52 protein-coding genes, 2 pseudogenes and 1 riboswitch are annotated in these 51464 nt (G+C 50.8%); of the genes and pseudogenes, 34 read left to right on the top strand and 20 right to left on the bottom strand.

The window, feature by feature from the left end:
- Positions 1-120: 120 nt before the first annotated feature.
- The 3 genes and pseudogenes from K0778_RS17095 to ubiK form a co-directional block, all read right to left on the bottom strand.
- Positions 121-1677: pseudogene (locus K0778_RS17095) on the bottom strand (fimbria/pilus outer membrane usher protein); the annotation flags it as partial.
- Between the two features lie 59 nt (positions 1678-1736).
- Positions 1737-2288, bottom strand: a complete 552-nt coding sequence (locus K0778_RS17090) for a fimbrial-like protein (protein ID WP_001272145.1) — start codon at positions 2286-2288, stop codon at positions 1737-1739.
- Positions 2289-2571: 283 nt separating this feature from the next.
- Entirely contained in the window at positions 2572-2862 is a 291-nt protein-coding gene (gene ubiK / locus K0778_RS17085) for a ubiquinone biosynthesis accessory factor UbiK (RefSeq protein WP_001295626.1), read from the bottom strand.
- Between the two features lie 121 nt (positions 2863-2983).
- Positions 2984-3132, top strand: a riboswitch (FMN riboswitch).
- Positions 3133-3235: 103 nt separating this feature from the next.
- Between ubiK and ribB the strand changes: the two genes are divergently transcribed.
- Both ribB and yqiD read left to right on the top strand, forming a co-directional pair.
- On the top strand, positions 3236-3889 hold the full coding sequence (gene ribB / locus K0778_RS17080; protein WP_001076997.1) for a 3,4-dihydroxy-2-butanone-4-phosphate synthase: 654 nt from the start codon (positions 3236-3238) through the stop codon (positions 3887-3889).
- Positions 3890-4150: 261 nt separating this feature from the next.
- Entirely contained in the window at positions 4151-4321 is a 171-nt protein-coding gene (yqiD, locus tag K0778_RS17075) for a protein YqiD (RefSeq protein WP_000469266.1), read from the top strand.
- A gap of 57 nt (positions 4322-4378) precedes the next feature.
- Here yqiD and zupT read toward each other — a convergent pair whose 3' ends face one another.
- The gene (gene zupT / locus K0778_RS17070; RefSeq protein WP_001295627.1) at positions 4379-5152 is read right to left on the bottom strand and encodes a zinc transporter ZupT; all 774 of its coding nucleotides are present in this window, start codon (positions 5150-5152) and stop codon (positions 4379-4381) included.
- A 142-nt stretch (positions 5153-5294) separates the two neighbouring features.
- Between zupT and ygiD the strand changes: the two genes are divergently transcribed.
- Positions 5295-6083, top strand: a complete 789-nt coding sequence (gene ygiD / locus K0778_RS17065) for a 4,5-DOPA dioxygenase extradiol (protein ID WP_001320780.1) — start codon at positions 5295-5297, stop codon at positions 6081-6083.
- A gap of 37 nt (positions 6084-6120) precedes the next feature.
- On the opposite strand, the gene K0778_RS17060 is transcribed toward ygiD, so the two are convergent.
- The 3 genes from K0778_RS17060 to tolC all read right to left on the bottom strand — a co-directional run bounded on the left by K0778_RS17060 (position 6121) and on the right by tolC (position 9587).
- Positions 6121-7281, bottom strand: coding sequence for a glutathionylspermidine synthase family protein (locus K0778_RS17060; protein ID WP_000442860.1), 1161 nt, complete (start codon positions 7279-7281; stop codon positions 6121-6123).
- A gap of 5 nt (positions 7282-7286) precedes the next feature.
- Positions 7287-7958, bottom strand: a complete 672-nt coding sequence (locus K0778_RS17055; RefSeq protein ID WP_000831543.1) for a DUF1190 family protein — start codon at positions 7956-7958, stop codon at positions 7287-7289.
- Positions 7959-8105: 147 nt separating this feature from the next.
- Positions 8106-9587, bottom strand: a complete 1482-nt coding sequence (gene tolC / locus K0778_RS17050) for an outer membrane channel protein TolC (RefSeq protein WP_000735278.1) — start codon at positions 9585-9587, stop codon at positions 8106-8108.
- Between the two features lie 204 nt (positions 9588-9791).
- On the opposite strand from tolC, the gene nudF reads away from it, so the two are divergent.
- Genes nudF through parE form a run of 5 tightly spaced genes read left to right on the top strand, consistent with a single transcriptional unit; the run spans position 9792 to position 14198 of the window.
- On the top strand, positions 9792-10421 hold the full coding sequence (gene nudF, locus K0778_RS17045; RefSeq protein ID WP_000917117.1) for an ADP-ribose diphosphatase: 630 nt from the start codon (positions 9792-9794) through the stop codon (positions 10419-10421).
- Complete coding sequence (locus tag K0778_RS17040; protein ID WP_000833393.1) at positions 10422-10844, top strand: DUF1249 family protein; 423 nt, start codon at positions 10422-10424, stop codon at positions 10842-10844.
- A 24-nt stretch (positions 10845-10868) separates the two neighbouring features.
- Positions 10869-11696, top strand: a complete 828-nt coding sequence (gene cpdA, locus K0778_RS17035; RefSeq protein ID WP_000444747.1) for a 3',5'-cyclic-AMP phosphodiesterase — start codon at positions 10869-10871, stop codon at positions 11694-11696.
- Positions 11696-12277 (top strand): esterase YqiA, encoded by a 582-nt coding sequence (yqiA, locus tag K0778_RS17030; RefSeq protein WP_000105733.1) that lies wholly within the window; start codon positions 11696-11698, stop codon positions 12275-12277. The genes cpdA and yqiA overlap by 1 nt, the downstream gene beginning before the upstream one ends.
- 28 nt (positions 12278-12305) lie before the next feature.
- A complete protein-coding gene (parE, locus tag K0778_RS17025; RefSeq protein ID WP_001586263.1) occupies positions 12306-14198 on the top strand; it encodes a DNA topoisomerase IV subunit B in 1893 nt (630 codons plus the stop codon).
- 47 nt (positions 14199-14245) lie between these two features.
- On the opposite strand, the gene K0778_RS17020 is transcribed toward parE, so the two are convergent.
- The gene (locus K0778_RS17020) at positions 14246-14560 is read right to left on the bottom strand and encodes a putative quinol monooxygenase (protein ID WP_063084545.1); all 315 of its coding nucleotides are present in this window, start codon (positions 14558-14560) and stop codon (positions 14246-14248) included.
- Between the two features lie 30 nt (positions 14561-14590).
- Complete coding sequence (gene mdaB, locus K0778_RS17015; protein ID WP_000065430.1) at positions 14591-15172, bottom strand: NADPH:quinone oxidoreductase MdaB; 582 nt, start codon at positions 15170-15172, stop codon at positions 14591-14593.
- Between the two features lie 318 nt (positions 15173-15490).
- On the opposite strand from mdaB, the gene K0778_RS17010 reads away from it, so the two are divergent.
- On the top strand, positions 15491-15823 hold the full coding sequence (locus K0778_RS17010) for a DUF2645 family protein (RefSeq protein ID WP_000917684.1): 333 nt from the start codon (positions 15491-15493) through the stop codon (positions 15821-15823).
- 45 nt (positions 15824-15868) lie between these two features.
- Here K0778_RS17010 and qseC read toward each other — a convergent pair whose 3' ends face one another.
- Together qseC and qseB are read right to left on the bottom strand one after the other, a co-directional pair.
- Positions 15869-17218: a quorum sensing histidine kinase QseC gene (gene qseC, locus K0778_RS17005; RefSeq protein WP_063084546.1), complete on the bottom strand. Its 1350-nt coding sequence runs from the start codon at positions 17216-17218 to the stop codon at positions 15869-15871.
- Positions 17215-17874, bottom strand: coding sequence for a quorum sensing response regulator transcription factor QseB (qseB, locus tag K0778_RS17000; RefSeq protein WP_001221493.1), 660 nt, complete (start codon positions 17872-17874; stop codon positions 17215-17217). Before qseB ends, qseC begins: the two co-directional genes overlap by 4 nt.
- A gap of 151 nt (positions 17875-18025) precedes the next feature.
- On the opposite strand from qseB, the gene ygiW reads away from it, so the two are divergent.
- From ygiW to K0778_RS16955, 9 genes are all read left to right on the top strand, one after another.
- Positions 18026-18418 carry an OB fold stress tolerance protein YgiW gene (gene ygiW, locus K0778_RS16995; RefSeq protein ID WP_000712658.1) on the top strand — a complete coding sequence of 131 codons (393 nt, stop codon included), beginning with the start codon at positions 18026-18028 and terminating at the stop codon, positions 18416-18418.
- Between the two features lie 52 nt (positions 18419-18470).
- Positions 18471-18953 (top strand): GyrI-like domain-containing protein, encoded by a 483-nt coding sequence (locus tag K0778_RS16990; RefSeq protein ID WP_000183505.1) that lies wholly within the window; start codon positions 18471-18473, stop codon positions 18951-18953.
- Between the two features lie 204 nt (positions 18954-19157).
- Entirely contained in the window at positions 19158-19454 is a 297-nt protein-coding gene (gene mqsR, locus K0778_RS16985) for a type II toxin-antitoxin system toxin MqsR (protein WP_063084548.1), read from the top strand.
- A gap of 1 nt (position 19455) precedes the next feature.
- Positions 19456-19851: a type II toxin-antitoxin system antitoxin MqsA gene (gene mqsA, locus K0778_RS16980; protein ID WP_000650107.1), complete on the top strand. Its 396-nt coding sequence runs from the start codon at positions 19456-19458 to the stop codon at positions 19849-19851.
- A gap of 132 nt (positions 19852-19983) precedes the next feature.
- Complete coding sequence (locus K0778_RS16975; RefSeq protein ID WP_001295629.1) at positions 19984-21591, top strand: ABC transporter substrate-binding protein; 1608 nt, start codon at positions 19984-19986, stop codon at positions 21589-21591.
- Positions 21592-21728: 137 nt separating this feature from the next.
- Complete coding sequence (parC, locus tag K0778_RS16970; protein WP_001281841.1) at positions 21729-23987, top strand: DNA topoisomerase IV subunit A; 2259 nt, start codon at positions 21729-21731, stop codon at positions 23985-23987.
- A gap of 233 nt (positions 23988-24220) precedes the next feature.
- A complete protein-coding gene (gene plsC, locus K0778_RS16965; protein ID WP_000965712.1) occupies positions 24221-24958 on the top strand; it encodes a 1-acylglycerol-3-phosphate O-acyltransferase in 738 nt (245 codons plus the stop codon).
- 74 nt (positions 24959-25032) lie between these two features.
- Entirely contained in the window at positions 25033-26445 is a 1413-nt protein-coding gene (ftsP, locus tag K0778_RS16960) for a cell division protein FtsP (RefSeq protein WP_000059388.1), read from the top strand.
- A gap of 110 nt (positions 26446-26555) precedes the next feature.
- The gene (locus tag K0778_RS16955) at positions 26556-28775 is read left to right on the top strand and encodes a YgiQ family radical SAM protein (RefSeq protein WP_000095187.1); all 2220 of its coding nucleotides are present in this window, start codon (positions 26556-26558) and stop codon (positions 28773-28775) included.
- Positions 28776-28817: 42 nt separating this feature from the next.
- Here K0778_RS16955 and yqhH read toward each other — a convergent pair whose 3' ends face one another.
- The 4 genes from yqhH to yqhD form a co-directional block, all read right to left on the bottom strand.
- The gene (gene yqhH / locus K0778_RS16950) at positions 28818-29075 is read right to left on the bottom strand and encodes a lipoprotein YqhH (RefSeq protein WP_000848528.1); all 258 of its coding nucleotides are present in this window, start codon (positions 29073-29075) and stop codon (positions 28818-28820) included.
- A 50-nt stretch (positions 29076-29125) separates the two neighbouring features.
- On the bottom strand, positions 29126-30052 hold the full coding sequence (locus K0778_RS16945) for a YbjP/YqhG family protein (RefSeq protein ID WP_000691619.1): 927 nt from the start codon (positions 30050-30052) through the stop codon (positions 29126-29128).
- Positions 30053-30251: 199 nt separating this feature from the next.
- Positions 30252-31079, bottom strand: a complete 828-nt coding sequence (gene dkgA, locus K0778_RS16940; protein ID WP_001618855.1) for a 2,5-didehydrogluconate reductase DkgA — start codon at positions 31077-31079, stop codon at positions 30252-30254.
- A gap of 104 nt (positions 31080-31183) precedes the next feature.
- Positions 31184-32347: an alcohol dehydrogenase gene (yqhD, locus tag K0778_RS16935; protein WP_001058802.1), complete on the bottom strand. Its 1164-nt coding sequence runs from the start codon at positions 32345-32347 to the stop codon at positions 31184-31186.
- A 193-nt stretch (positions 32348-32540) separates the two neighbouring features.
- On the opposite strand from yqhD, the gene yqhC reads away from it, so the two are divergent.
- On the top strand, positions 32541-33440 hold the full coding sequence (gene yqhC / locus K0778_RS16930; protein ID WP_063084549.1) for a DNA-binding transcriptional regulator YqhC: 900 nt from the start codon (positions 32541-32543) through the stop codon (positions 33438-33440).
- Positions 33441-33479: 39 nt separating this feature from the next.
- On the opposite strand, the gene yghB is transcribed toward yqhC, so the two are convergent.
- Both yghB and metC read right to left on the bottom strand, forming a co-directional pair.
- Positions 33480-34139, bottom strand: coding sequence for a DedA family general envelope maintenance protein YghB (yghB, locus tag K0778_RS16925; RefSeq protein ID WP_000268419.1), 660 nt, complete (start codon positions 34137-34139; stop codon positions 33480-33482).
- 139 nt (positions 34140-34278) lie between these two features.
- Positions 34279-35466 (bottom strand): cystathionine beta-lyase, encoded by a 1188-nt coding sequence (metC, locus tag K0778_RS16920; protein WP_000763931.1) that lies wholly within the window; start codon positions 35464-35466, stop codon positions 34279-34281.
- 251 nt (positions 35467-35717) lie between these two features.
- Between metC and exbB the strand changes: the two genes are divergently transcribed.
- Both exbB and exbD read left to right on the top strand, forming a co-directional pair.
- The gene (exbB, locus tag K0778_RS16915; RefSeq protein WP_000527844.1) at positions 35718-36452 is read left to right on the top strand and encodes a tol-pal system-associated acyl-CoA thioesterase; all 735 of its coding nucleotides are present in this window, start codon (positions 35718-35720) and stop codon (positions 36450-36452) included.
- A gap of 6 nt (positions 36453-36458) precedes the next feature.
- On the top strand, positions 36459-36884 hold the full coding sequence (gene exbD, locus K0778_RS16910; protein WP_001240712.1) for a TonB system transport protein ExbD: 426 nt from the start codon (positions 36459-36461) through the stop codon (positions 36882-36884).
- Positions 36885-37155: 271 nt separating this feature from the next.
- Here the strand turns inward: exbD and yghA are convergent, their stop codons facing one another.
- Positions 37156-38040, bottom strand: coding sequence for an NADP(+)-dependent aldehyde reductase (gene yghA, locus K0778_RS16905; RefSeq protein WP_000018760.1), 885 nt, complete (start codon positions 38038-38040; stop codon positions 37156-37158).
- Between the two features lie 190 nt (positions 38041-38230).
- On the opposite strand from yghA, the gene K0778_RS16900 reads away from it, so the two are divergent.
- Positions 38231-38725: a TIGR00645 family protein gene (locus K0778_RS16900; RefSeq protein WP_000439331.1), complete on the top strand. Its 495-nt coding sequence runs from the start codon at positions 38231-38233 to the stop codon at positions 38723-38725.
- Positions 38726-38764: 39 nt separating this feature from the next.
- Here the strand turns inward: K0778_RS16900 and gpr are convergent, their stop codons facing one another.
- Positions 38765-39805, bottom strand: coding sequence for an L-glyceraldehyde 3-phosphate reductase (gpr, locus tag K0778_RS16895; RefSeq protein WP_063084550.1), 1041 nt, complete (start codon positions 39803-39805; stop codon positions 38765-38767).
- 156 nt (positions 39806-39961) lie between these two features.
- Here gpr and yghX point away from each other — a divergent pair.
- The 10 genes and pseudogenes from yghX (at position 39962) to hybG (ending at position 47986) form a co-directional block, all read left to right on the top strand.
- Positions 39962-40846, top strand: a pseudogene (yghX, locus tag K0778_RS16890) (YghX family hydrolase).
- Positions 40847-40964: 118 nt separating this feature from the next.
- Positions 40965-41252 (top strand): DUF2623 family protein YghW, encoded by a 288-nt coding sequence (gene yghW, locus K0778_RS16885; protein ID WP_001059136.1) that lies wholly within the window; start codon positions 40965-40967, stop codon positions 41250-41252.
- A gap of 188 nt (positions 41253-41440) precedes the next feature.
- Complete coding sequence (gene hybO / locus K0778_RS16880; RefSeq protein WP_000145410.1) at positions 41441-42559, top strand: hydrogenase 2 small subunit; 1119 nt, start codon at positions 41441-41443, stop codon at positions 42557-42559.
- Between the two features lie 2 nt (positions 42560-42561).
- Positions 42562-43548, top strand: a complete 987-nt coding sequence (gene hybA, locus K0778_RS16875; RefSeq protein WP_001081870.1) for a hydrogenase 2 operon protein HybA — start codon at positions 42562-42564, stop codon at positions 43546-43548.
- On the top strand, positions 43538-44716 hold the full coding sequence (gene hybB, locus K0778_RS16870; RefSeq protein WP_000017703.1) for a Ni/Fe-hydrogenase cytochrome b subunit: 1179 nt from the start codon (positions 43538-43540) through the stop codon (positions 44714-44716). Before hybA ends, hybB begins: the two co-directional genes overlap by 11 nt.
- Positions 44713-46416 carry a hydrogenase 2 large subunit gene (gene hybC / locus K0778_RS16865; RefSeq protein WP_000083065.1) on the top strand — a complete coding sequence of 568 codons (1704 nt, stop codon included), beginning with the start codon at positions 44713-44715 and terminating at the stop codon, positions 46414-46416. Before hybB ends, hybC begins: the two co-directional genes overlap by 4 nt.
- Positions 46416-46910 carry a HyaD/HybD family hydrogenase maturation endopeptidase gene (locus K0778_RS16860; RefSeq protein WP_001221939.1) on the top strand — a complete coding sequence of 165 codons (495 nt, stop codon included), beginning with the start codon at positions 46416-46418 and terminating at the stop codon, positions 46908-46910. The genes hybC and K0778_RS16860 overlap by 1 nt, the downstream gene beginning before the upstream one ends.
- Entirely contained in the window at positions 46903-47391 is a 489-nt protein-coding gene (gene hybE / locus K0778_RS16855; RefSeq protein WP_000134014.1) for a hydrogenase-2 assembly chaperone, read from the top strand. Before K0778_RS16860 ends, hybE begins: the two co-directional genes overlap by 8 nt.
- On the top strand, positions 47384-47725 hold the full coding sequence (gene hypA / locus K0778_RS16850) for a hydrogenase maturation nickel metallochaperone HypA (RefSeq protein ID WP_000544953.1): 342 nt from the start codon (positions 47384-47386) through the stop codon (positions 47723-47725). Before hybE ends, hypA begins: the two co-directional genes overlap by 8 nt.
- A gap of 12 nt (positions 47726-47737) precedes the next feature.
- Positions 47738-47986 (top strand): hydrogenase maturation factor HybG, encoded by a 249-nt coding sequence (gene hybG / locus K0778_RS16845; RefSeq protein ID WP_000334896.1) that lies wholly within the window; start codon positions 47738-47740, stop codon positions 47984-47986.
- Between the two features lie 122 nt (positions 47987-48108).
- Here hybG and yghU read toward each other — a convergent pair whose 3' ends face one another.
- Complete coding sequence (gene yghU, locus K0778_RS16840; protein ID WP_001295515.1) at positions 48109-48975, bottom strand: glutathione-dependent disulfide-bond oxidoreductase; 867 nt, start codon at positions 48973-48975, stop codon at positions 48109-48111.
- Between the two features lie 204 nt (positions 48976-49179).
- On the opposite strand from yghU, the gene gss reads away from it, so the two are divergent.
- Positions 49180-51039, top strand: a complete 1860-nt coding sequence (gss, locus tag K0778_RS16835; RefSeq protein WP_001297309.1) for a bifunctional glutathionylspermidine amidase/synthase — start codon at positions 49180-49182, stop codon at positions 51037-51039.
- Positions 51040-51400: 361 nt separating this feature from the next.
- Positions 51401-51464 (top strand): IS1 family transposase (locus K0778_RS16830; RefSeq protein ID WP_001676991.1); only part of this gene is annotated, 64 nt, incomplete at its 3' end.

Genomic DNA, 51464 nt, shown 5'->3' with positions numbered 1-51464 from the left:
GTTTCTCCGGTCCTAAGACATCAATCATCTGCTCTCCAATGACTAGTCTAAAAACTAGTATTAAGACTATCACTTATTTAAGTGATATTGGTTGTCTGGAGATTCAGGGGGCCAGTCTACCCAGTAAGTATTACGAGCCAAACTTACGTATGTATTTAACCTTAATGATTCAAGATACTGGTTAAACGTGACAATATAACTCTCTTTTTCATTCTGATAATTCGTGTAATGGTTAGTGTCATTGATATATTCATTCATTGTCACAAAGTTTTTATCAGAGAAACGGTAACCAGCGAAAGTGAGCTGGCTACCGGTAGATTCAAAACGTTTTGAATAGTTAGCGCGGTAGCTATAACCCGTTTCTTTATCCTGATTATGCAACTGAGCATCAGATCGTGTGACATCAAAAGATAATGAACCTAATGAGTTAAGGTTAAAACCAACGCCGGCAGCCAGAGATTGATAATCACGGTTTGTTAAAACTGAACCACCATACAGGGATACATTGTTCAGCCAACCCCATGAGAATTCACCAGTCCAGAAGAAGGGTTGTTGTAAGGAATCACCACCAACGCTGGTCGGTTTACCCATAGCAGTGGTGTAGCGAATCTGCCCTTTACGCGTCAGATAAGGAATACTATTAGATGCAACTTGCCATTGCGTAACGCGTCCGTCCTCTTCTTCAACCTTGACGTCAAGTTGCCCCTGTAATGTATTGAATAAATTGGTAATAGCAAATGGGCCTGGAGGAACATTTTCTTGATAAATAATACGGTTGTTCTGTGAGACAGTGACCTTTGCATTCGTTTGTGCGACACCCGTGATTTGCGGTGCGTAACCACGTAGGTCTGGCGGTAACATATTCTCATCGCTTTTCAACGAAATGCCAGAAAAATGGAAAGAGTCGAAAATAGAGGATTCAGTATCGTATTGACCTATAGTTAGTTTTGCATTCATTGCTGGGATTGGGCGAAACAAATAAATACGCGGAAAATCCAGGTTGGTCGCCTGGCTTTTGCCATTGTTAAATGACTGATCGTACTGGTAATCAGTACGCAGGCGCCAGGCCCCAAGATTAACCCCAGCCTGCCCATAGGAACTTATATTTTGCGAATTATCGCCCTGATGTGGTGCATAATGAGAGGCATATAAATTGTAGTCAAGAAATGCCCCAGCAATACCATGATTCCAAAGTTCAGGAGGCGTCCAGTTTGCATCTTTGTATTTTAACCATGCCTGAGGTGCAGATATGGATAATTGCATTTTCCCTTTATCGAGATAAGTTGTAATTTGTTTTTCTTTTTCGATAGGGTAACAACCATCGATCAGGTTTTGCTGAGTTTTTTCAATAAATTCATCAGTAAATCCTAATAATGTTAATTGCTCTGGTGTCACGCAAACTGCAGTTTGGTTATCAATTAATACCCATTGGAGGTCAAGGTGGATTGGCGTCCTCTTATTATTAATCAGAGTGCTTAGTGAATATTTGCCGACGGGTAATTGGCCATCAGTTTCAAATTGGGAAAGGTTAACGTTTTCACGATCTTCGGCTTCGATTAAATCTTTGTTGAATTCAACGGCATAAGCTGACGCACAACCAATGATGATAACGGATAATGAACAATAAATATTTTTAATCAATTCGCTTATTGTGGTTAATTTTAATTTTTTATACATCTGATCCACTTATCATTAATCCGTTAATGATGTGGCCGGGCGAACCCGGCCAAATGCGATTACTCGTAAGCAATCTTGTAGTCAGCCTGAGCGTAAACGTTGCCCGGGGTGGCATCTTTGCTTGGGGATTCCATACGAGCTTTGAAATTCAGTTCCTGATAGCTGTTGGTATTGTTGAACGTAATTACTACCGGAGTACCTAAAGTTACTTCGCCGCTCTGGCTGTCCAGAATACGTACGCCAACGCCAGTGGCGCCGCCGATTTCAGTTTCTTTGGTATTTTTCAGAAGATCAGACTGACCCGTCATGGTATTTGCTGTAGTGAAAGTAACCTTCGCTTTTGAATAAGTAGTTCCACCCTGACTCAGCATGCAGTCCTGCAGGTGAATAGTGAAAGGTTCAGCCAAAGATTTCTGATCGCTTTTCAGTACGGTATCTGCTACTTCACCCAGATTTACAGTTAAATCTTCGTCACCTGGTTTAATAGAACATGGAGCAGAGATAACTTCACCTTTAAATTTAACAATACCGTGACCTTCATCAGCAAACACGTTATTGGAAAGAATCATTGCTACGCCAGCAACAAGAAGTGACTTTTTAAAAGCGGACATAATATTCCTTTATATAAAGATAAGTAGAAAAGAGAATGATTAGTAACTGTTATTTAAGGACTACTAATCATTGAAATATGATATTTTATTTTGTGTTTTTTATAAAATTAGTTTATCTAAATATCGATTAAGTAAAACTTAAAAAATACATTGCAATTATACTTTCAATTGTACTCATTCATTTTTGTGATGGTTTTCTGAATGGGATTACGCGATAAGGTAATAGAAAGCACTATAAATTAGAGGATTAATTCATAATTTACAGTGCATTAAAGACGAATGTTTACAGCGTTGGGGGGAGAGTCTCTGGATCTGGCTGCTTTTTGATCTCAGTACTGCGATTTTCCAGTTCGCTGATTCTTTGTTCAAGCAGCGCCAGTTTTTCACGAGTCCGTAACAGGACTTGCGTTTGGACGTCGAACTCTTCACGGCTTACAAGGTCGAGGCGCGTCAGCTGCGCTTGTAGGGTTTGGCGGATTTTTTTCTCCACATCTTCCCCGAACTCCCTGATTCCTTTAGGCATTGATTCGTGAACCTGGCGAGCGATTTGCTCAATTTTTTTCGGGTCAATCATTGTAGTTTCCCTGTACTGATAGGTGTTGAGTGCCATTGTAGTGCGATAAGGGTAAGTCATAAACCAGAATTATGTGAAGCTATGCGTTGCTGCCGCTAATCATTAGCGTTATAGTGAATCCGCTTATTCTCAGGGCGGGGCGAAATTCCCCACCGGCGGTAAATCAACTCAGTTGAAAGCCCGCGAGCGCTTTGGGTGCGAACTCAAAGGACAGCAGATCCGGTGTAATTCCGGGGCCGACGGTTAGAGTCCGGATGGGAGAGAGTAACGATTCTGTCGGGCATGGACCCGCTCACGTTATTTTGGCTATATGCCGCCACTCCTAAGACTGCCCTGATTCTGGTAACCATAATTTTAGTGAGGTTTTTTTACCATGAATCAGACGCTACTTTCCTCTTTTGGTACGCCTTTCGAACGTGTTGAAAATGCACTGGCTGCGCTGCGTGAAGGACGCGGTGTAATGGTGCTTGATGATGAAGACCGTGAAAACGAAGGTGATATGATCTTCCCGGCAGAAACCATGACTGTTGAGCAGATGGCGCTGACCATTCGCCACGGTAGCGGTATTGTTTGCCTGTGCATTACTGAAGATCGCCGTAAACAACTCGATCTGCCAATGATGGTAGAAAATAACACCAGCGCCTATGGCACCGGTTTTACCGTGACCATTGAAGCAGCTGAAGGTGTGACTACCGGTGTTTCTGCCGCTGACCGTATTACGACCGTTCGCGCAGCGATTGCCGATGGCGCAAAACCGTCAGATCTGAATCGTCCTGGCCACGTTTTCCCACTTCGCGCTCAGGCAGGTGGTGTACTGACGCGTGGCGGTCATACTGAAGCAACTATTGATCTGATGACGCTGGCAGGCTTTAAACCGGCTGGTGTACTGTGTGAGCTGACTAATGACGATGGCACGATGGCGCGTGCACCAGAGTGTATTGAGTTTGCCAATAAACACAATATGGCGCTCGTGACTATTGAAGACCTGGTGGCATACCGTCAGGCACATGAGCGTAAAGCCAGCTGAAAACCGCTGCTTAATTTACTGCCTTAATCAAGAAACCGAAGTTGTAGCAGGCTTCGGTTTTTATTTTTCCCTGCTATGCAAGATGTTAATTCCGCTTCTCTTTCTATGAGAAAATTTCATTAATATCAGGCATTCTTTTTCATTATGATCAAAATCATATAATTGTTCCGTTATTATGCGACCATATGAATATATCCGAAAAAGGATATGTGAAATTTATACGCTAAATGTTTAGTATTGTTAAATATTAAGGGTAAAAGGATGTTTATCGCCTGGTACTGGATTGTATTGATTGCTCTGGTTGTGGTGGGTTATTTCCTGCATTTGAAACGTTATTGTCGGGCGTTTCGCCAGGACAGAGACGCACTGCTTGAAGCGCGGAACAAATACTTAAACAGTACGAGAGAAGAGACAGCCGAAAAGGTAGAATAAGGCTTTCGTGAAGCTGGCAGAAGTTGTCCATGCGCTGGACAACTTCTGATGTTGTTTTTAACCAATTCCCGCCGTTTGTAGCAGCACTAAACTGAATCCCATCACTGACATTCCACATAGTACGCCATAGCTGGGGTTATTATTAGGGTCAATCTCTTTGGCGAGCGGCATTAATTCATCAACCGAGAGCGCCACCATAATTCCTGCAACCGCCGCCATGATTGCCGCCATGACCACCGGGGAAATCATGCTACCGAGGATTAACCACGCCAGCACACCACCAAGAATTTCTGCTAGTCCAGAAATCCCCGCCCACAGAATCGCGGTGCGTTTAGACCCCGTTGCCGCATAAACCGGGCCTGCCACTGCCAGACCTTCAGGGATATTGTGCAACGCGACGGCCAGTGCGATGCCAAATCCCAGCTCCAGGTTGCTGCTCGCCGTGACAAAGGTGGCAATCCCTTCCGGGAAGTTATGCAGACTGATGCCGAGAGTGAGCAGAATGGCTGTGCGCTTGATCGATTTTGGCAACGGCTGCACCGATTTTTGCATTAAATCCTGCGGATGAGCATGTGGCAACATGCGGTCCAGGCCAAAATAGCCAAGCAGACCGAAGATAAACATTCCATAACCCAACACAGGCGACATTCCTTCAGCTGCTAGTGCGGCAGGAAGCATTTCCATTAATGAGATGAGCAACATGATCCCCGCCGCAAAACCTAGCGAAAACGCCAGTAAGCGGTTCGAGGGTTTTTGCCCGAGAACGCCGAGAAACGCGCCAATAAACGTGGCTGCCCCCGCCAGTATGGTCAGAATGAGAGGTACTGACATCGACAACTCCTTATAAATCTTCACCTTCAGGCAGATCGTCAAAATAACTGATGATCATCATCATTGTTATCCGGGTTCTTACTCCGCCGAACAAGCGTATTGTGAGGATATCAAAATGACACCTTTAGTTAAGGATATCATCATGTCTTCAACACGTATGCCAGCATTGTTTTTAGGTCACGGTAGTCCGATGAACGTGCTGGAAGATAATTTGTATACCCGCAGCTGGCAGAAGTTGGGGATGACATTGCCACGCCCGCAAGCGATTGTGGTGGTTTCGGCTCACTGGTTTACCCGTGGAACAGGAGTGACCGCGATGGAGACGCCGCCCACGATTCATGACTTTGGTGGCTTCCCGCAGGCGCTGTACGATACGCATTATCCTGCTCCGGGTTCGCCTGCGCTGGCACAGCGTCTGGTTGAGCTGTTAGCGCCGATCCCGGTGACGCTGGATAAAGAAGCCTGGGGCTTTGACCACGGCTCGTGGGGCGTGCTGATTAAGATGTATCCTGACGCTGATATCCCGATGGTGCAGTTGAGTATCGACAGTAGCAAACCTGCCGCCTGGCATTTCGAAATGGGGCGCAAACTGGCAGCGCTGCGAGATGAAGGAATAATGTTGGTCGCCAGCGGTAACGTGGTGCATAACCTGCGCACAGTGAAGTGGCACGGTGATAGTTCACCGTATCCGTGGGCGACGTCGTTTAATGAGTATGTGAAAGCGAATCTGACGTGGCAAGGGCCAGTGGAACAACATCCTCTGGTGAATTACCTCGACCATGAAGGTGGCACGTTATCGAACCCAACGCCAGAGCATTATTTGCCGTTGTTGTATGTGTTAGGTGCGTGGGATGGGCAGGAGCCAATTACCATTCCGGTTGAGGGTATAGAAATGGGCAGCCTGAGTATGCTGTCGGTGCAGATAGGCTAACAATTACCGGATGGCGAGTGCCATCCGGTATCGTGGCTTATTCAACAAAAATATGTGGATAAAACCGAGACATATCCTGGGTGATCAATGCACGGTCTTCACGAATGCCAATTCCGGCGGGTTGATCGTTCACCAGCCAGCTACCAATCAGCATATAGCTGTCGCCGAATTTCGGTAACGGGTGGAATTGCTGAACAATCATCCCTTCTTCGCCATACGGACCTTCCGCTGCTTCAATGGTTTTGCCGTTCTCAATGATCGACACGTTTGCGCCTTCACGGGAGAAGATCGGTTTAACCACATATTTTTCCATTTGCGGATGATCATCTTCCGCAAAATAAGCGGGCAGCAGGTTCGGGTGATTCGGGAACATCTCCCACAGTAGCGGTAGAAGTGCCTTGTTGGAGATAATGCTCTTCCACGCCGGTTCCAGCCAGCGTACGCCTGCATCCTCCAGCTTGGTTGAGAACATCTCACGCAACATAAATTCCCACGGATACAGTTTGAACAGGTTGGAAATTACCTGATCCTGTAAATCCGTGAACTGACCTTTTTCACCTAACCCGATATCATCGATGTAGAGGAACTCAGTAGCAATTTCAGCTTCCGTTGCGCAGTCCTGCAAATACTGAATGGTTCCGCGATCTTCCACCGTGTCGCGACAGCAGGTGAGATGCAGCAACTGGAAGCCATACTGTTCACGCAGCTCAACGAAGCGATCGATCAGTTTTTCTTGCAGACTGTTAAACTGGTCGCTGCCCTCCGGCAAGTTACCGGCGTTAAGCTGATCTTCCAGCCAGATCCACTGAAAGAACGCCGCCTCGTATAGTGACGTTGGCGTATCGGCGTTATTTTCCAGAAGTTTAGGTTCACCAGTGCCATCCCACGCCAGATCAAGACGCGAATAAAGCGATGGCTGGTGCGTCAGCCATGACTGGCGCACAAAACTCCAGGTGTGTTTTGGAATGCGGAATTTGGTCATCAGCTCATCGCTGGCGATCACTTTTTCCACCACTTTCAGGCACATCTGGTGCAGTTCGGCGGTGACTTCTTCCAGCTTTTCAACCTGGGCGAGGGTCAACTTGTAGTAAGCATCTTCACACCAGTACGGCTCGCCGTACATGGTGTGAAAATTGAAACCGTATTCGTGGGCTTTCTCACGCCAGTCCGGGCGCTCGGTAATACTGACTCTTTCCATCGGTATCAGCCACCCATTGAACGAGAAGAGGTACCGGTTGCACTACGCTGCATAGTGCTTTGTTTGGCAACAGATTCACCAAAACCGCCACGGGTAACGGTAGTGGTGGTCGCCGGTTTTGGTGCCATTGCCGTCTTCGGTACGGTCATGGTGCGGCCTGGCTGGGCTGCGCCATAGTTTTTACCCGTCGCGTCGGTATATTTACCGTAAGCCGGACTGGCTGGGTTTTTCGAGGAGAACAGCGGCTGCTGTGCAAATCCCGCGCCGCCGCCCATCAGACGCCCCATCATGTAACCGGCCATCAGCGGCATCCAGAAACTCCCGCTGGATTGCTGGGCCTGCGCCTGGTTTTCTGGTGCCATGCCAGCCTGGGCTGGTGCCTGCTGGCACTGACCTTCACCAAATTCAGCAACACAGTCTTCACGGGTGGCGTATTTCGGCGCAGTACGTTCGGCTTCTTTCAGCGCATTGTTGTACGCGGTGGTACATTCGGCGCTTTTGCCTGGGTTTGCAGCTGAACAGTCGTCAGCATTTTGATAGAGAGACACTGTTTCATCACTCTTTTCACAGCCAGCCAGCATAAAAACAGTGGCAACCGCGAGAGCGACTGGTGTCAGATGGCGTGCGCTCCAGTTTTTGCGGAACGATGCGTGGCGTATGGATTTTGTCCGTTTCATTTTTGTCTTCCGGGACCAGTGGTAAATACCCATCAGAATAGAGGATGGCTGGTCGAAATTGAAGCGAGAAGGGGGAAGAATGCGGCAGATAACCCGTATCTTTACGTTGCCTTACGTTCAGACGGGGCCGAAGCCCCGTCGTCGTCATCAGTTACGGAAAGGGTTATGACCGTTACTGGTGGTAGTGCGTGCGGATGTTTGCTGAACGACTGGTGCCGGGCTATCAGGCGCATAACCATCAGCAATAGCATTCTGTTCCGGCGTTTGCGGTGCAACGTTTTCCGGATTAGTGGAAACCGGTTTGCTCAGCGCATTGTTCAGTGCCAGCAGATCCTGCTCGTTCAACGTACCCAGAGCTGACTTAATATTCAGCTGATTAATCAGGTAGTTATAACGCGCATTCGCCAGCTCTTGCTTGGCGTTGTACAACGTGGTGGTCGCATCCAACACATCAACAATGGTACGCGTACCGACCGAGTAGCCCGCTTCCATCGCGTCTAATGAGCTTTGAGCGGAAACTACGGCTTGTTTGTAGGCGTTAATGCTACTGATAGATGCATTAATGTTGTTGAAGGAGGAACGCACGGTCTGCACGACGCTACGATGGGCACTTTCCAGTTGCTCGCTGGCACCGACAAAGTTGTACTGTGCCTGTTTCACCTGCGAGTTAACCATTCCGCCCTGATAAATCGGCAGCGAGAAGCTCAGGCCAACTTTGTTCTGGCCCATATTGCTATCGTCATACTGGGTACCAGCGGCACCACGGGTTTTCGAACCGCTATAAGAGGTGTCAGAAATCCCGGTAGAAGCCGTTAAATCCAGAGTCGGTAAGTGACCATCCTGCGCCTGGCGAATTTGCTCGCGCGCCAGGTCCTGGCTCAAGCGTGCCTGTAACAGCGACAGGTTGCGTTTTTCGGCTTCTTTCAGCAGCGCGTTAACCGGCTGTGGTTTGTCGGTTTTAAAGTTTTCGACATTCAGCGCAGCCAGTTCCGGATAGTAGTTACCGGTGATCTGGCGCAGCTGCTCTACCGCGTTATCAAGGTTATTACGTGCGGTCACTTCGTTCGCCAGCACGGTATCGTACTGTGCGCGGGCGTTCTGCACGTCGGTGATCGCTACCAGGCCCACGTTAAAACGTTGGGTGGTTTGATCTAATTGACGGTAGATCGCTTCTTTTTGTGCCTGTGTATAGGAAAGAACGTCAATAGCATTCAACACGTTGAAATAAGCGGTCGCGGTGTTGAGGATCAAGGTTTGCTGATCGGTCTGATACGTGACGTCCTGAATCCCTGCTGCTTTTTCCTGCAGCGTTAACGCACGCCATTTCGACATATCAAAAATGGATTGAGTTAACTGCAAGGACGCACTGGTCGCGTTAGAGTTGATGCCGTTCGCGTCGCGGTAGCCGTTGCTATAGGTGTAATCTGCACCTAAACCTAGCTGTGGCAGTAATGGACTGCGCGCTTCATTAATTTTTTCAAAGGCAGCATCACGATCGGCGGCAGACTTACGCAATTCCGGGTTACTAAGGCGTGCTTGCTGATAAACTTGCATCAGGTTCTCGGCCTGGCTCAACGAACTGAACCCAGAAAGGCTCAGGCCGATAAGAATGGGGAGCAATTTCTTCATTTGCATTCCTTGTGGTGAAGCAGTATTTAGCGCGATCAAACTGTAAAATTATTGCGGATTCTAGCAGAAGCCGCTACCGCAAAAGGTTGGCGTTACGTGCCATAGGGCGTTAATGTGCCTCAATTTAACACATGACTGCTCAAACGGCAGTCAAACGTCGCTGAAATTCACATTTAATTCACTATTAGTGCCAGGACATTAACAATGCTTAAGCCAGACAACCTGCCCGTTACATTTGGCAAAAACGATGTAGAAATTATTGCACGAGAAACACTTTATCGCGGCTTTTTTTCATTAGATCTTTATAGATTTCGTCATCGTCTATTCAACGGGCAAATGAGTCATGAGGTGCGGCGGGAAATTTTTGAGCGCGGTCACGCCGCAGTCTTGCTACCCTTTGACCCAGTGCGTGATGAAGTTGTGCTGATTGAGCAGATTCGGATTGCCGCGTACGACACCAGCGAAACCCCTTGGCTACTGGAGATGGTTGCCGGGATGATTGAAGAGGGTGAAAGTGTGGAAGATGTTGCCCGTCGCGAAGCGATTGAAGAGGCGGGACTGATAGTCAAACGGACCAAACCGGTGTTAAGTTTCCTGGCAAGCCCGGGGGGCACCAGTGAGCGTTCGTCAATTATGGTGGGCGAAGTGGACGCCACGACCGCAAGCGGTATTCACGGTCTGGCTGATGAAAACGAAGATATTCGCGTTCATGTGGTAAGCCGGGAACAGGCATACCAGTGGGTAGAAGAGGGGAAAATCGACAACGCAGCGTCGGTCATCGCTTTGCAATGGCTGCAGCTGCATCATCAAGCGTTAAAAAATGAGTGGGCATAAATGAAGCGTTACACACCTGACTTTCCTGAAATGATGCGCCTGTGCGAGATGAACTTTTCACAATTGCGCCGTTTGTTACCGCGCAATGACGCACCCGGCGAAACTGTAAGCTATCAGGTGGCAAACGCACAATATCGGCTGACGATTGTGGAATCGACCCGATACACTACCCTGGTGACAATAGAACAGACTGCGCCCGCGATCAGTTACTGGAGCCTTCCGTCAATGACGGTGCGTCTGTATCATGACGCGATGGTGGCTGAAGTGTGTTCAAGCCAGCAGATTTTTCGCTTCAAAGCGCGGTATGATTATCCTAATAAAAAGTTGCATCAACGCGACGAAAAGCATCAAATTAATCAGTTTTTAGCGGACTGGTTGCGATACTGTTTAGCACATGGAGCGATGGCGATTCCGGTTTATTAGCGTCGTGAAACCTAAGGACACCATTTGGAAAGCCTGTTAACCCTTCCTCTGGCTGGTGAGGCCAGAGTCAGGATTTTACAAATTACCGACACTCACCTGTTTGCACAAAAGCACGAAGCCCTGTTAGGGGTAAACACCTGGGAGAGTTACCAGGCGGTGCTGGAGGCGATTCGGCCACACCAGCACGAATTCGACCTGATTGTCGCGACAGGTGATTTAGCGCAGGATCAATCCTCTGCGGCCTATCAGCATTTCGCTGAAGGCATCGCAAGTTTTCGTGCGCCCTGCGTCTGGCTGCCGGGCAACCACGATTTCCAGCCCGCGATGTACAGCGCGTTACAGGATGCGGGTATCTCCCCGGCGAAGCGCGTGTTTATTGGTGAGCAATGGCAAATCCTGTTGCTGGATAGCCAGGTGTTTGGCGTGCCGCACGGTGAGCTGAGCGAGTTTCAGCTTGAGTGGCTGGAACGTAAACTGGCCGATGCGCCAGAACGCCATACGTTGCTGCTGCTGCATCATCATCCGCTACCTGCGGGTTGTAGTTGGCTCGATCAACACAGTCTGCGTAACGCGGGCGAACTGGATACCGTGCTGGCGAAGTTTCCGCACGTCAAATACTTGCTGTGCGGTCATATTCATCAGGAGCTGGATCTCGACTGGAACGGTCGCCGCCTGCTGGCAACGCCGTCGACCTGTGTGCAGTTTAAGCCGCACTGTTCCAACTTTACGCTGGACACCATCGCGCCCGGCTGGCGTACTCTCGAGTTACATGCTGATGGCACGCTGACCACCGAGGTGCATCGCCTGGCGGACACACGTTTCCAACCTGATACCGCTTCAGAAGGCTACTGATGTCTACGCTTCTTTATTTACACGGTTTCAACAGCTCGCCGCGCTCTGCAAAAGCGAGCTTGTTAAAAAACTGGCTGGCGGAACATCACCCTGACGTTGAGATGATCATTCCGCAGTTGCCGCCGTATCCTTCCGACGCGGCAGAACTGCTGGAATCCATTGTCCTGGAACATGGCGGCGATTCGCTGGGTATTGTCGGTTCGTCACTGGGGGGATATTACGCCACCTGGTTGTCGCAATGTTTTATGCTGCCCGCAGTGGTGGTAAACCCGGCGGTACGCCCGTTTGAACTGCTGACGGACTATCTCGGTCAGAACGAGAACCCCTACACCGGGCAGCAATATGTGCTAGAGTCACGCCATATTTACGATCTCAAAGTCATGCAGATTGACCCGCTGGAAGCGCCGGATTTGATCTGGCTGCTGCAACAGACGGGAGATGAAGTGCTGGATTACCGCCAGGCGGTGGCGTACTACGCTTCCTGCCGCCAGACTGTCATAGAAGGCGGCAACCACGCATTCACGGGCTTCGAAGATTATTTCAACCCGATCGTCGATTTTCTTGGTCTGCACCATCTCTGACGATCAACTCGAATTGCTAACTTAAACCATGACGCAAACTTATAACGCTGATGCCATTGAGGTACTCACCGGGCTTGAGCCGGTTCGCCGCCGTCCGGGGATGTATACCGATACCACTCGCCCTAACCATTTGGGGCAAGAAGTTATTGATAACAGTGTCGATGAAGCACTGGCGGGTCACGCAAAACGCGTGGACGTAATCTTACATGCTGACCAGTCGTTAGAAGTGATTGACGATGGGCGCGGGATGCCGGTGGATATTCACCCGGAAGAGGGTGTACCGGCGGTTGAACTGATTCTTTGCCGTTTGCACGCGGGCGGTAAATTCTCTAACAAAAATTACCAGTTCTCTGGCGGCCTGCATGGCGTGGGGATTTCGGTGGTTAACGCCCTGTCGAAGCGCGTTGAAGTTAACGTGCGCCGCGATGGTCAGGTTTATAACATCGCCTTTGAAAATGGCGAAAAGGTGCAGGATTTACAGGTTGTCGGCACTTGCGGTAAACGCAATACCGGTACCAGCGTGCACTTCTGGCCGGATGAAACCTTCTTTGACAGCCCGCGATTTTCTGTTTCACGCCTGACGCATGTGCTGAAAGCCAAAGCGGTACTGTGCCCCGGCGTTGAGATTACCTTTAAAGATGAGATCAACAACACCGAACAGCGCTGGTGCTATCAGGACGGTCTGAATGATTACCTGGCGGAAGCGGTAAACGGTTTACCGACGCTGCCAGAAAAACCGTTTATCGGTAATTTCGCTGGTGATACTGAAGCTGTGGACTGGGCGCTACTGTGGCTGCCGGAAGGCGGTGAACTGCTGACCGAAAGCTACGTCAACCTTATCCCAACGATGCAGGGCGGTACGCACGTTAACGGTCTGCGTCAGGGCCTGTTGGACGCGATGCGTGAGTTCTGTGAATACCGCAACATTCTGCCGCGCGGTGTAAAGTTGTCGGCGGAAGATATCTGGGATCGCTGCGCCTATGTGCTGTCAGTAAAAATGCAGGATCCGCAGTTTGCCGGGCAGACCAAAGAGCGTCTCTCTTCGCGTCAGTGCGCGGCATTCGTTTCTGGCGTGGTGAAAGATGCCTTTATCCTGTGGCTGAACCAGAACGTTCAGGCGGCGGAGTTGCTGGCAGAGATGGCGATTTCCAGCGCCCAGCGTCGTATGCGTGCGGCTAAGAAAGTGGTGCGTAAAAAGCTGACCAGCGGCCCGGCGTTGCCTGGCAAACTGGCTGACTGTACCGCGCAGGATCTTAACCGTACCGAACTGTTCTTTGTGGAAGGTGACTCTGCAGGCGGATCTGCCAAGCAGGCGCGCGATCGCGAATATCAGGCGATCATGCCACTGAAAGGTAAGATCCTTAACACCTGGGAAGTTTCTTCCGACGAAGTGCTGGCCTCGCAGGAAGTGCATGATATTTCGGTAGCGATCGGTATCGATCCTGACAGCGACGATCTGAGCCAGCTTCGTTATGGCAAAATCTGTATCCTCGCGGATGCGGACTCTGATGGTCTGCACATTGCCACGCTGCTCTGCGCTTTGTTCGTAAAACATTTCCGCGCGTTGGTGAAACACGGTCACGTTTACGTCGCACTGCCACCGCTCTACCGTATTGATCTCGGGAAAGAGGTTTATTACGCGCTGACGGAAGAAGAGAAAGAGGGCGTACTTGAGCAATTAAAACGCAAGAAAGGCAAGCCGAACGTCCAGCGTTTTAAAGGTCTGGGGGAAATGAACCCGATGCAATTGCGCGAAACCACGCTTGATCCGAACACTCGCCGTCTGGTGCAGTTGACTATCGATGATGAAGACGATCAGCGTACTGACGCGATGATGGATATGCTGCTGGCGAAGAAACGCTCGGAAGATCGCCGCAACTGGTTGCAAGAGAAAGGCGACATGGCGGAGATTGAGGTTTAAAGGAAAGAACATTGCCCGGTCAGGATGGCCGGGCAAACAAGGCAGGATTAAATCCCTGGCTGCAGAATACGGATATTCATCTCCAGCACGTCACCTTTTACGGCTTCGCTATACGCCTTCATGTGCGGGGTTTGCAGATGCGCTTCAAGATGCGCGATGCTTTCCCACTGCTCAATCATCACGATAGAATCCGGTGCCATAGACTGGAAACTCACGCCAGCTGCGCAATCCACCATTGGCGCATAGCCGTGGCAACCTTCTTCTTTCAGTACGGTTGGAACGATTTTAGTAAACTGATCCAATACCGCCTGACGGTGATGTTGACCAGGACGAGTACGGATTTCTGCGATTACGGTAAGCATGGTTAACTCCTTCTAAAGCCTGAGCTCTAGTTAACCAAAAATTTCCACAAGATGCTTGCGATATTCTTCAGTATAGCGGGGAACATCAGGCATTTTTATCACGTCATTAGCGATAAATGTCGGCAGCGGCTCCATACCGAGGAATTGGTTTGCTTTATGGAACGGCAGATACACACCGTCAACGCCAACGCCGTGGAAGAACTGATCTTTTTCGGTGAAGGCTTCCATTGGTGCGTTCCAGGTCAGAGAAAGCATATATTTTTTGCCCTGTACCAGGCCGCCGGAACCGTATTTTTTCGACGGATCTTTGCGGGTACGACCATCGCTGGCATACAGCGTCCCGTGACCTTCGGTGAATACATCATCAATGTATTTTTTCACTGTCCACGGCGCGCCCATCCACCAGCCTGGCATCTGCCAGATCACCACATCAGCCCAGAGAAAGTTTTGTACTTCCGCTTTGACATCGTAGTCGCTGTCGGCGCGAACGATGCGAACATCATGCCCGAGGTCGCGCAGTGTGCCATCCGCGACTTCGGTCAGGGTGTCGTTCAGTTGACCATTGGAGTGGGCGAATTTTTTCGCGCCGTTGATAATCAGGATGTTGCTCATTTTTTAACCTCAAAGTGAGACGTTTGCCGACTATAGTACGTCACAGAGCGGTACGGTGAAATTAGCAAAATGTGCAAAGTCTTTTGCGAATTTAGCAAAAGTCTGATCTAGCTCTGACTCACCGATGCAGGATAAATATTTTCTGAAAATGACAATACTGATAGCCATTCCTCATAATTCTTACTCGCACCGGAATAATTTACACGTTTGGTTCGGTTTTTTTGGGGATTGAAAATATGGCTTTGAATAAGTAAAAGATGAAAGTATCAACGTGTCATGTTGATAATTATAAATGGATTTTTATGAGCGTACTGATATATGTTAAAGCAGAAAATTAAAACAATATTTGAAGCATTGCTATATATAATGCTTACTTATTGGTTAATAGATTCTTTTTTTGCTTTCAATAAGTATGACTGGATGCTTGAGTCGGGAGGAAATATTTGCAGTATACCTTCCGTTTCAGGCGAAGATCGTATATTGCAAGCAATGATTGCAGCATTTTTTCTTCTTACGCCACTTATTATTCTTATCTTAAGAAAACTCTTTATGCGGGAAATGTTCGAGTTTTGGGTATATGTATTCTCGCTCGGTATTTGTCTGGTTTGTGGTTGGTGGCTTTTTTGGGGACGGTTTATATTTTGCTATTAGTAAAATCTATGAGAGTCGTTTTAACGGCTCTCATAGACAGAGAAGTTACCAGCTTACCTTCGCCTCAAATCCACCTTGTTCCGCATTCCCAAATTCAACATTCATGCCATGCAATTTGGCGATTCGCTGGACAATCGATAGCCCAAGCCCGCTGCCGGTAGCGGTTTGTCCGGGTGGGCGATAGAAGCGTTCGCCAATTCGCGCCAGTGCCTCTGGTGTCACACCGGGGCCGTTATCCCTCACGATGAAATTATCAGCATTCAGCGTGACGTCTACCACGCTGCCCTGTGGACTGTAGCGCACGGCGTTATCCAGCAAATTTCGCACCAACAAACTTAGCAATAGCGGTTGCCCGGTGCGTTTGATGCTGTGGGCATTGAGTGTCAGTCGCACGTCAATTTTCGCCTGCTGCGCCGTGTGGTAAATATCCATCACCGACGATTGCAGGAGATCTTCAAGCGGGATCTCCGCGACGTCCTGAAGGTTATCCAGTGAGTCCAGCCGCGATAGCGTGAGCAGTTGATCAACCAGACGAGTAGCGCGATCGATCCCGGAATGTAATTGGAGCAGTGCTTTTTTCCGCGCCTGCGGATCATCGTCAGAGAGCTGCGCAACTTCGGTTTGCACTTTCAGCGCCGTTAACGGGCTACGAAGTTCGTGAGCTGCGTCGGAGGTAAAGCGTCGTTCACGAATCATCATCGCATGTGTGCGGGCGAACAGTTGATTTAGCGACTCAACCAGTGGCCGCACTTCGCTGGGTACGCCAGTCGCGTTTAGTGGTTTTTCCGAGTCAGGGTCACGCATACGTAGTGCCAGCGCCAGTTTGTTCAGCGGCGCGAGTTCACGACCCAGTAGTACCATCATGATGATTAACATAATCGGCAGTGCGACCAGCCACGGGATCAATTGCCCGGCAACAATCGCCAGCGCCATGTCTTCACGGTATTCCCATTCCTGGCCAACAACGATGCGATATTTGCCATCAGGTGAGGTCATCCAGACAAAACGCCAAGGATCGTCTTCACCGACCAGTTGCCCGTCAGCAAAACCTTCCCGTTGATAGCTATAGGGAATATCTTCTCCGTTATCGCCATCATTAAGGACCATTCTGCCGTCGTGGGTAAAGATGGCAAAGGTCAGCGCATCGTCATCAACATGACCGTGTTTTAATCTATTTGGCGTCTGTGCCATGCGATCCGCCGCGTTGATTTCGTTGAGATCGAGCGTACTTAACCGCTTGGCAAACAGCATCAGTTGGGTGTCGAACAATTCATCGACGTTATCCGTTGTTTGTTTCCAGGCGACAAAGCTGGAAAGCAGCCAGGTCACCGAGGCCAGAATTAAAAAGATTAGCGTCAGCCTGACGCGCAGACTAAGACGTTGGGTAAATTTCATTTCTCACCTAATGTGTAGCCAATACCATGCACGGTACGAATAAAATCACTACCGAGTTTGCGTCGCAGATGATGCACATGCACTTCAACGGCATTACTGGTGACCTCTTCGTCCCAGGTATACAGTTTCTCTTCAATCAGTTTGCGCGGCAGTACCCGACCAGCGTTACGCATCAGTAATTCCAGCAGGGCAAATTCTTTTGGTTTCAGTGTTAAGGGTTCGCCAGCCAGCGTGGCGATACGTTTGCCGGGGTCGAGCATGACGTTACCGTGGCGCAGCTCGTTGCTGGCCTGGCCGTTGGTTCGGCGCATCAGAGCTTCCAGCCTGGCGGCGACTTCTATCAACGCAAAAGGTTTACACAGATAATCGTCAGCTCCCAGACGCAGCCCTTCTACACGTTCCGCCAGCGCATCGCGCGCGGTCAGGATCAGTACCGGCTCACGCTGACCTTTTTCTCGCCATTCGCGCAAAATATCGCGACCATCCATGCCTGGTAAGGTTAAATCCAGGATCACCGCATCATAAGGTGCGCTATAAAGCGCCTCTTTTCCCTGACGACCTTGTGTAAACCAGTCGACGCTAAAACCCATTTTACTAAGGCCCGTTTTGATGCCGTCGCCAATCAGCATGTCATCTTCTATCAGTAAAATTCGCATTTTTTCATCCCTGCGATAACCGTATTTGCTGCCAGTAAACCGTGTTGTAACGCGCTCTGTACAGCACTAAATTTTATTTTTTTCCCTTAAGAAGTTGTTAAGGACTATCTTGTTAAATGCTCGGAAACAGACATTAAAGGGAGTAATAAACATGAAAAAATTCGCAGCAGTAATCGCAGTAATGGCCCTGTGCAGCGCACCGGTGATGGCAGCAGAGCAGGGCGGTTTTTCTGGCCCATCGGCAACGCAAAGTCAGGCCGGAGGATTCCAGGGGCCGAACGGCAGCGTAACGACTGTAGAAAGCGCAAAATCCCTGCGTGACGACACCTGGGTAACCCTGCGCGGCAATATCGTTGAACGCATCTCTGACGATCTCTACGTGTTCAAAGATGCCAGCGGTACTATCAATGTTGATATCGACCACAAACGCTGGAACGGCGTGACGGTGACGCCGAAAGATACGGTTGAGATTCAGGGTGAAGTCGATAAAGACTGGAATTCTGTTGAAATTGACGTCAAACAGATCCGCAAAGTAAATCCGTAATTGTTACCGCTCCCGGGACGCGTTCCCGGGAATAATTTCGCAGGGAGGCAAAATGACAAACCTGACACTGGATGTAAACATTATCGATTTCCCATCAATACCTGTGGCGATGTTGCCGCACCGCTGTAGCCCTGAATTGCTCAACTACAGCGTGGCGAAATTTATCATGTGGCGTAAAGAGACGGGGCTTTCTCCTGTTAACCAAAGCCAGACTTTTGGCGTCGCCTGGGACGACCCTGCCACCACCGCACCGGAAGCGTTTCGCTTTGATATCTGCGGCAGCGTTAGCGAACCGATTCCCGATAATCGTTATGGTGTGAGCAATGGTGAACTTACCGGTGGACGTTATGCCGTGGCCCGCCACGTTGGCGAGCTGGACGATATTTCACACACGGTATGGGGCATCATTCGCCACTGGCTGCCTGCAAGCGGCGAGAAAATGCGTAAAGCACCGATTCTGTTTCACTACACCAATCTTGCCGAAGGGGTGACAGAGCAGCGACTGGAAACGGATGTTTATGTGCCGTTGGCGTGATGCCTGACTCCAGCTTCCCTTATAAATTCCTGCTTCAAACTGGCGCTACTAATGCGCCACTTTCTTATATGGTCAATCACTTTCCTTAAAGAATACGTTTTGTGTGGTCACTATCTCCGTACATCTAACTAACCTTTTAGGTGCTTTTTCATTGCTGTAATTAACCTTTTAGGTTATAACTAAAGTAACAGGGAGGCGGGGGTTATGGAAAAACGCACACCACATACACGTTTGAGTCAGGTTAAAAAACTTGTCAATGCCGGGCAAGTTCGTACAACACGTAGTGCACTGTTAAATGCAGATGAGTTAGATTTGGATTTTGATGGTATGTGTAATGTTATCATTGGATTATCAGAGAGCGACTTTTATAAAAGCATGACCACCTACTCTGATCATACTATCTGGCAGGATGTTTACAGACCCAGGCTTGTTACAGGCCAGGTTTATCTTAAAATTACGGTAATTCATGACGTACTGATCGTCTCGTTTAAGGAGAAGTAATATGAAATGTCCGGTTTGCCACCAGGGAGAAATGGTTTCTGGCATTAAAGATATTCCATACACCTTCCGTGGACGAAAAACAGTATTGAAAGGTATCCACGGTTTATATTGTGTCCATTGCGAAGAGAGCATCATGAATAAAGAAGAGTCAGATGCTTTCATGGCGCAAGTAAAGGCATTTCGGGCTTCGGTGAATGCCGAAACAGTGGCACCTGAATTTATAGTGAAGGTTCGAAAAAAGCTCTCTCTTACCCAAAAAGAGGCAAGCGAAATTTTTGGGGGAGGTGTAAATGCGTTTTCGCGTTACGAAAAAGGCAATGCCCAACCTCATCCTTCCACAATCAAACTTTTACGTGTTCTGGATAAGCATCCAGAACTATTGAATGAAATCCGTTAATTAATGGAAAAGCGGGGGCAACTCGCTTTTTTCTTTACCGGAGTGTGAGCCAAATCACTCGCGATAAGTTTGAGCGAACAATGCCACAGGCGTATTGTTGTTGGGCTTATAATTTCTCCGGTAAGGAATACCATGTATACGCGAAATTTATTATGGCTGGTCAGCCTGGTAAGTGCGGCTCCTCTCTACGCTGCTGACGTTCCCGCCAACACACCGCTCGCCCCGCAACAAGTCTTTCGTTACAACAATCATAGCGACCCAGGTACGCTCGACCCGCAAAAGGTGGAGGAGAATACTGCCGCGCAGATTGTGCTGGATCTGTTTGAAGGTCTGGTATGGATGGACGGTGAAGGCCAGGTGCAGCCCGCTCAGGCTGAACGCTGGGAGATACTGGACGGCGGCAAGCGCTATATTTTCCATCTGCGTAGCGGTTTGCAGTGGTCCGACGGTCAGCCTCTGACGGCAGAGGATTTTGTCCTCGGCTGGCAGCGCGCGGTTGACCCGAAAACGGCAAGCCCTTTTGCTGGCTATCTGGCACAGGCGCACATTAACAATGCCGCAGCTATTGTTGCGGGTAAAGCAGATGTTACATCGCTGGGTGTCAAAGCGACGGATGATCGTACTCTTGAAGTTACGCTTGAGCAGCCGGTTCCTTGGTTCACGACGATGCTCGCCTGGCCGACGCTGTTCCCGGTTCCTCATCATGTCATCGCTAAACATGGCGATAGCTGGAGTAAGCCAGAGAACATGGTTTACAACGGTGCCTTTGTGCTTGATCAGTGGGTAGTTAACGAAAAGATTACTGCACGCAAAAATCCAAAGTACCGCGATGCGCAACATACAGTATTGCAACAGGTTGAGTATCTGGCGCTAGATAATTCGGTCACCGGCTATAACCGCTATCGCGCGGGAGAGGTCGATCTCACCTGGGTTCCGGCGCAGCAAATTCCCGCCATTGAAAAATCACTGCCTGGCGAGCTACGAATTATTCCGCGTCTGAACAGCGAATATTACAACTTCAACCTTGAGAAACCGCCATTTAACGATGTGCGAGTGCGTCGGGCGCTATATCTTACGGTTGATCGACAGCTTATTGCGCAAAAGGTACTGGGGTTGAGAACGCCCGCAACCACGCTGACGCCGCCAGAGGTAAAAGGCTTTAGCGCGACGACGTTCGATGAACTGCAAAAGCCAATGAGTGAGCGCGTCGCGATGGCAAAAGCCTTGCTGAAACAGGCGGGATACGACGCCTCTCATCCGCTACGCTTTGAGCTGTTCTACAACAAGTACGATCTGCATGAAAAGACCGCGATAGCGTTGTCTTCCGAATGGAAAAAATGGCTGGGTGCACAGGTGACGCTGCGCACAATGGAGTGGAAAACCTATCTTGATGCCCGACGAGCCGGTGATTTCATGCTGTCTCGGCAGTCGTGGGATGCGACGTACAATGATGCTTCCAGCTTCCTGAACACGCTCAAAAGCGATAGTGAAGAAAACGTCGGTCACTGGAAAAATGCGCAGTATGACGCCTTACTAAACCAGGCCACGCAGATCACTGATGCGACAAAGCGTAATGCGTTATATCAGCAGGCAGAAGTGATCATCAACCAACAGGCACCTCTGATTCCTATCTACTATCAGCCGTTAATCAAACTGCTTAAACCCTACGTTGGCGGTTTTCCGCTGCATAATCCCCAGGATTATGTCTACAGCAAAGAGTTGTATATCAAGGCACATTGATGCCTTTATCGCCGTCGGAGCACGTCCGGCGGCGCTATTCACGCTGATCTCCTGTGACTCGACGCGGCAGATAATGTAGTATCTCCGGCAATATTGCCCCTTTGAAGGCTGGCGAATAAGTTGAGGAATCAGAATTAATGAGCGATATGGCAGAGCGCCTTGCGCTACATGAATTTACGGAAAACGCCTACTTAAACTACTCCATGTACGTGATCATGGACCGTGCGTTGCCGTTTATTGGTGATGGTCTGAAACCTGTTCAGCGCCGCATTGTGTATGCGATGTCTGAACTGGGCCTGAATGCCAGCGCCAAATTTAAAAAATCGGCCCGTACCGTCGGTGACGTACTGGGTAAATACCATCCGCACGGCGATATCGCCTGTTATGAAGCGATGGTCCTGATGGCGCAACCGTTCTCTTACCGTTATCCGCTGGTTGATGGTCAGGGGAACTGGGGCGCGCCGGACGATCCGAAATCGTTCGCGGCAATGCGTTACACCGAATCCCGGTTGTCGAAATATTCCGAGCTGCTATTGAGCGAGCTGGGGCAGGGGACGGCTGACTGGGTGCCAAACTTCGACGGCACTTTGCAGGAGCCGAAAATGCTACCTGCCCGTCTGCCAAACATTTTGCTTAACGGCACCACCGGTATTGCCGTCGGCATGGCGACCGATATTCCACCGCATAACCTGCGTGAAGTGGCTCAGGCGGCAATCGCATTAATCGACCAGCCGAAAACCACGCTCGATCAGCTGCTGGATATCGTGCAGGGGCCGGATTATCCGACTGAAGCGGAAATTATCACTTCGCGCGCCGAGATCCGTAAAATCTACGAGAACGGACGTGGTTCAGTGCGTATGCGCGCGGTGTGGAAGAAAGAAGATGGCGCGGTGGTTATCAGCGCATTGCCGCATCAGGTTTCAGGTGCGCGCGTACTGGAGCAAATTGCTGCGCAAATGCGCAACAAAAAGCTGCCGATGGTTGACGATCTGCGCGATGAATCTGACCACGAGAACCCGACCCGCCTGGTGATTGTGCCGCGTTCCAACCGCGTGGATATGGATCAGGTGATGAACCACCTCTTCGCTACCACCGATCTGGAAAAGAGCTATCGTATTAACCTTAATATGATCGGTCTGGATGGTCGTCCGGCGGTGAAAAACCTGCTGGAAATCCTCTCCGAATGGCTGGTGTTCCGCCGCGATACCGTGCGCCGCCGACTGAACTATCGTCTGGAGAAAGTCCTCAAGCGCCTGCATATCCTCGAAGGTTTGCTGGTGGCGTTTCTCAATATCGACGAAGTGATTGAGATCATTCGTAATGAAGATGAACCGAAACCGGCGCTGATGTCGCGGTTTGGCCTTACGGAAACCCAGGCGGAAGCGATCCTCGAACTGAAACTGCGTCATCTTGCCAAACTGGAAGAGATGAAGATTCGCGGTGAGCAGAGTGAACTGGAAAAAGAGCGCGACCAGTTGCAGGGCATTTTGGCTTCCGAGCGTAAAATGAATAACCTGCTGAAGAAAGAACTGCAGGCAGACGCGCAAGCCTACGGTGACGATCGTCGTTCGCCGTTGCAGGAACGCGAAGAAGCGAAAGCGATGAGCGAGCACGACATGCTGCCGTCTGAACCTGTCACCATTGTGCTGTCGCAGATGGGCTGGGTACGCAGCGCTAAAGGCCATGATATCGACGCGCCGGGCCTGAATTATAAAGCGGGTGATAGCTTCAAAGCGGCGGTGAAAGGTAAGAGCAACCAACCGGTAGTGTTTGTTGATTCCACCGGTCGTAGCTATGCCATTGACCCGATTACGCTGCCGTCGGCGCGTGGTCAGGGCGAGCCGCTCACCGGCAAATTAACGTTGCCGCCTGGGGCGACCGTTGACCATATGCTGATGGAAAGCGACGATCAGAAACTGCTGATGGCTTCCGATGCGGGTTACGGTTTCGTCTGCACCTTTAACGATCTGGTGGCGCGTAACCGTGCAGGTAAGGCTTTGATCACTTTACCGGAAAATGCCCATGTTATGCCGCCGGTGGTGATTGAAGATGCTTCCGATATGCTGCTGGCAATCACTCAGGCAGGCCGTATGTTGATGTTCCCAGTAAGCGATCTGCCGCAGCTGTCGAAGGGCAAAGGCAACAAGATTATCAACATTCCATCGGCAGAAGCCGCACGTGGAGAAGATGGTCTGGCGCAACTGTACGTTCTGCCGCCGCAAAGCACGCTGACCATTCATGTTGGGAAACGCAAAATTAAACTGCGTCCGGAAGAGCTACAGAAAGTCACTGGCGAACGTGGACGCCGCGGTACGTTGATGCGCGGTTTGCAGCGTATCGATCGTGTTGAGATCGACTCTCCTCGCCGTGCCAGCAGCGGTGATAGCGAAGAGTAATATGCCGGGGAGGGCGCTGTTTCCTCCCGCTTGCAAGGAACGCCGGATGAAACGTTAAGTCGTCATCCGGCAGCGTATTCAACCCCCGGAAACGATAAAAATTCCCTTGAAACCGTTGTTTATTCATGCGTTGCGATTAACAATACGCTTTTCCAGAGAGCGGCTTTTAACAATGCCCTAACCTGATTTCAGGTGACGTACAATGCCAGTCTCTCAGACCTTCAGAGGGTGTTATGCTATATATCTTTCGTCTTATTATTACCGTGATTTACAGCATCTTAGTCTGTGTATTCGGCTCCATTTACTGCCTTTTCAGCCCGCGTAACCCGAAACATGTGGCCACCTTTGGGCATATGTTTGGCCGTCTTGCGCCGCTGTTCGGCCTGAAAGTTGAGTGCCGCAAACCTGCAGATGCTGAAAGCTACGGCAATGCTATCTATATCGCTAACCACCAGAATAACTATGACATGGTGACAGCATCGAACATTGTGCAACCGCCGACGGTGACGGTAGGTAAAAAGAGCTTGCTGTGGATCCCCTTCTTCGGGCAGTTGTACTGGTTAACCGGCAACTTATTGATCGACAGAAACAATCGCACTAAAGCTCACGGCACCATTGCGGAAGTCGTGAATCATTTCAAAAAACGCCGTATTTCCATCTGGATGTTCCCGGAAGGAACCCGCAGCCGTGGTCGCGGCCTGCTACCGTTCAAGACTGGAGCATTTCACGCGGCAATTGCGGCGGGCGTCCCGATTATTCCCGTGTGCGTCTCTACAACTTCGAATAAGATTAATCTTAATCGACTGCACAACGGTCTGGTGATTGTCGAAATGCTGCCGCCAATTGACGTCAGTCAGTATGGCAAAGATCAGGTTCGTGAGCTGGCTGCCCATTGTCGTTCGATAATGGAACAAAAAATCGCCGAGCTCGATAAAGAAGTCGCAGAACGCGAAGCCGCCGGAAAAGTTTAAGTCGGCAATCTGTATTTTTGCGGGGAACACTTTCCTGCACGGTATTACTTTAGCCAGTTTTACATGGAGCAAATATGTCACTCAGTCGGCGTCAGTTCATTCAGGCATCGGGGATTGCACTTTGTGCAGGCGCTGTTCCCCTGAAGGCCAGCGCAGCCGGGCAACAGCAACCGCTACCCGTTCCGCCGCTACTTGAATCTCGCCGTGGGCAACCGCTGTTTATGACTGTACAACGTGCGCACTGGTCATTTACGCCAGGGACACGCGCGTCGGTCTGGGGAATCAATGGTCGTTACCTGGGGCCGACTATCCGCGTCTGGAAGGGCGACGATGTTAAGCTTATTTACAGCAACCGCCTGACAGAAAATGTCTCAATGACGGTGGCCGGGCTACAGGTACCAGGCCCGCTGATGGGCGGTCCGGCACGGATGATGTCGCCAAACGCTGACTGGGCACCCGTACTGCCCATTCGCCAGAACGCAGCTACTCTGTGGTATCACGCCAATACTCCCAACCGCACGGCTCAGCAGGTCTATAACGGCCTTGCCGGAATGTGGCTGGTGGAAGATGAAGTCAGCAAGTCGCTGCCTATCCCCAACCATTATGGTGTGGATGATTTTCCGGTCATTATCCAGGATAAACGGCTGGATAACTTTGGTACGCCAGAATACAACGAACCGGGAAGCGGCGGCTTTGTTGGTGATACGCTGCTGGTTAACGGTGTACAAAGCCCGTACGTTGAAGTCTCGCGTGGCTGGGTGCGCTTGCGACTGCTGAACGCGTCGAACTCTCGTCGCTATCAACTACAGATGAACGATGGTCGCCCGTTACATGTGATTTCTGGCGATCAGGGATTCCTGCCTGCTCCTGTATCGGTGAAGCAACTTTCGCTGGCACCGGGCGAGCGCCGCGAGATTCTGGTGGATATGAGCAACGGCGATGAAGTGTCGATCACCTGTGGCGAAGCGGCGAGCATTGTTGATCGTATTCGTGGCTTCTTTGAGCCATCCAGTATTCTGGTTTCTACCCTGGTGCTAACGCTGCGCCCAACCGGCCTTCTGCCGCTGGTCACAGACAGTCTTCCGATGCGCTTGCTGCCAACTGAAATCATGGCTGGTTCGCCAATTCGCAGTCGCGATATCAGTCTGGGTGATGACCCGGGTATTAATGGACAGCTGTGGGACGTCAACCGTATTGATGTCACCGCGCAGCAAGGAACGTGGGAACGCTGGACGGTACGCGCGGACGAGCCGCAAGCGTTCCATATTGAAGGCGTAATGTTCCAGATCCGTAACGTGAATGGCGCGATGCCGTTCCCGGAAGACAGAGGCTGGAAAGATACCGTTTGGGTTGACGGACAAGTGGAGCTGCTTGTTTATTTCGGTCAGCCTTCCTGGGCGCACTTCCCGTTCTACTTCAACAGTCAGACGCTGGAAATGGCGGACCGTGGCTCGATTGGGCAACTGTTAGTCAATCCGGTACCGTAATCTTCATACTCGCCCGAGGAGGGCGAGTATGGAATACTTTTCGATTTCTCTTTCGTTCCGGCTTATAATCCCCGGCCTTTGATTATTTTTTTATCATTTCTGGAAGCAAAATGAGCTCTATCTCCCTGATCCAACCGGATCGCGACCTGTTCTCCTGGCCGCAGTACTGGGCCGCCTGTTTTGGACCGGCACCGTTTTTGCCGATGTCTCGTGAAGAGATGGATCAACTTGGCTGGGATAGCTGCGACATCATTTTGGTTACTGGCGACGCGTATGTCGATCACCCAAGCTTCGGGATGGCGATTTGCGGTCGTATGCTGGAAGCACAGGGCTTTCGCGTCGGGATCATCGCCCAGCCAGACTGGAGCAGCAAAGACGATTTCATGCGTCTGGGTAAACCGAATCTGTTTTTCGGTGTTACTGCTGGCAACATGGATTCGATGATCAACCGTTATACCGCCGATCGCCGTTTACGTCATGACGATGCCTACACGCCGGATAACGTCGCGGGTAAGCGCCCGGATCGCGCCACACTGGTTTATACCCAGCGTTGTAAAGAGGCGTGGAAAGATGTACCGGTGATCCTCGGCGGTATTGAGGCTAGTCTGCGCCGTACCGCACATTATGATTACTGGTCCGATACCGTGCGCCGTTCCGTGCTGGTGGATTCGAAAGCCGACATGCTGATGTTTGGTAACGGTGAGCGTCCGCTGGTGGAGGTGGCGCACCGTCTGGCGATGGGCGAGCCGATTAGTGAAATCCGCGATGTGCGTAATACCGCGATTATCGTGAAAGAGGCGCTGCCTGGCTGGAGCGGCGTGGATTCCACCCGTCTTGATACCCCTGGAAAAATCGACCCAATCCCGCATCCGTATGGTGAAGATTTGCCGTGCGCGGATAACAAACCGGTGGCACCGAAAAAGCAGGAAGCCAAAGCCGTAACCGTGCAGCCACCGCGCCCGAAACCGTGGGAAAAAACCTACGTGTTGCTGCCTTCTTTCGAGAAAGTGAAGGGCGATAAAGTGCTGTACGCCCATGCTTCGCGTATTCTGCACCACGAAACCAACCCAGGCTGCGCCCGCGCATTGATGCAAAAACACGGCGACCGCTATGTGTGGATCAACCCGCCTGCTATTCCGCTTTCTACCGAAGAGATGGACAGCGTTTTTGCGCTGCCATACAAGCGCGTGCCACATCCGGCCTATGGCAATGCCCGTATTCCGGCTTACGAAATGATCCGTTTTTCGGTCAACATTATGCGTGGCTGCTTTGGCGGCTGCTCTTTCTGTTCTATCACCGAGCACGAAGGGCGCATTATTCAGAGCCGTTCCGAAGATTCGATCATTAATGAGATCGAAGCGATCCGCGACACCGTTCCAGGTTTTACGGGCGTGATTTCCGATCTTGGTGGGCCAACTGCCAACATGTATATGTTGCGCTGCAAATCGCCACGCGCTGAACAAACTTGTCGCCGTTTGTCGTGCGTTTATCCGGATATTTGTCCGCACATGGACACGAACCACGAACCAACGATCAACCTCTATCGCCGTGCGCGTGATCTGAAAGGCATTAAAAAGATCCTGATTGCCTCTGGTGTGCGTTATGACATAGCCGTAGAAGATCCGCGCTATATCAAAGAACTGGCGACCCATCACGTCGGCGGTTATCTGAAGATTGCCCCGGAACATACCGAAGAAGGGCCGTTATCGAAGATGATGAAGCCGGGCATGGGCAGCTATGACCGCTTTAAAGAGCTGTTCGATACTTACTCAAAACAGGCAGGTAAAGAGCAGTATCTGATCCCCTATTTCATCTCCGCGCACCCCGGTACGCGTGATGAAGATATGGTGAATCTGGCGCTGTGGCTGAAAAAGCACCGCTTCCGCCTCGACCAGGTGCAGAACTTCTATCCGTCGCCGCTGGCGAACTCAACCACCATGTATTACACCGGGAAAAACCCGCTGGCGAAGATTGGTTATAAGAGCGAAGACGTCTTCGTACCGAAGGGCGACAAACAGCGTCGTTTGCATAAAGCGTTGTTGCGTTACCACGATCCGGCAAACTGGCCGTTAATCCGCCAGGCGCTGGAAGCGATGGGCAAAAAGCATCTGATTGGCAGCCGTCGCGATTGCTTAGTGCCTGCGCCAACCATTGAAGAGATGCGTGAAGCTCGTCGCCAGAACCGCAATACCCGTCCGGCGTTGACGAAACATACGCCGATGGCGACCCAGCGTCAGACGCCTGCTACGGCAAAAAAAGCGTCGTCTACGCAATCTCGTCCGGTGAATGCTGGTGCGAAGAAACGGCCTAAAGCGGCGGTTGGACGTTAAAAAATATCCCCGGCAACTGACACGCTACCGGGGATTTTTTTATCATTCTGCGTACATACGCAAGCAGCGCAGGCAATCAAAATAGTCCTGAGCATCAAGACGCGTATTGGCTCTGTTAGCTTCGGATTTGGCAGCATAGATTTGTGGGCGTAGTGCTTTCATATCCTGCTCAAGCCGGGCGATTTTGGCATTTAATGTTTGCACATTGCTCGCCAGCTGATTGACCTTTTGCTCATTGACGCAGCCACTGAGCAAGCAGGTTGCCAGAACAACAGCTCCCACGGTGAAAATCGTTTTCATATAGTGTTCCCTTTTATTTATTGTTCCGGCTAATTGTTATTTAATTCAGCTCATTGCTTTAATCTGGCGGCAGTTTTTGCCTCAATCTGCTTAAGTAGGCTGCCGCTGTTCGGGCGGATAAAATCAGCGATTTCCCACTTGCCTTCGCGCCGCTGTAAAACCAGTTCTTGCTCTTCGTTGTTGCCATTGGTCAGCGTAAAACGAACATGAATGCGGGCGGAATCGGCGGTTTTCTCCAGGACTCGAATTTCATCAACGCGTGAAAATAGCGACTCTTCGCCAAAACAGATCGGATTGTCGTAAATAAATTGCCGTTCTATTTGCATATCTTCATCGGGATTATTGGCCGTCTTGAAGGTGGTTTTATAGAAGGCATTAACCGCCTGGCGGTAAGAGTCGGAAACCACCCACGTCCACGGCCAGCTATAATCAGCAATATGTTCAAAGAGTTCGGCAACAAAGGCTTCCGGCTGTTCTTTTTGCAACGAAGCTAAAGCGGCCAGCGTTTTTTCATTCTCGCTATTAACTGCTTGTAAGACGCTGCCATGATTGCTGACAATATCGTCAATGACCCAACGACCATTTTCCGCCACCATTTTCAGTGTCTGCGTGGTCTTTTCTTTATCATCTTTAAAGATACGAAAGCGCACAACGGCATCGGCATGATCGGCGTCAGTTTGGGTTATCGCAACGCTTTCTAGCACCAGATCGCCAAAATCCTGACAATCACAAACCGGATCATAATCCAGCCAGCCAATATTGCCCGGCAGCGTAAGATTGTCGTTCAGGGTAAGCGCCTGTTGAATACGCGCAGAAGTTATCGCCCGCTCTCCGGTTTCACCAAAATAAGGGGCAGTGGCATCTGATTTATAGTTCTGATAAATATGCCGGACTGTTTGTTCTACGGTCTGTGAGGGGGGCTGTGCGTGTACGGTAAAACTTGCCAGGGCTGCTAAAAACAGAAGTATTATTTTCATCTGTTTTTCACCTCTCCGTTGCGTTTATCCCGGATATAGATGAGTTGTTCTTTTAAGAGCTTCCGGCTCTGCATGATGATGTCCTTATATTTGGCATTCCTGAACAAGGAAGAGTAACAACGGGCGGGACGCGAGGGGAATAAATGATTTCTGAAAAGTCCGGTAGCGGAACATTACCGCCACCGGGAGAATTTGCATGTTAGCCGCCGAACTGGTCAGGATCGGGACCGAGACGCTTGCCCTGATCGAGTTTTGCAATTTCGCCGAGTTCGTCTTTGTCGAGACGGAAATCCCAGACATCAAAGTTTTCGGCAATACGTGAAGGTGTGACCGATTTCGGGATCACCACCAGGCCGCTATCCATATGCCAGCGGATAACAATCTGCGCCGGGGTTTTGCCGTATTTATCTGCCAGATCGCGAATGACTTTCTGATCGAAAACGCCTTTCCCTCCTTGCGCTAATGGGCTCCAGGATTCGGTCTGGATTTTGTGTGTCGCGTTCCAGGCGTGTAGCTGGCGTTGTTGCATCAGCGGATGAAGTTCGATCTGGTTTATCACAGGCGTCACGCCAGTTTCATCAATCAGGCGTTGCAGGTGATGGATCTGGAAGTTGCACACGCCGATGCTTTTGATTAATCCCTCTTTTTGCAATTCGATCATGCCTTTCCATGCTTCGACATAATGGTCGATAGCGGGAACGGGCCAGTGCATTAAGTAGAGGTCGATATAATCAAGCTGGAGTTTTTTCAGGCTGTCGAGCAGGGCTTCGCGGGGGCGCTTGTGGTCGTCGTTCCACAGCTTAGTGGTGATGAACAGTTCTTCTCTGTTGACTGAGGCATTTTTCAGGGCTTTGCCGACACCTTCTTCGTTCTTGTAGGCCGCGGCGGTATCAATCGAGCGATAACCCACTTCTAACGCTTTTTGAATGGCGGTGATTACTTCCTCATTACTTGCTTGCCAGACGCCCAGTCCCAGCTGGGGCATGACATTGCCATCCTGTAGCTTAATAACGGTTGGATTAGCCATACGTTCCTCCTTTATATGAACTCACCGGAGCAGGCTCCGGTGAGGTGTTGTGAACTTAAGTCTGGACGAAATACCCGAAAACGAAAGTTTGAGGCGTAAAAAGCTTAGCGGGCGGCTTCGTATATACGGCGGCTGACATCCAACGTAATGTCATGATTTTCGCCCAGTTGGGTCATGCCGTGCTCTTCCAGTTTTTTCAGCAAAGCCGGGATGGAGCTGCCGTCCAGACCGTAGTCGGAGAGGTGGGTCGGCACGCCTAATTGCTCAAAGAAATTGCGGGTTGCGGCAATCGCGGCGTCAATACGCTCATCATCGGAACCTTCAGTGATGTTCCAGACGCGTTCAGCATATTGCAGCAGCTTAGCGCGCTTGGTATCGCGTTTTTCATTCCACAGTGCAGGCAGGACGATAGCCAGTGTTTGCGCGTGATCCAGACCGTGCATCGCAGTCAGTTCGTGGCCCAGCATATGCGTTGCCCAGTCCTGCGGTACGCCAGCGCCAATCAAACCGTTCAGCGCCTGAGTCGCCGCCCACATGACGTTGGCGCGCACATCGTAGTTTTCTGGCTCTTTCAGGGCTTTCGGACCATCTTCGATTAGCGTCAGCAAAATGCCTTCTGCGAAACGGTCCTGAATTTTGGCATCAACCGGTTTGGTAACATACTGTTCCACGGTGTGTACAAAGGCGTCCACTACGCCGTTAGCCACCTGACGCGGCGGCAGGGTGTAGGTATAAACCGGATCGAGCACGGCAAATACCGGCTGAACATGGGCAGAATGGAACGCCTGCTTGTCGCCTGTGGTTTTACGGGAGATCACCGCGCCTGCGTTGGATTCTGAACCGGTTGCTGGCAGCGTCAGCACACAGCCCATCGGGATGGCGCTTTTAATCTCTTTACCGCCCGTTTGCAGAATGTGCCACGGATCGATATTTTCCGGATAGTTAGCCGCTGCGGCGATAAATTTGGTGCCGTCCAGTACAGAACCGCCGCCAACCGCCAGCAGGAAAGTCACTTTCTGTTCGCGAACCAGTTTCACGGCGTTCATCAGCGTTTCATAAGCCGGGTTTGGCTCAATACCGCCAAATTCCAGCACGTCCATGCCTTTCAGGGCATCCAGAACTTGATCGAGAACGCCGGTTTTTTTCACGCTGCCGCCGCCGTAGGTAATCAATACGCGAGCATCGTGAGGAATTTGTTCGCGTAAACCAGCGATTGCGCCTTTACCAAACAGAATGCGGGTTGGGGTGTGCAGATTAAAGTTGTTCATTACTTGCTCCCTTTGCTGGGCCAATATGAGGGCAGAGAACGATCTGCCTGATGTTTTTCATTGTGATCGCCAGCGCCCTGGCTCTCAATGCTCATTTCTGCCAATGTCTTGCCTATTTCTCCAGAGTGCTGGAGAAATGCTACAAAATTGCGCACAATCAAATTGCCGCATTATTCCTAAGAAATTACGCGATATGAAACGTGAAGAGATTTGCCGCTTGCTGGCGGATAAAGTTAATAAACTGAAAAATAAAGAAAATAGTTTGTCAGAACTGTTGCCCGATGTGCGTTTGTTGTATGGCGAGACACCTTTCGCACGTACACCGGTGATGCACGAGCCTGGCATCATAATTCTCTTTTCCGGGCATAAAATCGGTTATATCAATGAACGCGTGTTTCGTTATGATGCCAATGAATACCTGCTGCTGACGGTGCCGTTGCCGTTTGAGTGCGAAACCTATGCCACGTCAGAGGTGCCGCTGGCAGGGTTGCGTCTCAATGTCGATATTTTGCAGTTACAGGAACTGTTGATGGACATTGGCGAAGATGAGCATTTCCAGCCGTCGATGGCAGCCAGCGGGATTAACTCCGCCACGTTATCAGAAGAGATTTTATGCGCGGCGGAGCGGTTACTCGACGTGATGGAGCGACCACTGGATGCGCGTATTCTCGGCAAACAGATCATCCGCGAAATTCTGTACTACGTGCTGACCGGACCTTGCGGCGGCGCGTTACTGGCGCTGGTCAGTCGCCAGACTCACTTCAGTCTGATTAGCCGCGTGCTGAAACGGATTGAGAATAAATACACCGAAAACCTGAGCGTCGAGCAACTGGCGGCAGAAGCCAACATGAGCGTATCGGCGTTCCACCATAATTTTAAGTCTGTCACCAGCACCTCGCCGTTGCAGTATTTGAAGAATTACCGTCTGCATAAGGCGCGGATGATGATCATCCATGACGGCATGAAGGCCAGCGCAGCAGCGATGCGCGTCGGCTATGAAAGCGCATCGCAATTTAGCCGTGAGTTTAAACGTTACTTCGGTGTGACGCCGGGGGAAGATGCGGCAAGAATGCGGGCGATGCAGGGGAATTAAATACGTTCCCGGTACAGCAACCGGGAACGGGGAAAATCGTCAGGCGTTACAGTATTTTTTTTTAATCACCACAAACAGCGTGCCTAACAAGCCAGCGGTTAACAAGGCAATTGGCAGGATCATCAGGAACGTCATTACCTGATCTTCATGGCGTTTAACGAACGGAATCATACTTAAGGCATAGCCAAAACTGGTTACCACGCTGACCCACAGCAATCCACTTAACCAGTTGAAAAACTGGAAGCGGCGGTTTGGCAGACCGGAAATTCCCGCCATGGTTGGCAGCAGCGTACGGACAAATGCAAGAAAACGTCCAGCCAGCAGCGCCAGCAGACCGTGGCGGTCAAACATGCAGGTGGCGCGCTGGTGATATTTAGCAGGAAGCTGTGCCAGCCAGCCTTTCACCGTTTTGGTATTCCCTAACCAGCGCCCCTGAATATAACTTAGCCAGCAGCCCAGACTTGCTGCGGCGGTCAGAATCGCAATCGTAGGCAGAAAATCCATAACCCCCTGGGCAATCAATGCGCCTGCCAGTATCAACAAGCTGTCGCCTGGCAAAAATGAGGCGGGCAGCAGGCCGTTTTCTAAAAACAGCGTGGCAAACATGACAAAGTAAACAACGCTAACAATATGAGGATCCGCCAGCGCGGCAAAGTCGTGTTGCCAGAGCGCAGCGATGATATCTTGAATAACAGCCATGGACTTTCCTGTGGAACAGCGTTTAAGCCTTTATCTGCCTATTGTACTCCTGATTCGTCCGGGACGCCTTGATCCCGGACGCAACAATTTAAGACTTTTCACAATTAAATGTCTGCAAAATTGTCCAAAAGTGGCAATGTTATACAATTCGCGCAAAACCGGCGTCCAGATCGGCAATCAGATCGTCGACATCTTCCAGACCAATATGCAGGCGAATCAAGGTCCCGCTAAAATCGATCTCGCCTTGTGGGCGAATGGCGGCGATATGTTCTGGTTGATTCGCCAGGATCAACGATTCATACCCGCCCCACGAGTAGGCCATGCTGAATAAACTGAAGTTATCCAGATAGTTCGCCAGCTCTTCATTACTGAGTTTTTTCTTAAGCACAAAGGAAAATAGCCCGCTGCTACCTGTAAAGTCTCGTTTCCAGAATTCGTGTCCTTTACTGCCAGGCAGAGCAGGGTGGTTAACTCGCGCTACTTGCGGATGTTCTGCCAGCCATTCAGCCACTTTCAGACTGCTTTCATGATGTTGACGCAAACGCACACCTAATGTGCGCAGGCCACGGCTGGTTATATAGGCGGTATCGGCATCGACCATCTGGCCCATCAGATAGGCGTTTTCCCGTAGCTGCTCCCAGCAACGGGCATTGCACACGGCAGTGCCAATCATCGCATCTGAATGCCCAACCAGATATTTGGTGGCGGCTTGAATAGAAACATCGATGCCAAAATCCAGCGCCTTAAACAGCACACCGGCTGCCCAGGTGTTGTCGATCATAATGATGGCATCCGGCACCACACTGCGTACGGCGGCAACAATCGCCGGAACGTCGTGGACTTCCATGGTGATGGAGCCTGGCGATTCCAGAAACACGATTTTAGTGTTTGGCTGCAGATGCTTAACGATATCGGCACCAATCAGCGGATCAAACCACGATGTCGTTACGCCCAGTTTGCTGAGGATTTTGCTACAGAAATCCTGACTCGGTTCATAGGCGGTGTTGGTCATCAACACATGATCGCCCTGTTCGACAAAAGCAAGAATGGAATTAGCAACCGCTGCCGCCCCGCAGGGAAATAGCGCGCAGCCTGCGCCACCTTCCAGTTCACACATCGCTTGTTGTAAGGAGAAATGGGTTAACGTTCCGCGCCGTCCATAGAACAACTCGCCATTGGCGCGATTGCGCGTCGCGTGCTTTTTGGCTTCCACACTGTCAAAGACCAGCGAAGAAGCGCGCTGAATCACGCTATTTACCGCGCCGAGAGTGTATTTTTTGCTGCGTCCTGCATTCACCAGTTGAGTATCAAGCTTTTTGTCCGCCATGTCGGGATTCCTGTTTTTATACGTCTGGATGTCTAAACTAGCATGAATATTCGCGGGCGCATCCTGAAGAATTGGCATAAAGCAGAAAATTTTCGCAAATGGCGTGCTGGTGACTTTTTTACTGCGTAAACGCAAGGAAAAGAAAGCAAAGGTACGGCAGTATGCAAATAGTAATGAGAACGACTATCAATTCGACGTCATTTTGATATTATTATGCGCAGATTTTGTGACTTGCGTCCTGGAGATACACAGTGGGTAATAATTTGATGCAGACGGACCTTTCCGTCTGGGGTATGTATCAGCACGCCGATATTGTCGTTAAGTGCGTGATGATTGGGCTTATTTTGGCCTCCGTAGTCACTTGGGCAATCTTCTTCAGTAAGAGCGTAGAATTCTTCAATCAGAAGCGTCGCCTTAAGCGCGAGCAGCAACTGCTGGCTGAAGCGCGTTCCTTAAACCAGGCCAACGATATCGCCGCTGATTTTGGTAGCAAAAGCTTAAGCCTGCATTTGCTCAATGAAGCGCAGAATGAGCTGGAACTGTCAGAAGGCAGCGACGATAACGAAGGTATTAAAGAACGTACCAGCTTCCGTCTGGAGCGTCGGGTCGCCGCAGTGGGTCGTCAAATGGGCCGCGGTAACGGCTATCTGGCAACCATCGGCGCGATTTCTCCGTTCGTTGGTCTGTTTGGTACGGTCTGGGGCATCATGAACAGCTTTATTGGTATCGCGCAAACGCAGACCACTAACCTGGCAGTCGTTGCGCCGGGTATCGCAGAAGCTCTGTTAGCAACGGCAATCGGCCTCGTGGCAGCGATTCCTGCGGTCGTTATCTATAACGTATTTGCACGCCAGATTGGCGGCTTTAAAGCGATGCTGGGTGATGTTGCAGCGCAGGTATTGTTGCTGCAAAGCCGTGACCTGGATCTGGAAGCCAGCGCCGCTGCGCATCCGGTTCGTGTCGCACAAAAATTACGCGCAGGATAATATCCGATGGCAATGCATCTTAACGAAAACCTCGACGATAACGGCGAAATGCATGATATCAACGTGACGCCGTTTATCGACGTGATGTTGGTTCTGCTGATTATCTTTATGGTGGCGGCACCGTTAGCGACGGTAGATGTGAAGGTGAACTTGCCTGCTTCTACCAGCACGCCGCAGCCGCGCCCGGAAAAACCGGTTTATCTGTCGGTGAAGGCAGACAACTCGATGTTTATCGGTAACGATCCGGTCACCGATGAAACAATGATTACGGCGTTGAATGCGTTAACCGAAGGCAAGAAAGACACCACCATCTTCTTCCGAGCGGACAAAACCGTCGATTACGAGACGTTGATGAAGGTAATGGATACGCTGCATCAGGCGGGTTACCTGAAGATAGGTCTGGTCGGCGAAGAAACCGCCAAAGCGAAGTAAAGTAGAATTGCCTGATGCGCTACGCTCATCAGGCCTACAAAATCTATTGCAACATGTTGAATCTTCGTGCGTTTGTAGGCCGGATAAGGCGTTCACGACGCATCCGGCATTAGGTGCTCAATGCCTGATGCGCTACGCTTATCAGGCCTACAAAATCTATTGCAACATGTTGAATCTTCATGCGTTTGTAGGCGGATAAGGCGTTTTCGCCACATCAGGTAAGAGTGAATTCACAATGATGCCCGGTTGCTTTTCACAACCGGGCATTTTTTTAACCTAAATGCTCGCCGCCGCACACGCCGTGCACTTCTGCGGTGACGTAGCTCGACTCCTGACTTGCCAGATAAACATATACAGGGGCCAGTTCCGCCGGTTGCCCCGCACGTTTCATCGGCGTTTGCTGACCAAACTGCGGGATCTTATCCTGCGTTTGTCCGCCGGAAATTTGCAGTGCTGTCCAGATCGGGCCTGGCGCGACAATATTCACCCGAATACCTTTCTCCGCGACCTGTTTTGCCAAGCCACGGCTGTAGTTCAGAATCGCCGCCTTCGTAGCCGCATAGTCCAGTAAATGCGGACTTGGCTGGTATGCCTGGATTGACGAAGTGGTGATGATACTTGCACCTTTCGGTAGCAGGGGGATCGCTTCCTGGGTTAGCCAGAACAGCGCGAAAACGTTAATGGCAAAGGTCTTTTGAAACTGTTCGCTGGTGAGGTCTGCAATATCCGGAATGGCAACCTGTTTCCCGGCGACCAGCGCCATAATATCCAGCCCGCCTAACGCCTTGTGCGCTTCGTGAACCAGCGAACGGGCAAATTTCTCATCGCTTAAATCGCCTGGCAGCAGAACGGCTTTGCGTCCGCATTCTTCAATGATCTTTTTCACATCCTGAGCGTCTTCTTCTTCCACGGGAAGATAACTGATCGCCACGTCAGCCCCTTCACGCGCGTAAGCGATGGCGGCAGCGCGACCTATTCCGGAATCGCCCCCTGTCACCAGTGCTTTACGATCTTTCAGGCGACCGCTACCAACATAGGTTTTCTCGCCGCAATCCGGTACCGGTGTCATCTTCGCCTGGATGCCTGGCGTCGGTTGTTTCTGTTTGGGATATTCACCAGTGTAATACTGCGTGGTCGGGTCTTTTAAATGAGACATCGTTTTTCTCCCTTCAGGTTCAACGTCCTTTAAGGGTAGACGTTCTCGATGCGTTGATAAGGGAACCAGGAAGATCCCTAAACCTCAGAATTATGCGACAAAGGTTAAACGTATATGTTGATTTGCTGTTGCGTGCTGTTTACTCAATTGCGATATACTGTTGCCCGTTTTAACTACACGACAGGAATGTATGGAACGTTTTCTTGAAAATGCAATGTATGCTTCTCGCTGGCTGCTTGCCCCCGTGTACTTTGGCCTTTCGCTGGCGTTAGTTGCCCTGGCGCTGAAGTTCTTCCAGGAGATTATTCACGTACTGCCGAATATCTTCTCGATGGCGGAATCAGATTTGATCCTCGTGTTGCTGTCGCTGGTGGATATGACGCTGGTTGGCGGTTTGCTGGTGATGGTGATGTTTTCCGGTTATGAGAATTTCGTCTCACAGCTGGATATCTCCGAGAACAAAGAGAAGCTGAACTGGCTGGGGAAAATGGACGCAACGTCGCTGAAAAACAAAGTAGCAGCGTCGATTGTGGCAATTTCTTCCATTCACTTACTGCGCGTCTTTATGGATGCGAAAAATGTCCCGGATAACAAACTGATGTGGTACGTCATTATCCATCTGACGTTTGTGCTTTCTGCATTTGTGATGGGCTATCTTGACCGACTGACTCGTCATAATCACTGATCTGATTCGGGCGCGGTTCGCGCGCCCGTTATTAACAGGTCATTTATCGGAAGACGCCTGCCACAGATTCAGCTCGCCATCGGCGATATGCTGATCAATCTGCGCCAGCTCCTTGGTGCTAAATGTCAGATTATTCAGCGCCTGCACGTTCTCCTCTAGTTGCTCCGCGCGGCTGGCACCAATCAATACCGACGTCACGCGATCATCTTTCAGCAACCAGCTTAACGCCATTTGCGCCATTGATTGTCCACGCTGCTGTGCCATTTCATTCAATAAGCGCAGGCTGTTGAGGTTGGCTTCGGTAAGCATTTTCGGTGTCAGACCACGAACTTTATTCCCTTCACGATGCATCCGTGAATCTTGCGGAATGCCGTTGAGATATTTTCCGGTCAGCAATCCCTGAGCCAGAGGAGTAAAGGCAATACAGCCCACGCCGTTATTTTGCAGGGTATCCAGCAGGCCGCTTTTATCCACCCAGCGGTTCAGTAAATTGTACGAAGGTTGATGAATTAACAGCGGAATTTTCCACTCGCGCAGCAACTCGACCATTTTTTGCGTCCGCTCTGGCGAGTAAGAGGAGATCCCGACATACAGCGCCTTACCGCTTTGTACCGCATGAGCCAGCGCAGAGGCGGTTTCTTCCATCGGCGTATTTTCATCGACGCGATGAGAGTAAAAGATATCGACATACTCAAGCCCCATACGCTTCAGGCTTTGGTCGAAGCTGGCGAGCAGGTATTTACGTGAACCGCCAGAGCCGTAAGGGCCGGGCCACATATCGTAGCCAGCCTTGGTAGAGATAATCAGTTCATCGCGATAAGCGGCAAAATCCTCCCGCAGCAGGCGACCAAAGTTCTCTTCTGCGCTTCCTGGAGGCGGCCCGTAATTGTTGGCTAAATCAAAGTGCGTAATGCCCAAATCAAACGCTTTACGCAGGATCGCACGCTGTGATTCCAGCGCGTTAACGTGACCGAAATTGTGCCATAAACCGAGCGATAACGCGGGCAGGCGTAAACCACTTTTTCCGCAATAGCGGTATTGCATCTGCCCGTAACGTTCGGGATTCGCTAACCAGACCATGACCTCTCCTTTCCACCGTTCAATTTCGAAACAATGTTTCTAGTTTAGCGATTCGCCAGCGCGTATCCCGTAGTCTGGCTCACAGAGTGACGAAAAACTGGGCAAAAACACGTGCTTATGCTTTGCTTAAAAAAACACCAACTGAGGAGCGCAACGATGCCGCGTTTAACCGCCAAAGATTTCCCACAAGAGTTGCTGGATTACTATGACTATTACGCTCACGGGAAAATCTCGAAACGTGAGTTCCTCAACCTTGCGGCGAAGTGCGGTAGGCGGGATGACGGCATTAGCGTTGTTTGATTTGCTCAAGCCAAATTATGCGCTGGCGACTCAGGTAGAGTTTACCGACCCGGAAATTGTTGCTGAGTACATCACGTATCCTTCGCCAAATGGTCACGGCGAGGTGCGGGGTTATCTGGTGAAGCCCGCAAAGATGAGCGGCAAAACGCCAGCCGTAGTGGTGGTGCATGAGAATCGTGGACTGAATCCGTATATCGAAGATGTGGCACGGCGAGTGGCGAAGGCGGGGTATATCGCCCTGGCACCTGACGGCTTAAGTTCCGTTGGAGGTTATCCGGGAAATGATGATAAAGGTCGTGAGCTGCAACAGCAGGTTGATCCAACAAACTGATGAATGATTTCTTTGCCGCAATTGAGTTTATGCAACGCTATCCGCAAGCGACAGGCAAAGTGGGTATTACCGGATTTTGCTATGGCGGTGGCGTATCGAACGCGGCGGCTGTCGCGTATCCGGAACTGGCCTGCGCGGTGCCGTTTTATGGTCGTCAGGCACCCACTGCCGATGTGGCGAAGATTGAAGCGCCTTTACTACTCCACTTCGCGGAACTGGACACCCGAATCAACGAGGGCTGGCCTGCTTACGAGGCGGCGTTGAAAGCCAATAATAAGGTTTATGAGGCGTATATCTATCCGGGGGTTAATCACGGATTCCATAATGATTCCACGCCCCGTTATGACAAATCTGCCGCCGATCTTGCCTGGCAAAGGACACTGAAATGGTTCGATAAATATCTCTCCTGATAGGTTTATCTCTTACGGGATTACGTCTTAAACAAGCATGAAAAAATAGCGTGCGCAAAAGTCGTTCTTTGCCTAAAATATCGCTATATATGACAATATATAGCGAATGAGGTGAACGATGAATAACCATTTTGGTAAAGGCTTAATGGCGGGATTAAAAGCAACGCATGCCGACAGTGCGGTTAATGTGACAAAATTCTGTGCCGATTATAAACGCGGTTTTGTATTAGGCTACTCACACCGGATGTACGAAAAGACCGGAGATCGCCAGCTTAGCGCCTGGGAAGCGGGTATTCTGACGCGCCGCTATGGACTGGATAAAGAGATGGTAATGGATTTCTTTCGTGAGAATAATTCCTGTTCTACGTTGCGCTTTTTTATGGCCGGTTATCGCCTCGAAAATTGATCAAACATACGTATTATCTTGCTTTAATTAATTACACTAATGCTTCTTCCCTTCGTTTTAGCGCCCCGCCGCAGTATCATGATATCGATAACCATAATAAATGTGTGGTAAATGGCGCATCGATCGCATTATTGATTTTGCGATTGAGGCAAAATATATGCCAGGTCTTCGCAACGGAATAACTATAAATGACTGGAGATAACACCCTCATCCATTCTCACGGCATTAACCGTCGTGATTTCATGAAGCTTTGTGCAGCATTAGCCGCCACCATGGGGTTAAGTAGCAAAGCCGCTGCAGAGATGGCCGAATCGGTTACTAACCCGCAGCGTCCGCCAGTTATCTGGATTGGCGCGCAGGAGTGCACCGGTTGTACGGAATCTCTGCTTCGTGCAACGCATCCAACGGTAGAAAACCTCGTACTGGAGACTATCTCTCTGGAGTATCACGAAGTGCTTTCCGCCGCCTTCGGTCATCAGGTCGAAGAGAACAAACATAACGCTCTCGAGAAGTACAAAGGGCAGTATGTGTTAGTGGTGGATGGTTCCATCCCATTAAAAGATAACGGTATTTATTGCATGGTTGCCGGTGAGCCGATTGTGGATCACATCCGCAAAGCGGCGGAAGGCGCAGCAGCCATTATCGCTATCGGTTCCTGCTCTGCGTGGGGCGGTGTTGCCGCAGCTGGAGTTAACCCAACTGGCGCAGTCAGCCTGCAAGAAGTTCTGCCAGGCAAAACCGTTATCAATATTCCGGGCTGCCCGCCGAACCCGCACAACTTCCTCGCGACCGTTGCGCACATCATCACTTACGGCAAACCGCCGAAACTGGATGACAAAAACCGTCCGACCTTCGCCTATGGCCGTCTGATTCACGAACACTGCGAACGTCGCCCGCACTTCGATGCTGGTCGTTTTGCCAAAGAGTTCGGTGATGAAGGCCACCGCGAAGGCTGGTGCCTGTACCACCTCGGCTGTAAAGGGCCAGAAACTTACGGCAACTGCTCAACGCTGCAATTCTGCGATGTTGGCGGTGTGTGGCCGGTGGCGATTGGTCACCCGTGCTATGGCTGTAACGAAGAAGGTATCGGCTTCCATAAAGGCATCCATCAGCTTGCCAACGTCGAAAATCAAACTCCGCGTTCACAGAAACCGGATGTTAACGCTAAAGAGGGCGGCAACGTCTCTGCAGGCGCTATTGGTTTGCTCGGCGGTGTGGTTGGGTTGGTTGCCGGTGTCAGCGTGATGGCGGTGCGTGAACTGGGTCGTCAGCAAAAGAAAGATAACGCTGACTCACGGGGAGAATAACCGTGAACAGACGTAATTTTATTAAAGCAGCCTCCTGCGGGGCATTGCTGACGGGCGCGCTGCCGTCTGTCAGTCATGCGGCTGCTGAAAACCGCCCGCCAATTCCGGGATCGCTGGGGATGTTGTACGACTCGACCTTGTGCGTAGGCTGCCAGGCTTGCGTCACCAAGTGTCAGGATATCAATTTCCCTGAACGTAACCCGCAAGGGGAACAGACCTGGTCGAACAACGACAAACTGTCGCCGTATACCAATAACATCATTCAGGTGTGGACCAGCGGCACAGGGGTCAACAAAGACCAGGAGGAGAACGGCTACGCGTACATTAAGAAACAGTGTATGCACTGCGTCGATCCGAACTGTGTCTCTGTGTGCCCGGTCTCTGCACTGAAAAAAGATCCGAAAACCGGCATTGTCCATTACGACAAAGATGTGTGCACCGGCTGCCGTTACTGCATGGTCGCCTGTCCGTACAACGTGCCGAAGTACGACTACAACAACCCGTTTGGTGCGCTGCATAAGTGCGAGCTGTGCAACCAGAAAGGTGTGGAACGTCTCGATAAAGGCGGTCTACCTGGCTGCGTAGAAGTGTGCCCGGCGGGCGCGGTGATTTTCGGTACGCGTGAAGAGCTGATGGCGGAGGCGAAAAAACGTCTGGCGCTGAAGCCTGGCAGCGAATACCACTATCCGCGTCAGACGCTGAAATCTGGCGACACTTACCTGCATACGGTGCCGAAATATTATCCGCATCTGTACGGCGAGAAAGAGGGCGGCGGTACTCAGGTTCTGGTACTGACGGGTGTGCCTTATGAAAATCTCGACCTGCCGAAACTGGACGATCTTTCTACCGGTGCGCGTTCCGAAAATATTCAACACACCCTGTATAAAGGCATGATGCTACCACTGGCTGTGCTGGCGGGCTTAACCGTGCTGGTTCGTCGCAACACCAAAAACGACCATCACGACGGAGGAGACGATCATGAGTCATGATCCACAACCGCTGGGCGGCAAAATCATCAGTAAACCGGTCATGATTTTTGGACCGTTAATCGTCATCTGTATGCTCCTGATTGTGAAGCGTCTGGTGTTCGGTCTGGGCTCTGTCTCTGACCTGAACGGCGGCTTCCCGTGGGGCGTGTGGATCGCGTTTGACCTGCTGATTGGCACCGGCTTTGCCTGTGGCGGCTGGGCGCTGGCGTGGGCGGTATACGTCTTTAACCGTGGGCAATACCATCCGCTGGTGCGTCCGGCGCTGTTGGCGAGTCTGTTTGGTTACTCACTGGGTGGCTTGTCGATCACTATCGACGTGGGTCGCTACTGGAACCTGCCGTACTTCTACATTCCGGGTCACTTCAACGTGAACTCGGTACTGTTCGAGACGGCGGTCTGTATGACCATCTATATCGGCGTGATGGCACTGGAGTTTGCTCCGGCACTGTTTGAACGTCTGGGGTGGAAGGTGTCGCTACAGCGACTAAACAAGGTGATGTTCTTCATCATCGCGCTCGGTGCGCTGCTGCCGACCATGCACCAGTCTTCAATGGGGTCGCTGATGATCTCGGCGGGCTACAAGGTGCATCCGTTGTGGCAGAGCTATGAAATGTTGCCGCTGTTCTCGCTGCTGACGGCGTTCATCATGGGCTTCTCGATTGTCATCTTTGAAGGTTCGCTGGTGCAGGCGGGTCTGCGTGGCAACGGTCCGGATGAAAAGAGTCTGTTTGTTAAGCTGACCAACACCATCAGTGTGTTGCTGGCGATTTTCATCGTGCTGCGCTTTGGCGAGCTTATCTATCGCGACAAGCTGTCGTTAGCGTTTGCCGGTGACTTCTACTCCGTGATGTTCTGGATTGAAGTCCTGCTGATGCTCTTCCCGCTGGTCGTTCTGCGTGTGGCGAAGCTGCGTAATGATTCCCGCATGCTGTTCCTGTCAGCACTGAGCGCACTGTTAGGTTGTGCAACCTGGCGTCTGACCTATTCGCTGGTGGCATTCAACCCGGGCGGCGGTTACGCCTACTTCCCGACCTGGGAAGAACTGTTGATTTCTATTGGTTTTGTGGCTATTGAGATTTGCGCTTACATCGTACTCATTCGTCTACTGCCGATACTTCCTCCTTTAAAACAAAACGATCATAATCGTCATGAGGCGAGCAAAGCATGAGCCAGAGAATTACTATTGATCCGGTAACCCGTATTGAGGGGCATTTACGCATCGATTGCGAAATCGAAAATGGCGTCGTTTCGAAAGCATGGGCTTCCGGTACCATGTGGCGCGGCATGGAAGAGATCGTGAAAAACCGCGATCCGCGCGATGCATGGATGATTGTGCAACGTATCTGTGGCGTATGTACTACCACTCACGCGCTGTCTTCCGTTCGTGCGGCAGAAAGTGCGCTGAATATCGACGTTCCGGTTAACGCGCAATACATCCGTAACATCATTCTGGCTGCGCACACCACGCATGACCATATTGTTCATTTCTATCAGCTTTCGGCGCTGGACTGGGTGGACATCACTTCTGCACTGCAAGCTGACCCAACCAAAGCCTCCGAAATGCTGAAAGGCGTTTCGACCTGGCACCTGAACAGTCCGGAAGAGTTCACCAAAGTTCAGAACAAGATCAAAGATCTGGTTGCCAGCGGTCAGTTGGGTATTTTCGCTAATGGCTACTGGGGTCATCCGGCGATGAAACTGCCGCCGGAAGTGAACCTGATTGCGGTAGCGCACTACCTGCAAGCGTTGGAGTGCCAGCGTGACGCTAACCGCGTCGTGGCGCTGCTGGGCGGTAAAACGCCGCACATTCAGAACCTGGCGGTAGGTGGTGTCGCGAACCCGATCAACCTCGACGGTTTGGGCGTGCTGAACCTTGAGCGCCTGATGTACATCAAGTCTTTCATCGACAAACTGAGCGACTTTGTTGAGCAGGTTTATAAGGTTGATACCGCAGTTATTGCCGCGTTCTACCCGGAATGGCTGACACGCGGTAAAGGTGCGGTGAACTACCTGAGCGTGCCGGAATTCCCGACCGACAGTAAAAACGGCAGCTTCCTGTTCCCGGGCGGCTACATTGAGAATGCGGATCTGTCCTCGTATCGTCCGATCACTTCTCATTCCGATGAATACCTGATCAAAGGCATTCAGGAAAGCGCGAAGCACTCCTGGTATAAAGACGAAGCGCCGCAGGCACCGTGGGAAGGCACCACCATTCCGGCTTATGATGGTTGGTCTGACGACGGGAAATATTCCTGGGTGAAATCACCGACTTTCTACGGCAAAACGGTAGAAGTGGGGCCACTGGCTAATATGCTGGTGAAACTGGCGGCAGGTCGCGAATCTACCCAGAACAAACTGAATGAAATCGTTGCGATTTATCAGAAACTGACTGGCAACACGCTGGAAGTGGCACAGCTGCACTCCACGCTGGGCCGTATTATTGGTCGTACCGTTCACTGCTGTGAATTGCAGGATATCCTGCAAAACCAATACAGTGCACTGATCACCAATATCGGCAAAGGCGATCACACCACCTTTGTGAAGCCGAACATTCCGGCAACGGGTGAATTCAAAGGTGTTGGCTTCCTCGAAGCGCCGCGCGGTATGCTCTCTCACTGGATGGTTATTAAAGACGGTATCATCAGCAACTACCAGGCGGTTGTTCCATCAACCTGGAACTCTGGTCCGCGTAACTTCAATGATGACGTCGGTCCTTACGAGCAGTCGCTGGTGGGTACACCGGTTGCCGATCCGAATAAACCGCTGGAAGTGGTGCGTACCATTCACTCCTTTGACCCGTGCATGGCCTGTGCGGTACACGTAGTGGATGCTGACGGCAACGAAGTGGTTTCAGTGAAGGTTCTGTAATGCGTATTTTAGTCTTAGGGGTCGGCAATATTTTGCTGACCGATGAAGCCATCGGTGTGCGGATTGTCGAAGCGTTAGAGCAACGATACATTCTGCCGGATTATGTTGAGATCCTCGATGGCGGCACGGCGGGAATGGAGCTGCTTGGCGACATGGCAAATCGCGATCATTTGATTATTGCGGATGCCATTGTCTCGAAAAAGAACGCGCCGGGAACGATGATGATCCTGCGGGATGAAGAAGTTCCGGCGTTGTTTACCAACAAAATCTCTCCGCATCAGCTTGGCCTGGCCGACGTCTTGTCGGCCCTGCGCTTCACCGGCGAGTTTCCGAAAAAGCTGACCCTGGTCGGCGTGATCCCGGAATCGCTGGAGCCACACATCGGCTTAACGCCGACGGTTGAAGCAATGATTGAACCTGCGCTTGAGCAGGTTCTGGCTGCGCTGCGTGAATCTGGCGTGGAAGCCATCCCACGGGAGGCGATTCATGACTGAAGAGATAGCAGGTTTCCAGACCTCCCCGAAGGCGCAAGTACAGGCAGCGTTTGAAGAAATTGCCCGGCGTTCGATGCACGATCTCTCTTTTCTGCATCCTTCAATGCCGGTGTATGTTTCTGATTTTACGCTGTTCGAAGGTCAGTGGACGGGGTGTGTGATCACCCCGTGGATGCTGAGTGCAGTTATCTTCCCCGGCCCGGATCAACTCTGGCCGCTGCGCAAAGTGAGTGAAAAAATTGGTCTGCAACTGCCGTATGGCACTATGACCTTTACCGTTGGCGAACTGGACGGTGTTTCGCAATATCTCTCCTGTTCGCTGATGTCGCCGCTTTCGCACAGCATGTCGATTGAAGAGGGCCAACGCCTGACGGATGACTGCGCACGAATGATCCTTTCGCTGCCAGTCACGAATCCGGATGTACCACACGCAGGGCGTCGCGCCCTGCTGTTTGGTCGCAGGAGTGGCGAAAATGCATGAGTTGTCTCTTTGCCAGAGCGCCGTTGAAATTATCCAACGGCAGGCGGAGCAGCACGATGTTAAGCGCGTCACCGCCGTGTGGCTGGAAATTGGCGCGCTCTCCTGCGTTGAGGAGAGCGCCGTCCGTTTTAGTTTTGAAATTGTCTGCCACGGAACGGTGGCGCAAGGGTGCGATTTACATATCGTCTATAAACCCGCCCAGGCCTGGTGCTGGGATTGCAGCCAGGTGGTGGAGATTCATCAGCACGATGCGCAGTGTCCGCTCTGTCACGGCGAGCGGTTGCGTGTCGATACCGGCGATTCGCTGATCGTCAAAAGTATTGAAGTTGAATAACCGGAGTTAATAATGTGTATTGGCGTTCCAGGCCAGGTGCTGGCTGTCGGTGAAGATATTCACCAGCTTGCGCAGGTTGAAGTATGTGGTATCAAGCGCGATGTGAATATCGCCCTGATTTGTGAAGGTAACCCTGCCGATCTACTGGGCCAGTGGGTGCTGGTACACGTCGGATTTGCCATGAGCATCATCGACGAAGATGAAGCCAAAGCCACATTAGACGCACTGCGCCAAATGGATTACGACATTACCAGCGCGTGATGATTAGCTTTCGTAGGCCTGATAAGACGCGGCAGCGTCGCATCAGGCATTGTGCACGATTGCCGGATGCGGCGTGAACGCCTTATCCGGCCTGGATGGCTTGCTGCGACGAACACCAACCCTTACCCCTGACGCTTATCTTCCGTATTCGTCTCGAAATCACTGGCGTCATGGCGCTCATGCAACTGCTCATTCAGCGGTCCGTTGGTGCGGTTAACAATACGCCCACGTTTCACCGCCGGACGTTCGCCTACTTCTTTCGCCCAGCGTTGTACATGCTTATAACTGCCCGCATCAAGAAACTCAGCGGCATCATACACACCACCTAACACCACGTTGCCAAACCACGGCCAAATCGCCATATCCGCAATGGTGTACTCATCGCCCGCAACAAACTTATGCTGCGCCAGTTGCTTATCCAGCACGTCGAGCAGACGTTTGGCTTCCATGGTAAAGCGGTTGATGGCGTACTCAATCTTTACCGGTGCGTAATGGTAAAAGTGACCAAAACCACCGCCGAGGAACGGTGCCGCGCCCTGTAACCAGAACAGCCAGTTCATCGTTTCAGTACGCTTTGCCAAATCCTGCGGCAGGAAGTAGCCAAATTTCTCCGCCAGATAAAGCAGGATCGAACCAGATTCAAACACGCGGATCGGCGGATTATGCGTATGATCGCGCAGCGCCGGGATCTTCGAGTTTGGGTTCACTTCGACAAAGCCGCTGGAGAATTGATCACCATCGCCAATACGAATCAGCCAGGCGTCGTATTCTGCACCAGTAACGCCCAGCGCCAGCAGCTCCTCAAGCATAATCGTTACTTTCTGACCGTTCGGCGTTCCCAGCGAATAAAGTTGCAATGGATGTTTGCCAACGGGCAGCGTTTTTTCATGCGTCGGACCAGAAACCGGGCGATTGATATTGGCGAACGCGCCGCCAGCGGATTTATCCCACGTCCAGACTTTCGCGGGCTGATAAGTATTGTCTGTCATAGTGAGTTGCCTTCTGAGTGGTAGTGTTGAAGCAGTGTAGCAGGTCACTTGCTGTACAGAATGTGAATTTTTTAACCCTTTGCGCCAGCCGCTGCGATGAGGTGTATGATTAGTCTGACCTCTGTCCGGTTAATGTCGCTGAGCAGGTAATCAGAGCACAACAATTACGCCAACTGCTTAGGTTGTATTGTTAAAGGTAAAGTGATGAGCAAAGGAACGACCAGCCAGGATGCCCCGTTCGGGACATTATTGGGCTACGCCCCAGGTGGGGTAGCAATCTACTCTTCAGATTACAGTTCTCTCGATCCGCAGGAATACGAAGATGACGCCGTATTCCGTAGCTATATCGACGACGAATATATGGGCCACAAGTGGCAATGCGTTGAATTTGCTCGCCGTTTTCTCTTTCTGAATTACGGTGTGGTCTTTACTGACGTGGGTATGGCGTGGGAGATTTTCTCGCTGCGCTTCCTGCGAGAAGTGGTTAATGACAACATCCTGCCATTGCAGGCATTTCCTAACGGCTCGCCGCGTGCGCCGGTCGCGGGTGCGCTTCTTATCTGGGATAAAGGCGGTGAATTTAAAGACACTGGCCATGTCGCCATCATTACCCAATTGCATGGCAACAAAGTCCGTATTGCGGAACAGAACGTGATTCATTCCCCGTTGCCGCAAGGGCAACAGTGGACGCGCGAGCTGGAGATGGTGGTCGAAAACGGCTGCTATACCCTGAAAGACACTTTTGATGACACCACCATTCTGGGCTGGATGATCCAGACGGAAGATACTGAATACAGCTTACCGCAGCCGGAAATTGCAGGCGAGCTGCTGAAAATCAGCGGAGCGCGCCTGGAAAACAAAGGCCAGTTTGACGGTAAATGGCTGGATGAAAAAGATCCGCTGCAAAACGCCTATGTGCAGGCCAACGGTCAGGTGATCAATCAGGATCCTTATCATTACTACACCATTACCGAGAGTGCCGAGCAGGAGCTAATTAAAGCCACCAACGAGCTGCACCTGATGTATCTTCACGCAACCGACAAGGTGCTGAAAGATGACAACCTGCTGGCGCTGTTCGACATCCCGAAAATCCTCTGGCCACGTTTGCGTCTCTCCTGGCAGCGTCGCCGTCACCATATGATCACTGGTCGTATGGATTTCTGCATGGATGAGCGTGGCCTGAAGGTTTACGAGTACAACGCCGACTCCGCCTCCTGTCATACCGAAGCGGGCTTGATCCTCGAACGTTGGGCGGAGCAGGGCTATAAAGGCAACGGCTTCAATCCGGCGGAAGGGCTGATTAACGAATTGGCTGGTGCCTGGAAACACAGTCGTGCACGTCCGTTTGTCCATATCATGCAGGACAAAGATATCGAGGAAAACTATCACGCGCAGTTTATGGAGCAGGCGCTGCACCAGGCGGGCTTTGAAACGCGTATCTTGCGTGGATTGGATGAACTGGGCTGGGATGCTGCCGGGCAACTGATTGATGGGGAAGGGCGACTGGTTAACTGCGTGTGGAAAACCTGGGCGTGGGAAACCGCGTTTGATCAGATTCGTGAAGTTAGCGACCGTGAGTTTGCTGCGGTGCCAATCCGTACCGGTCATCCGCAAAACGAAGTGCGTCTTATCGACGTATTGCTGCGCCCGGAAGTGCTGGTCTTTGAGCCGCTGTGGACGGTGATCCCCGGCAACAAAGCGATTCTGCCGATCCTCTGGTCGCTGTTCCCGCACCATCGTTACCTGCTGGATACCGATTTCACTGTTAATGATGAACTGGTGAAAACAGGTTACGCAGTGAAACCGATCGCCGGTCGCTGTGGCAGCAATATCGACCTCGTCAGCCATCATGAAGAGGTGCTGGACAAAACCAGCGGTAAATTTGCCGAGCAGAAAAACATCTATCAGCAACTGTGGTGTTTGCCGAAAGTGGACGGTAAATACATTCAGGTATGTACCTTCACCGTTGGCGGCAACTACGGTGGGACGTGTTTGCGCGGTGATGAATCACTGGTCATCAAAAAAGAGAGTGATATTGAACCGTTAATTGTGGTGAAAAAGTAATACATGTTGTAGCAACCCCGTACTGATTATGAAGAATAATCAGTACGGGGATTAATCAAAATATTCAATATTTATATATTCCAATATTTATTCATTTCATATGTGAATATATTAACCAGTGGAATACCTGTGTTTTGATTATTTCTAAAGGTTTTGAATGAATGCTTATTGTCTGATACACAAGAAATAACACTCTTTTTATCGTTAAAAAATGATATTTCACTTTGCCCATGCCGTTAAAGTCACTGATAATGCGTCCGTTCGTAAATTCAAAATGGCGTAATCTAATATATGCTAAATTTATTTGGTGATGCTGCCAACTTACTGATTTAGTGTATGATGGTGTTTTTGAGGTGCTCCAGTGGCTTCTGTTTCTATCAGCTGTCCCTCCTGTTCAGCTACTGACGGGGTGGTGCGTAACGGCA

Origin of the sequence: Escherichia sp. XD33 (genome assembly GCF_019375075.1) — a bacterium.
GTDB classification, from domain to species: domain Bacteria; phylum Pseudomonadota; class Gammaproteobacteria; order Enterobacterales; family Enterobacteriaceae; genus Enterobacter; species Enterobacter flexneri_A.
The sequence above is the reverse complement of the archived record's forward strand: the minus strand, read 5'-3'. Positions and strand labels throughout refer to the sequence as shown.

Bases quoted from the DNA above. Each gene is read 5' to 3' on its own strand.
- K0778_RS17090 (WP_001272145.1), bottom strand. From the start codon at position 2,288: ATGTCCGCTTTTAAAAAGTCACTTCTTGTTGCTGGCGTAGCAATGATT.
- ubiK (WP_001295626.1), bottom strand. From the start codon at position 2,862: ATGATTGACCCGAAAAAAATTGAGCAAATCGCTCGCCAGGTTCACGAA.
- ribB (WP_001076997.1), top strand. From the start codon at position 3,236: ATGAATCAGACGCTACTTTCCTCTTTTGGTACGCCTTTCGAACGTGTT.
- yqiD (WP_000469266.1), top strand. From the start codon at position 4,151: ATGTTTATCGCCTGGTACTGGATTGTATTGATTGCTCTGGTTGTGGTG.
- zupT (WP_001295627.1), bottom strand. From the start codon at position 5,152: ATGTCAGTACCTCTCATTCTGACCATACTGGCGGGGGCAGCCACGTTT.
- ygiD (WP_001320780.1), top strand. From the start codon at position 5,295: ATGTCTTCAACACGTATGCCAGCATTGTTTTTAGGTCACGGTAGTCCG.
- K0778_RS17060 (WP_000442860.1), bottom strand. From the start codon at position 7,281: ATGGAAAGAGTCAGTATTACCGAGCGCCCGGACTGGCGTGAGAAAGCC.
- K0778_RS17055 (WP_000831543.1), bottom strand. From the start codon at position 7,958: ATGAAACGGACAAAATCCATACGCCACGCATCGTTCCGCAAAAACTGG.
- tolC (WP_000735278.1), bottom strand. From the start codon at position 9,587: ATGAAGAAATTGCTCCCCATTCTTATCGGCCTGAGCCTTTCTGGGTTC.
- nudF (WP_000917117.1), top strand. From the start codon at position 9,792: ATGCTTAAGCCAGACAACCTGCCCGTTACATTTGGCAAAAACGATGTA.
- K0778_RS17040 (WP_000833393.1), top strand. From the start codon at position 10,422: ATGAAGCGTTACACACCTGACTTTCCTGAAATGATGCGCCTGTGCGAG.
- yqiA (WP_000105733.1), top strand. From the start codon at position 11,696: ATGTCTACGCTTCTTTATTTACACGGTTTCAACAGCTCGCCGCGCTCT.
- parE (WP_001586263.1), top strand. From the start codon at position 12,306: ATGACGCAAACTTATAACGCTGATGCCATTGAGGTACTCACCGGGCTT.
- K0778_RS17020 (WP_063084545.1), bottom strand. From the start codon at position 14,560: ATGCTTACCGTAATCGCAGAAATCCGTACTCGTCCTGGTCAACATCAC.
- mdaB (WP_000065430.1), bottom strand. From the start codon at position 15,172: ATGAGCAACATCCTGATTATCAACGGCGCGAAAAAATTCGCCCACTCC.
- K0778_RS17010 (WP_000917684.1), top strand. From the start codon at position 15,491: ATGTTAAAGCAGAAAATTAAAACAATATTTGAAGCATTGCTATATATA.
- qseC (WP_063084546.1), bottom strand. From the start codon at position 17,218: ATGAAATTTACCCAACGTCTTAGTCTGCGCGTCAGGCTGACGCTAATC.
- qseB (WP_001221493.1), bottom strand. From the start codon at position 17,874: ATGCGAATTTTACTGATAGAAGATGACATGCTGATTGGCGACGGCATC.
- ygiW (WP_000712658.1), top strand. From the start codon at position 18,026: ATGAAAAAATTCGCAGCAGTAATCGCAGTAATGGCCCTGTGCAGCGCA.
- K0778_RS16990 (WP_000183505.1), top strand. From the start codon at position 18,471: ATGACAAACCTGACACTGGATGTAAACATTATCGATTTCCCATCAATA.
- mqsR (WP_063084548.1), top strand. From the start codon at position 19,158: ATGGAAAAACGCACACCACATACACGTTTGAGTCAGGTTAAAAAACTT.
- mqsA (WP_000650107.1), top strand. From the start codon at position 19,456: ATGAAATGTCCGGTTTGCCACCAGGGAGAAATGGTTTCTGGCATTAAA.
- K0778_RS16975 (WP_001295629.1), top strand. From the start codon at position 19,984: ATGTATACGCGAAATTTATTATGGCTGGTCAGCCTGGTAAGTGCGGCT.
- parC (WP_001281841.1), top strand. From the start codon at position 21,729: ATGAGCGATATGGCAGAGCGCCTTGCGCTACATGAATTTACGGAAAAC.
- plsC (WP_000965712.1), top strand. From the start codon at position 24,221: ATGCTATATATCTTTCGTCTTATTATTACCGTGATTTACAGCATCTTA.
- ftsP (WP_000059388.1), top strand. From the start codon at position 25,033: ATGTCACTCAGTCGGCGTCAGTTCATTCAGGCATCGGGGATTGCACTT.
- K0778_RS16955 (WP_000095187.1), top strand. From the start codon at position 26,556: ATGAGCTCTATCTCCCTGATCCAACCGGATCGCGACCTGTTCTCCTGG.
- yqhH (WP_000848528.1), bottom strand. From the start codon at position 29,075: ATGAAAACGATTTTCACCGTGGGAGCTGTTGTTCTGGCAACCTGCTTG.
- K0778_RS16945 (WP_000691619.1), bottom strand. From the start codon at position 30,052: ATGAAAATAATACTTCTGTTTTTAGCAGCCCTGGCAAGTTTTACCGTA.
- dkgA (WP_001618855.1), bottom strand. From the start codon at position 31,079: ATGGCTAATCCAACCGTTATTAAGCTACAGGATGGCAATGTCATGCCC.
- yqhD (WP_001058802.1), bottom strand. From the start codon at position 32,347: ATGAACAACTTTAATCTGCACACCCCAACCCGCATTCTGTTTGGTAAA.
- yqhC (WP_063084549.1), top strand. From the start codon at position 32,541: ATGAAACGTGAAGAGATTTGCCGCTTGCTGGCGGATAAAGTTAATAAA.
- yghB (WP_000268419.1), bottom strand. From the start codon at position 34,139: ATGGCTGTTATTCAAGATATCATCGCTGCGCTCTGGCAACACGACTTT.
- metC (WP_000763931.1), bottom strand. From the start codon at position 35,466: ATGGCGGACAAAAAGCTTGATACTCAACTGGTGAATGCAGGACGCAGC.
- exbD (WP_001240712.1), top strand. From the start codon at position 36,459: ATGGCAATGCATCTTAACGAAAACCTCGACGATAACGGCGAAATGCAT.
- yghA (WP_000018760.1), bottom strand. From the start codon at position 38,040: ATGTCTCATTTAAAAGACCCGACCACGCAGTATTACACTGGTGAATAT.
- K0778_RS16900 (WP_000439331.1), top strand. From the start codon at position 38,231: ATGGAACGTTTTCTTGAAAATGCAATGTATGCTTCTCGCTGGCTGCTT.
- gpr (WP_063084550.1), bottom strand. From the start codon at position 39,805: ATGGTCTGGTTAGCGAATCCCGAACGTTACGGGCAGATGCAATACCGC.
- yghW (WP_001059136.1), top strand. From the start codon at position 40,965: ATGAATAACCATTTTGGTAAAGGCTTAATGGCGGGATTAAAAGCAACG.
- hybO (WP_000145410.1), top strand. From the start codon at position 41,441: ATGACTGGAGATAACACCCTCATCCATTCTCACGGCATTAACCGTCGT.
- hybB (WP_000017703.1), top strand. From the start codon at position 43,538: ATGAGTCATGATCCACAACCGCTGGGCGGCAAAATCATCAGTAAACCG.
- hybC (WP_000083065.1), top strand. From the start codon at position 44,713: ATGAGCCAGAGAATTACTATTGATCCGGTAACCCGTATTGAGGGGCAT.
- K0778_RS16860 (WP_001221939.1), top strand. From the start codon at position 46,416: ATGCGTATTTTAGTCTTAGGGGTCGGCAATATTTTGCTGACCGATGAA.
- hybE (WP_000134014.1), top strand. From the start codon at position 46,903: ATGACTGAAGAGATAGCAGGTTTCCAGACCTCCCCGAAGGCGCAAGTA.
- hypA (WP_000544953.1), top strand. From the start codon at position 47,384: ATGCATGAGTTGTCTCTTTGCCAGAGCGCCGTTGAAATTATCCAACGG.
- hybG (WP_000334896.1), top strand. From the start codon at position 47,738: ATGTGTATTGGCGTTCCAGGCCAGGTGCTGGCTGTCGGTGAAGATATT.
- yghU (WP_001295515.1), bottom strand. From the start codon at position 48,975: ATGACAGACAATACTTATCAGCCCGCGAAAGTCTGGACGTGGGATAAA.
- gss (WP_001297309.1), top strand. From the start codon at position 49,180: ATGAGCAAAGGAACGACCAGCCAGGATGCCCCGTTCGGGACATTATTG.